Genomic DNA, 45,437 nt, shown 5'->3' with positions numbered 1-45,437 from the left:
GACAAAGCGTTGTGTTTGTCAGCTGCGAAGAAGGAAGAGTATGAAGCGTTTCGGCTCATTCGTCAACCTTCTTTTTTACCCTGCTTTACTCGGCATTTGCATGCGTCGTTCAGCGAGGGGGCGAATTATAGCCAAGCGACAGCGTGTCCGCAAGAGCCATTTATGGCAAGACGAACGATTTCACCAAGGTCAGCTCGCCGGCGGCCCGCATCGGCACCTGGAAGCTCTGCAGCTTTTCCCGCGGCGTGCCTTCATTGGTGATGATCGACAGGCGGGCGACGGTCAGCATGGCGGTGTTCTCGCCGCTACCGTAGTAATTGACATACGCGTGATAATTGCCCTTCAGGGGTGCCGCGCTGGAAAAGATTTCAGGGCCATAGCCGGTCGTCACGTCCACATCCAGCGCGCCGCCATCTTTCAGGACGCGGTTGCCGTACCAGGCGTGGCCGCCGTCCGGCGTGACCACATGCAGATCAAGATCGGTGCCGGCGCTGTCCCACGACAGCACGATACGCAAGCGCGCTTGCGTCTTGCCCTGGTAGCTGTCGACAAACTGGGTCCGCGCGCGGCTTCTGCCATCGGGCGAGCGCACTTCCACGCTGTTCGAGCCGCTGCCGAAACCATAGGGGCGACCGTAGCTGCCATCCTCCCCCACCTCCATCGGCATCGCCACGCCATTGACCACCAAAGTAGCGGGCTTGCCCTTGACGGCGCCCGCGATACGCCCCCGTATCTGCGCCGTCTCGGCCTGGCCCGGCTGCAGGTTGACCGACGCGGCGGGGTAATTGACCGCTTGCGTATAGTCCTCGCGCGCGCCAGCCGAATTGCGCCAGCCGCCCTTCGGTGCATCGATGGTGACCTGGGCCTGGGCCCAGAGTGGCAACAGCATTAGCGGAATCGCGCAACGGATATAAAAACTCACAGGGCCTCCAGGTTAAGGTCGACGAGCCGGCGGGCCAGCCGCTCGACATATTCTTCGTCCTGGCCGCGCGGATGACGGCGCAGGCCAAGGTGTAAATATTCATGGGCCAAGGTGATGCGGTCTTCGCGCGTGGCCAACGGGCGCATGAAGATGCGGTTCCGCGACTGCTCCGAATACGGCGCGCCGCTGGATAGCGCGCAGACCAGCGGCGCTTGCGGCGGCGCCTCGTAGCCGGCTTCGCGCAGCAGCACGCGCTGCCAGCGCGGCACGGACCGCGCCAGCCAATCCTCGTTCTGCGCCAGGCGACGGCAACGCGCGCCGGTATTGCCAACGGTGCTCAGCGCGCCGCCGGGATAGGCCGCCGCCAGCAATTCATCATAGTGCTTGCCCTGTTTCGCCTGGCGTACCGCCTCGCTCCACGCCATCGTGCCCTCGGACGACTGGTTGCTGTGATAGCGCACGGTGACGCCATCGACGATCAGCTGGTCGGTCCAGCGCGCAATCGCCAGCGCCGCCGGCGTGGCGGGGCTGGGACTGACGCGCTGGGTCGCGCTGCTGTCGGCGATCTGCTGGCAGCCCGCCACGGTCACCGCGTTCTGCTGCAAATACGTGCGCGCGGCAATCGCCAGCGCCTTGGCCGCTTCCGGCTCATTCGCGCTCGCTTCGCGGTCAAGCACCCGCGCCACATATTCATTGACGCCGAAGCGGCCGCGCAATTGCGGGCGGCCTCCCTGCTCTTGTACCAGCATCAACTCGCCGCTGCTGCGCAAGGCCAGGTTCTGGCCATTTTCGAACTGCACATGGTAGCGGCCATTGAGCGGCCCGGGTGCGGCAACGCCGCGCTCGCCGCGCACGGCACGGATCGGATAGCGCTTGAAGTAATCGACAACCACGCAGCCGCCATCGTCGGCCGCACCCACTGGCGGCAGACTGGCAGCCAGCCTGGGCGCCCACTGTTCAAAGACATTACTGCTGCCGCCCGCGCCGCCAAACCAGATGGGGGTGCCGTCGGCCAGCCAGCCAGCCGCGCCGCCAATCCGTTCATCTACCCGGCGCTGCTCGTGCCAGGAATACGTCTTCACGCGCAACTGGCTGCCGAACCAGCGCGCCGTGCCGGCACCGCGACCATCGAGCACCACGCGCAGCAGCGCCGCTTCGGCATCCATCCGGCTGGCAGCCGGTATGCTGTCCAGCGCGCGCAGCAGGCTGTCCAGCCGTACCAGCCGCCCCGGCGCCAGCTGCGCGGGGTCCGCCAGCCAGGCAAAGTCGCCTGCCGGGGCGCTACCTAAACGGGTGGTCCAGTATTGGCGCCACGGCGCGGCCGTGATCATCAGACGCTTCGGCGAGAAGAAGGGGCCGCAGGACTGCGCCAGCGCCGCATCGTGGCCGATGCTCTGGCCCGCATCGCAGCAATAAACTTCTTCCGGATCGCGGCCGCCGCAGCGGTAGTCGGGCATCGCCACCTTGTTATCGCTCGCGTAGACATATACGAACAGCTTCCACAGGCTGGCCAGCGGCACTTGCCGCGCGCCGTCAAACGGCGGCGGCGCTGCGCCGCCCTGGCGCAGCTGGCGCACCTCCATCTTGCCGTCGCGCCACCAGGCCACGTCCAATGAAGCCGACCAGGCAGGCATGGCCAGCAGCAGGGCCGCCATCAATGCAGGACGTACAAAGCGCATCACTCGACCTTCAGCGCGCGCGTGCTCTTGCCGCCGCCCTCGAAGGCTTTCTGCTCCGGCTGGTACATGCGGTAAAAGCGCGCCGGCGGCAGCACATAACTGCCCTTCTGCGCAAAGCGCAGCAGATGGCGCACCGTCACGGCGCCTTCCAACGGCTCGATCGGCACCGCGTAACCGTCGCGGCGCTCCGTGTGGCGCGCGCGTTCCAGCGCGACCGGCTTGTCGCCCGCCATGACCATGCCCCAGGTCGTCGATTCGACCATGGCACCGGGCGGCAGCGCCACCTCCAGCAAGCCAAAGCGGTGCTTCGCACCCGGTGCCGCTTTCAAGGTGATTTCATCGAGGTACAGCGCGTCCGTGCTGAGCGCCTCGCCCGGCTTGACCAGCTCCGTCGTGTAGCCGCCCTTGCCCGCCTTCATGCGCAGGATGCGCCTTTCGACGGTGACCGGCAAGGTCTGCGCTTCGGCGGCATAGCTGTCGTACTGCACCACAGCCACCGTGCCGGCCGGCGCCGGTGCAGCAAGACGCAGTTTGTCAGGCACGCCCTTGGCGTCAAGCCAGCGCCACAGCGGATGGCCGCTGCGGCTGTCGCGTTTCTGCCAGGCGCCGTCCAGCGCGACGGCCGGCCCCTTGCCGAACGATGCGCCACCCAGCTTCTTCTGCACCCACATCAACGTCATCGCGCGGTCCAGGGTCGGCATCTCGGCGCGCACGCCGGCCAGCACCGCGTCCGCCTGCGATGGCGGTATTTCGCCGGCCAGCATCAGCAAGGCTTGCGCCACTGGCGCTTTGGACTCGCGCAACACCTGCCAGGCGCTGGCCACTTGCAACTGCAGCGAATGCGGCAAGGCGACGCCATTCTGGCTGGCGACCAGCGCCACCAGGCCAAGGCTCATCGCTTGCGCTTCGCGATCAAGGGCTCCGCCCAGCAGCAGGCTGCTACTGTCGCCCGCCTGGCGCGGCTTGCCGCCCAAGGTGGCGATGGCGCTGTCGTCGACCAGGCCCGCGGCCAATGTCTGCGTGGGCAAGCCCATCTCGCGCGCCATCCACAGCACCAGCGCGCGGTCGCCCATCGCATCCTTCAAGCCATGTTCGCTGTAGACGGCCAGCAGCTTGTTCCAGTGCTCGGGCGGCAGTTCGATATGCAGCGCGCGCGCCGCGTACCAGTCGGCGTAATAAGCGTATGCCGTCATCAGCGCATTGCCGGCCGTGGCGTTGCCCCACCAGCCGAAGACGGCATTCGGACCGGCCATCGAGACCAGGCGCAGGCGCTGCGCCGTGAGCAGCGTTTGCAGGGCGCCGGCGTCCGGCCCCAGGCTTTGCGTGGCCAGCGCCAGCGGAATCAAACGGCTGGCCGTCTGCTCGACGCAGCCATACGGATAGTCGATCAGGTCGTCGGCAATGCGCGCGAACTGGCTGGCTGCTCCTTGAGCGAACGAGACGCGGAGATTGCGCGCGTCGGCCGGCAGCTTGAGCGGCATATCACCGGTGGCGCCATCGAGCGGCAGCACCAGCGAGCGCGGGCTGCTCCAGGCGGCGGGCAGGGTTTGCATGGCCGCCTCCAACGCGTCGACCAGCTTGCCGTTCTGTTTCAGCTCCAGGCGCAGCGGCACGCTAGCGCCTGCAGCGAGCGGAAATTCGACGTAGTTGACGCCCGGTTTGGCGGACAGCTTTTCCGTCTTCGGCTGCGCCCCGCCCGAGAGGACAACGTCGAGCGCCTGCTCCTTGCCCGTCTGATTGAACACGGCCACCGAGGCGCGCGGCGCATCGCCGGCACGCATCCAGTCGGGCGCCGTCCACTTGGCATAGAAGTTTTTGTCGGAACGCAGATAGGCGGTGCGCTGGCCCACGCGCCCCTGCTCATCCATCGCGCGGCCGGTGATCCTCCAGCGCGTCAGCGCGTCAGGCATGGTGAAGCTCACGCGAGCATTGCCGTTGGCGTCGGTCTTCAACGACGGCGCCCAGTAGGCCGTATCGATATTGTCGCGGCGCGGGCGTTCAAGCACCTTGACGCCGCGCTCGTTGTAGTTGTGGCGCGCGGGCGCGCCGGCCGTGCGGCCCTGCGCCATGTCGTAGCTGATGAAAGACAGGCTGGCCGTGGTGCGCACGTTGTTGCGGCGCGGATGGTAGAAGAAGTCGCCGATGTCGGGCGCTATTTCCGGCTGCAGCACATAGATCATTTCATCGACGACGCCCAGCGCCACCAGGGTGCTCAAGGGCTTGCCGTCCAGCGTGGCCTTGACGTCCAGCGTGACCTTTTCGCCGGGCTGGTAGACCTCCTTGTCGCTCTTGAACTGCAGCGCGATGCGCGGCTCGATCACTTGCAGGCCGGCGTTCTCGAACACGAAATCGCCATTGCGCGTGTACGCCACCGAGAACGTCATGTTCGGGCCATGCTCTTCTTTTACCGGGATGCGCACTCTCCACTGGCGCGGCGCCACGCGCTTCGCCTGGTACCAATCCGCAGCGCCGGCCATCAAGCCATGGTGTTCCACCTTGTCGCGCTCGAGCGTCAGCAGCGCCTGGTCGACCTTGTCGGAGAAAGTGATCAATGCCTCGGCCGTGTCGCCCGGACGGTAGCGGGCGCGGTCCAGCACGATCTCGATGCTGCCCGGCGTCGTCTGCACGCCATCGCCGGCGACCCAGTGGCTGGCGGCGGCCAGCAGGTTGCCCCGTTCGTCGCGCAGCGCCAGCTGATACGAGCCGGAGGCCGGGAATGTCACGTCCCAGCCCTTGGCGTTTGGATCGAAGGCGCCTTCGGTCTTGCTCTGTTTTTCCAGCTGCACCATCTCCCAGCGCACGGGCTTGGCCGCGCTTTGGCCATCGGCCACCAGGTCGAAATGCACGTTTTGTCCCGGATCGGAAAACTGGCGCACGGCCTTCAACTGGTAGCTGCTGCTCGAGCGTTCTATCATCAGCTCGCGCGTCGCCTTGACGCGGTAGGCCGCGCCATCGGTCGCCAGCACGGTCAAGATGTAGCGCGAGGGATCGGCGGCGGGCGGCAAGGTGAAGTCTACATTGCCGCTGCCGTCGCTCGTCACTTCCTCGGTCTTCAAGGCCACGGGGAACAGGCCGCTGTAGCGCAGCTCCCCCTCGACCATGGTGTTTTGCTGGCCGCGCAAGGACAAGGTCATCTTCGCGTTTTTCACCGGTTTGCCATCGGGGTAGCGCAGCGCGATGCTGCCTTTGACCGCCTCGCCCGTCTTGAATTCCGGTTTCGATGGCTGGACGTTGATTTCAAAGTGCGGCTTGACGTATTCGGCCACGCGGAAGGCCGCGCCATACACGCCATCCTTGTAATTGAAGCGCAGTTCATAGCCGCCGGCGGTGGCTTCCGTGGGCAGGCGGAAGCGCGTGTCGGCACCCGTATCGCCGGACAGCTGCAGCGTTTGCGTCAGCAGCGGCGTGCCGTTCGGATTGAGCACGCTCAAGCTGATCGGTGCAGCGCTTGCTGCCTGCGAGGCGCGCGCCGAGGTGAATTCGCGGCCCAGGAATTTGACGTTGACCTCGTCGCCGGGACGGTACAGGGGCCGGTCGGTCACCGCATAAATCTTGGTGTTATAGATTTCGCTGTCATAGTAAAAATTCTCGGACACGAACACGCCGCCGGCGCCGTCCTGGCCCAGCACATACGTGTGTTCGGGGCTGCCGCGCTCGAGCGAGGCGACGCCGTCTGCGCCGGTGACAGCCGACTGCAGCACGCCGGTACCGTCCGTCCACGCCACGCTGGCGCCGGCCACGGCGGCGCTGTTGTCGCGCCGCGCCGTCCATACCAGCATCTGGCCGGAAGAGACCTTGGTGACGGCCACCGTGTCCGACACGAACACCAGGGTGGTGGCGCGGTGCTCGCCGATGATCGCTTCGACCAGGTACAAGCCCGGCTTGCGCTTGCCCAGCGGGATCATCACGTTGCCGGCACCGGCGACGATAAAGTCGCTGCTCGATCCATCGAGCTTGACGCCTTTCGGCGGCGCGATGGCCTTGGCCTGCCAGATCGGATAGCGGAAGCTGTCGACCAGCTCCATGCCCTTGATCGGCTTGTACTGCGGATGATTGGCAAATACGGTCGGCTTGCGGATCGCGTCCTTCGTTGCCAGTTGCGGCTGTTCTTTCGTGACCGCGAGGCGCGCTTCGCCGGAAAACAGCTTGCGCCAGGCCAGGCGCGACTGCTTCCACCAGCTATCCCACAGAAAGCTCAAGGTATTGGCCAGGCCCTCGCCCTGGTAATTGCCCTCGACCTGGATGCGGTGCAGATTACGCTGCTTTTTCAGGAATTCCATCGGCTCGGGCACGCGGTAGACGATGATGTCGGCGCCCGAATACGCTTCCAGGTTCATGCGCCCCATGTCGCGCCCGGGCACCTCGAGCCGCACGCGCGCTTCATCCAGACTGCCGTAGCTGGCGTCGGACAGCAAAAAGAAGGACTCGCCCTTGAAGGTGCTGTAGTTGCTCGGTTCGCGCTGCTGCGCCGAGGCGCCGCCAATGAGTACCAAGGCCAGCAGGCTGGCAAGGAACAGCTTCATGACAAAAATCGGCTTCATGATAAAAACGCCAGCCGGAACACGCCGGCGAAATTCGGATTGTTGACCACAGGTTGCCACCGCGTGTCCTTCCAGCTCGTGAGTTCTTTGATATCGACGGTCCGCAGACCATTGTCGTCGGGGGTGACGGTGCCGGTGTGATAGGCGATGCGCGCGCCCATCCAGACCATCAGGTGCTGTTCGTCGCCCTGGTCGAAAAACAGCAGGTCGCCGGGCAGTGCCTGGCTGATCTCGCGGGCGACGAAGCGGCTGTTGTGCTGCACCAGCGCCAGCGCCGTGACGAAGTGGCCGACCTTGCCATCCGTCTGCACCCAGCGGTTGCGCAGGGCTGCCTGGTTCGCGTCCAGTTCCAGCTCGGGCGGCAAGCGCCGGTCGCTGGCGATGCCGTTCGCGTGCAGCCATTTCGCGTCATGCACGGTGAGCGCTTCGTTGACGGCAAAGCGCACCAGGCCGGCGCAATCGCGGTGCGTCCAGCGCGGCGAAGGCCCCCGTTCGATCTGCGCGTTGACAATGCGCAGCATCCAGGCCTGAAACGCGCGGCTCTGGGCTTGCGACAGCAGTACTTGCGGCTCGGCGACGGCGCGCAGCGCCCAGGCCTTGGGTGCGGCGACAGCGGTGACGCACACCGCCAGCGCAGCGCGCCGTCCATGCGACACCGTCATCGCGCCGTCTCCTGCCATTCCAGCGTTTCCCACGACGTGCCGCTGGCTGGCTGCCGCTTGAGCACCATGCGCAGCGGCGGATATTTTTTCAGGGCGTTCAGGCGCGGCACCAGGTGTTCGTTGGCGGCCGCGCGCAAGACCGGTTCGTTATTCGCCGGCAGGGTATCAAAGGCTTCCAGCTGGATCAGGCGGGCCAGCGAGGCCGGCGCGATCAGGCCGATCGTGTGCGCGCCATCGGGCAGCAGGTCGCTGGCGGCCGGTGCCTGCTTGCGGCGCACGGCCAGCACCTGGTCCACCAGCTTGCCGTCGGCCGAGAAGACAACCGTATTGCCGGCCACGGCCAGCGCCGGCGTGGACTGACCGAGGGCCGTGGCGACGCCGCGCTCCCAGCGAATGGCGCCATCCTTGCCCGTGGTCTTGCGCACGGGGTCCTTGCCGCCGATGGCCGCCGCGAACAGGCTGCCATAGACAGCGTCGTCGCCGGCCTGCGCACTGCGCGTGGCGACAAACACGGGCGTATGCAGGCGCGAACTGCCGTACCAGCAGGCGGCGGCGGGGCCTTGCAAGTGCCCGGCCAGCGGCACCACCGGCTCCGATGTCTTGCTGCCCAGGCGCTTGAGCACGGGCTGCAGCGCGGCCCAGTCCACCGGCACGCTGAAACAGGCGCTCGGGTTATGCGGCAGCTGCGGCCACAGGGCGCTGCTGTCATACGCACCGTTTTTCAGTTTATCGGCATTGAGCAGCACCTTCGATTGCCAGGCGCCCTGTTGAAAATCGAAGCGCAGCGCTTCGAGCGCGCCAAAGAAAGGCTGGTAGCCGAACGACAGGAAGTCGGCCTTGACGGCGATGCTGTGTCCCTCCGGCGCGGCTGGATCGAGATGAAATTGCGCATGAAAGACGTTTTGTTTCGCCGGCTCCGGCGCCAGCAGGCTGGCCACGGTTTTCTCGGCCGTGCCATCGCCATGCTTGCCATCGCTGCCGCCGTACAGCATGCCGGGATGGGACAGGATGACCAGGCGCTGGCCGTGCGCGGCGAACAGCAAGGTGCGCTGGTAGGCATAGTTCAGCGCATACACGGGCACCTGGCCGCCATCGACGCGCAAGCTGCCGGCCACGCGCATCTGCGTATCCTTCAAGGCGATCTTGCCCGCTTCCTCGAGCAGGCGCGTCAGCTGGCTGCGCGAGACGGCGATGGCGAAATGCTTGAGCGAGCCGTCGGCATCGCGCCACAAGGCCACTTCCGCCGGCTGGTCCAGCACCATGCGCAGCAGCTGGTCGCCCCAGCCCAATTCATGTTCATAGGCGATGCGGCGCAGGCTGCCCTTGAGGCCCAGCCGGTCTTCGCTCTGCTCGTAATAGAACAGGAAATCCTCGCGCAGCACGTCGCGCGCCAGCGGCACCGTCAGCAGGTCGCGCGGCAAGGCCGACAGGCTTTTCGTGCGGACCAGCGCGTCGGGCCGCGATAAATCCAGCTTCAGGCCGTTGACCGGCCCCAGCGTGCCCCAGCCGAAGACCCGGTAGCCGACCAGCGCGGCCGCCACCAGCGCCACGCCGGCCAGTGCCCCGACCAGGACTTTTTTATTGAGTACTTTTTTCGCCAGCACCTTGTATCCCTTTTAGCCTGCCGTAGCATTGACAAGTTAGTAATTGTTGACAAATGGTAACATGGCATTGGCAGCCGCAGCGCACAGCTGACGCGACAGCGTAAAATAGCGGATTCGCCGTTTCCATCGCCTCCCATGACCATCCTGCTCTCCACCCTGAACGCCCGCTATACCCACGCCTCGCTGGGATTGCGCTATCTGCTGGCCAATATGGGCCCGCTGCAGGCGCAGACGCGGCTGCAGGAATTCGTCATCGGCACGAAAACCACGGAACTGGTCGAGCGCATCCTCGTCAACAAGCCGCGCATCATCGGTTTTGGCGTCTACATCTGGAACGTCGAGGAAACGACGAAACTGGTTGCCATGCTCAAACGCGTGGCGCCCGAAGTCATCATCGTGCTGGGCGGGCCGGAAGTGTCGCACGAGGCGGGCGAGCAGGAAATCGTCAAACTGGCCGACTACCTGATCACGGGCTGGGGCGACGTCACCTTCCCCAAGCTGTGCGGCGAGATCCTCCACGGCCCGAAGCCGCTGATGAAGATCCATGCGGGCGTGCAGGCGCCGCTGGCGGAACTGCAGCTGCCCTACTCCTTGTATACAGACGACGATATCCGCCACCGCACGATTTACGTGGAAGCGTCGCGCGGCTGCCCGTTCAAGTGCGAATTCTGCCTGTCGGCGCTGGACAAGACGGCCTGGCCCTTCGCGCTGGAGAATTTCCTGGCCGAGATGGAATCCCTGCACGCGCGCGGCGCGCGCCTGTTCAAGTTCGTCGACCGCACCTTCAACCTGAACATCAAGACCAGTTTGAAGATCATGCAGTTCTTCTTAGACAAGATCGAAGCGAATCCGGACGATCCCATCTACGCCCACTTCGAGCTGGTGCCCGACCACTTGCCCGACGCCTTGAAAGAAGGCATCAGCAAGTTCCCGCCCGGCGCGCTGCAGTTCGAGATCGGCATCCAGAGTTTCAATCCGGACGTGCAATCGCTGGTCAGCCGCAAGCAGGACAACCAAAAGGCGGCCGACAACATCCGCTGGCTGTGCGAGGAATCGAACGCCCACTTGCACGTGGACCTGATCGCCGGCTTGCCGGGCGAGGATGAAGCGAGCTTCGCGGCCGGCTTCAACAAGCTGGTGGCCCTGAAACCGCATGAAATCCAGTTCGGCATCTTGAAACGGCTGCGCGGCACGCCCATCATCCGCCACACGGAAAACTATGGCATGGTGTTCGACCCGCACCCGCCGTACACCATCCTGGCCAATAAACAGCTCGATTTCATGAGCATGCAGCGCCTCGTGCGCTTCGCCCGCTACTGGGACCTGGTGGCAAACTCGGGCCGCTTCGCCAATACGGTGCAATGGATGCTCGGCGATGCGCCGTTTGAAAACTTCATGGATTTTTCGAACTGGCTGTATGCCCACACGGACGCCACCCACCGCATCGCCATGGAGCGCCTGGCCAAGCTGGTGGCGCAATGGCTGCAGACGCGCGGCATGAGCGCGGCCGAGGCCAATGCCCTCGTGGCCAGCGACTATGCGGGCGGCGCACAGGCGGCCGCACATGCCAAGCCAAGCGAAGTGAGTACTAGCAACGCCAAGGTGCGTCCGGACGTCGCCCTGCCGCAGCGGCAGGCGCGCCACCTGGCGTCCTGAGGGGCGGGCGATTGAACAGCGGTGGCGGTCTGCGCCATTCTCCCTTAAACTGGCACGATGCCGACTGTACAATCGCCGAAACTGACCCTCTCCCAGACCAGCTCCCAACAGGGAGCCCTTGTCACTGCCAGCGGCACCTGGCAGGTGCACGCGCTGGCGCATGACAATGCCATCAAGGCCATCGAGGCCCAGCTCAAGCCCCTGCAGGGCGATACCAAGGCGCAATGGGATTTGTCGGCCATCGACAGCATGGACCATATCGGCGCCCAGCTGTTCTGGAATGCCTGGGGCAAGCAGCGCCCCGCGCAGCTGACCCTGGCGCCGTCGCAGGAAGAGTTTTTCCGGCGCATCGAAGAGACGGGGCCGCTGCAAACGCCGCCGTCGCGCGCCAACCGCCTCACGCCCGTGATGAAGCTGGGCATGGCCATTTTGCTGTTTTTCGAACATTTGAAGGGCTTTATTGCCCTTGTCGGCCAAGTGACGCAGGATATCGGCCGCTTCGCACGCCATCCCATGCGCGGGCCGTGGCGTGAAATTTCCGCCAATATCTTCCATGCGGGCTTCCAGGCGCTGGGCATCACGGCCCTGGTCGGCTTTCTGATCGGCGTCGTGCTGTCCTATCTTTCCGCGCAGCAACTGCGGGCCTTTGGCGGCGACATTTACCTGGTCAACCTGCTGGGCATGAGCGTCATCCGCGAACTGGGGCCCTTATTGGCGGCCATTCTCGTGGCAGGCCGCTCCGGCTCGTCCATCACGGCACAGCTGGGCGTCATGCGTGTCACGGAAGAGCTCGATGCCATGCTGGTGATGGGCATTTCGCACGGTTTCCGCCTGATCATGCCCAAAGTGCTGGCCCTGGCCATTTCCATGCCCCTGCTCGTCATCTGGACGGATACGGCCGCGCTGATCGGCGGCATGGTGGCGGCCAAGGTGGAACTGAATCTGTCGGCACGCTACTTCATCCAGAAGCTGCCCGATGCAGTGCCGCTGGCCAACTACATGATCGGCCTGGGCAAGGGCGTGATCTTCGGCATGCTGATCGCCCTCGTCTCCTGCCACTTCGGCCTGCGCATCAAGGCCAATACGGAAAGCCTGGGGCGCGGCACCACCACCGCCGTCGTCACGGCCATCACCGTGGTGATCCTGGCCGACGCCGTGTTCGCCATCGTCTTCAATGGAGTGGGCTACTGATGGCGAACGACACCGATATCGCCTGCAAGGCGAGCGAGGGCCAGAACGGCCAGTTCGACCTGCATGGCGACGCGCCCGTGGTGGAAATCACCAATCTGTGGACCAAGTTCGGCCGCACCGTCGTGCACCAGGACTTGAACCTGGAAATCGAGCGGGGCGAAATCCTTTCCATCGTGGGCGGTTCCGGCACGGGCAAGACGGTGCTGCTGCGCCAGATGCTGGGCCTGGAACATCCGGCGCGCGGCTGCGTCAAAGTCTTTGGCGAAGATATCAACAAGGCAAGTTCCGACCAGTTGCAGCAGTTGCGCAACCACTGGGGCATGCTGTTCCAGCAAGGGGCGCTGTATTCGGCCCTGACCGTGTTCGACAACGTGGCCCAGCCCATGCGCGAATTGCGCGTGCTGCCCGAAGCGCTGGTGCACGACGCGGTACTATTAAAGATGAACATGGTGGGCCTGGGTCCGGAACATGCGCTGAAAATGCCGTCGGACTTGTCTGGCGGCATGATCAAGCGCGTGGCCCTGGCGCGTGCCCTGGCGCTGGAACCGAAGCTGCTGTTCCTCGACGAACCGACGGCCGGCCTGGACCCGGACTTGTCGGAAAGTTTTGTCGCCCTGATCCAGTCGCTGCACCGCGAGCTGGGCTTGACGGTCGTCATGGTCACGCATGACCTCGACACTTTGTTTGCCCTGTCCACGCGCATCGCCGTGCTGGCGGAAAAGCACGTGATCGCCATCGGCCCCACGCGCGAGGTGATCGAAGTGGACCACCCGTTCATCAAGCAATTTTTCCTCGGCGACCGCGGCAAGCGCGCGCTGGCCGTCCTCGATGAAAAACAGGCGGCGGACAAGGCGGCGCAGCCAGGCGACGACGCCGGCACAGACAAGAAAGCGGAGAAGTAATGGAAAACAGATCACATGCCCTGATGACGGGATTTTTTACACTGACCTTGCTGGTGGCCGCCATCCTGTTCGGCGTCTGGTTCAACCGCGACCGCGTGGAAAGAGTCCCGTATTTGCTCGCCACCACCCTGTCCGTGCCGGGCCTGAACCCGCAGGCGACCGTGCGCTACCGGGGCCTGGAAGTGGGCAAGGTCGACGCCATCGACTTCGACACGCAAAAGGCGGGGCAAATCCTCGTGCACATCAGCGTGGCGCCCGACACGCCCGTCACCAACACCACCTTTGCCACGCTCGGCTACCAGGGCGTGACGGGCATCGCCTACATCCAGCTCGACGACGAACACGTGGGCTCGACACTGCTGGGCACCAGCAAGGACAAGCCGTCGCTGATCCCCCTGCGCGCGGGCTTGCTGGACCAGCTGGAAAAACGGGGCAAGCGCATCCTCGACCAGGCCGAGCAGATCACCAATAAAGTGAATAATTTGCTCAGCCCCGACAACCAGGCGGCCATGCTGGGCGCCTTCACTGAAGTGGGCAAGGCGGCCAAGGCCTTTGGCTCCATCCCGCAGCAGCTGGAACCGACCCTGACGCAATTGCCGCAACTGACGGAACAAACGCGGCAAACCTTGACGGCGGTCAGTACGGCCAGCAAGAACGTGTCGGACCTGACGGCCACGTGGAAAAAACTCGGCAGCGACATCCAGGCGCCCGGCGGCGTGCTCGACAAGGTCAATGGCACGGTCGACCGGGTCGGCCATTCCGTGGAAACGGTGGCCAATGGCGTGTCCCTGGAAGTCTTGCCGCAGGTAATCGAGCTGAGCGGCGAGGCGCGCTCCTCGATGCGCGCCCTGAAAACCACCATGAGCACGCTCAATGAACAGCCGCAGAGCATCCTGTTCGGCGCCCCAGACATCCCGCCCGGCCCGGGCGAGCCCGGTTTTTCGGCGCCCGGCAAATAAGGAGAACACCGCATGCCTATTCCTCGCCATCTCACCGCACTCATCGTCGCCGGCGCTTTTTTGCTGGGCGGCTGCGCCAGCCGCGGCCCCGTGCCCACGTTCTATGATTTCGGCCCGGCCGCGCCGCAGGCAGCGGCACCGGCTGCCGCGCCAGCCGTGCCCGTGCTGGTGATCGCCGACGCCAACGGCCCTTCGTGGCTGGACAGCCAGCGCATGTATTACCGCTTGCTGTACGCCGATGCGCAGCAATCGCGGCCGTACGCCTACAACCGCTGGAACACGCCGCCGCTGCAACTGCTGAGCCAGCGCCTGAAAACGCGCGTGGCGCAAAGCGGCGTGAAAGTGCTGTCGACCACGGACGCGGCCGCCGGCATCCCGCTGCTGCGCATCGACGTCGATGATTTTTCGCAAGCGTTTGACACGCAGACGCAAAGCAGCGGCCATGTGTCGCTGCGCGCCTCGCTGTTCCGCGGCCACCGCCTGATCGACCAGAAAACCTTCAGCCGCAGCGGTCCGGCCGGCAGCGCCGATGCGCAAGGCGGCGCGCAGGCGCTGGCGGCGGCCTCGGATGCCATCGCCGCCGACCTGCTCACCTGGCTGGGCACGCTGAATATTCCGAAAGAATGACCGACCCCGCATCCCCCGCCAGCCCGGCGGCGCCGCTGCCGCCCGTCCGTTCCTCGCCAGTGTCGCGCGCGACCCTGCTCGCCTACGTCTTCCTGATCGTCTACGCGAGCTGGTTTCCGTTCACGGGCTGGCACAGCAATGGCCTGTCGCCGCTGACTTTCCTGGAAAACACGCGCATGCCCCGTTACTGGACGGGCTTCGATGTCGGCGTAAATATCGTCGGCTACATCCCGCTGGGCGCGCTGATCGTGTATTCGCTGTTTCCAAGGATCACGGGTTTCTTTGCCGTCATCGTCGCCAGCCTGTGCGGCATGTTGATTTCCGGCAGCATGGAAGCCGTGCAAACCTATCTGCCCAGCCGCGTATCGTCGAATCTCGATTTCTATACGAATGCGGCCGGCTGCTGCATCGGTTCCATCATCGGCGCCCTGACGGCGCGCAAGCTGCTCGACCACAGCCATTTGTACCGCTTGCGCCAGCGCTGGTTTGCCCAGCACGCCAGCCAGGGCCTGGTGCTGGTGGCCCTGTGGCCGCTGGCGCAGATTTATCCGCAAGGCTATCTGTTCGGCCTGGGCCAGCTGCTGCCCATCCTGTCGGACTGGCTGTCGCAGCTGGCGGGCGTCGACATCGACCTGGCCACGTATCTGCGTCCCGACGTGGTCTTAACGGTTGAGCAATATTGGCTTTCGGAAACCATCATCACGGCTTGCGGCATGACGGGCGCCGTGCTCACCTTGCTGTGCCTGCTGCGCCGCGCCGCGCCGCGCGCCATCCTGATGCTGACCCTGATCGCCGCCGCCCTGACCGTGCGTTCGATGGCCAGCGCGCTGCTGTTTTCGCCCGAAAATGCCTTCGTCTGGATCACGCCGGGCGCCCAGGGCGGCTTCTTGATCGGCCTGATCATGCTGGGCGGCCTGGCCTTCGCGCCGCATGTGGCGCAGCGCCGCATCGCGGCCGCCACCTTGCTGCTGAGCCTGGTGATGGTGAATACGACGCCGATCAATCCCTATTTCATGTCAACCTTGCAAGGCTGGGTACAAGGGAAGTTCCTGAACTTTAATGGCGCGGCGCAATTTCTCGCCTTGCTGTGGCCCTTCGTGGCCCTGTGGTTCCTGTGCCTGCCCTCGCACCGCCTGAACCGGCAGGACGATGTGCAGCGCCAGCGTCGCGAAGACCACCCATAAGCGCTATCATGGCGCATTGATGAATCAGCAGGAGCATAGTATGAGCGACGCACCGTATTTTGAACGCCACGTTTTTTTCTGCATGAACAAACGTGAAGATGGCCGCAACAGCTGCGGCGACCATGGCGCGGAAGCGGCGCAAAAGCATTGCAAGCGCCGCATCAAGGAACTCGACATGAACGGCGCGGGCAAGATCCGCATCAACCAGGCCGGCTGCATGGACCGCTGCGAGGAAGGCCCGCTGCTGGTGATCTACCCGGAAGCGACCTGGTACACCTATGTCGACACCAGCGATATCGATGAAATCATCGATACGCACCTGGTGGGCGGCAAGATCGTCGAACGCCTGAAAATCTAAGAACGCTTAACAGAACCTACTGCACGTCGCGATTTGCGGCCTCCGATGCTCGCTGTGCTCAAGCACAGTTCCGCTTCTCAGCCACAACTCACTGCCGCTCGCTACGGTTTTGTTAGGCGTTCTATGCCGCATATTTAATCCTAATTTAAGCCTACGCCACCAGTATGAGCATCATGAACAGAAACTCGGAAAAATTTACCCTCGCCGGCCATGCAGGCAGCATGGAAGGCTTGCTCGATTTCCCGGCAGACACTCCGCGCGGCATCGCCCTCGTTGCTCATCCGCACCCGTTGTACGGCGGCACGATGGATAACAAGGTCACGCAAACCCTGGCGCGCGCGTTTGTCGCCCTCGGTTACGTGGTGGCGCGCATCAACTTCCGCGGCGTGGGCGCCTCCGAAGGCGTACATGACCATGGCGCGGGCGAGACGGACGATATGCAACTGTTATACGAACACATGGTCGGCCTGTACCCGGGCTTGCCCGTGGCCTTGTCCGGCTTCTCGTTCGGCACCTACGTGCAATCGAAACTGCAGGAACGCCTGGCCGCCGCCGGCACGCCCGCCGAGCGTCTGGCGCTGATCGGCAGCGCGGCCGGCAAATGGGCGATGGCCGACATTCCGGCCGACACCATTTTGATCCACGGCGAACTGGACGACACGATTCCCCTGTCCGCCGTCTTCGACTGGGCCCGTCCACAAGACATCCCCGTGATTGTGATCCCCGGCGCCGACCACTTTTTCCACCGCAAGCTCAACCACATCAAGAACCTCGTGATTGCGCTGTGGCATGGTGACAAACCCGCAATCGCAGCAGATGATCATTGAAGTGTGGGCTTACTAGCGCCTCCACGGCTATAATTGATCCGTTTTTTCCACGCGGCCACGTACGCAGCAACTGCGTGGCCCTCAGCCTTCATCTTTTTCGCAGACCAGCCTCCATGAAAAAACTTTTAGCGGCACTGGCCTCCAGTGTACTTTTCCTATCCGCCGCCTACGCGCAAACCGTTCCAGCCCCAACCATCGCCGCCAAGTCCTGGCTGCTGCTTGACGCCACCAGTGGCCAGATCATTGCTTCGCAAGATCCGGACGCGCGCATCGAGCCGGCCTCGTTGACCAAGATCATGACGGCCTACCTGACGTTTGCCGCCATCCGCGAAAAGAAACTGGCGCTGGACCAGAAAGTGAACGTCTCCGTGCGCGCATGGAAAGTCGATTCGAGCAGCTCGAAGATGTTCATCGACCCGGCCACGCCCGTGTCAATCGACGACTTGCTGCACGGCCTGATGATTCAATCGGGTAACGACGCTGCCGTGGCACTGGCCGAAGCCGTCGCCGGCGATGAAGGCACCTTCGTCGTGCTGATGAACCGCGAAGCCCAGCGCATGGGTCTGAAAAACACGCGTTTTGCCAATCCGCATGGCTTGCCTAGCCCCGAGAACTATTCCACGGCGCAAGACTTGTCCGTGCTGGCCAAGCGCGTGATCGCCGACTATCCGGAATTCTACAAAATCGATTCCATCAAAAGTTTTACCTACAACAAGATCACCCAGCCTAACCGCAACCGCCTGCTGTGGCTGGACCCGACCGTCGACGGCATGAAGACGGGCCACACGGAAGCGGCCGGCTATTGCATGATCGCCTCGGCCCGCCGCCCAGGCGGCACCGGCGAGCGCCGTTTGATCTCCGTGGTGCTGGGCACCTCGTCCGACCAGGCCCGCACGCAGGAAAGCCAGAAGCTGCTGAACTGGGGCTTCCAGAACTTCGATACGGTCAAGCTGTACTCGAAAGGCCAGGCCGTGGCCACGCCGGAAGTGTGGAAGGGCTCGAAAGGCACCGTGAAAATCGGTTTCGCCCGCGATGTGCTCGTCACCGTACCAAAAGGCACGGCGGCCAAGATGAAACCTGTGCTGGAACGCAAGGACCCGCTGGTGGCGCCATTGGCTGAAAACGCCCCTGTCGGCAAGCTGAAAATGATGGTCGACGACAAGGTCCTGCTGGAACTGCCTGTCGTGGCGCTGGAACCGATCAACCAGGCAACGATCTTCGGCCGCGCCTGGGATTCGATGCGCCTGTGGATGAAATAAGCCGTCAGCATTCCCCATAAAAAATGCCCGCAGATGCTGCGGGCATTTTTTTCGTCTTGCGTTACGTCAGCTTACTTCGCAGGCGCATCCTTCAGGTGCGGCGCACGCGGCACGGGCGGGAACGTACCGTGACGGCCTGCCGCAAACGTCGCTTCCGTCTGCGACGCTTGCACCGGCACGGACAGCTTGCGCACCTTGGCCACCTGCGCCGCCGTCACGGGCGTGCCGCGGTTGCCCCAGCTGGTCTGGATGAAGGTCACCACTTGCGCAGTTTGCTCATCATTGAAAATGTCGGCATACGGCGCCATCGTCAGCGCCGACGGCGCCGTGCGCGTGGCCGGCACGGCACCGCCCGACAGCACGATATTGATGGCCGAGGTCGGATCGTTCGTCTGCAGCACGGCGTTACCGGCCAGCGCAGGGAAAGCCTTGTCGTAGCCCTTGCCGTCGGAACGGTGGCAACCGGCGCAGCGGTCCAGGTACAGCTGCGCGCCTTTCGAGTTGACGATGCCGCTGAACAATTGCTTGCCCAGCTTGTCGTCGGCCACGAAGGCGGGCGTGCTTGGCTTCGATGGCGGCAAAGACTTCAGGTATTTCGCCATCGCCGCCAGGTCGCCATCCGTCATGTGCTGCATGGAATGGGCCACCACGTCGTTCATGGCGCCAAACGAGGCCGTGTGGCTGTTGCGGCCCGTCTTCAGGAATTCGGCGATCTCGGCTGCGCTCCAGCGCGCCAGGCCGCCGCCATGTTCATTGCGCAGCGAAGGCACGGACCAGCCGTCGATCACGCCGCCACCGGCCAGGAAGGTCGTGTTGCCCTCGTCCGTCAGCGATTTTTCCTGCATGCCCACGCCGCGCGCCGTATGGCAGGCGCCGCAGTGGCCCAGGCCCTGCACCAGGTAGGCGCCGCGCAGCAATTGCGCGTCGCCCGTGGCCGGCGTTTTATACGGCTGCGGCGTGGGGGCAAACGCCCAGCGCCAGATGGTCAGCGGAAAGCGCATCGACAATGGCCACGGAATGTCGGCCGCCTTGTTCGGCGTCGGGTCCGCCTTCACGCCATGCATGAAGTAGGCGTACAGCGCCTGCATGTCCGCCTCGCTCAGGCGCGAATACGACGGATACGGCATGGCCGGATATACGGTATAGCCGTGCTTGGTCACGCCGGTGCGCATCAGCTTGTCGAAATCGGCAAAGCTCCAGTCGCCGATGCCGGCCTTCTTGTCGGGCGTGATGTTGGTGGAATACACCTTGCCGATCGGCGTTTCCATGCCCAGGCCGCCCGCGAACGGTTTGCCTTTCGTGCCGGCCGTGTGGCAGGCGATGCAGTCGCCCGCGCGGGCCAGGTATTCGCCCTGGCGTATCAGCTGGGCGTTCGGGACGGTGGCGGCCGTGGTGGCCGACAGGGCGGTGCCGGAGGCGAGCGCCAGCAGCAGCGCGCCCACGGTATGGGTGAATGTGTTGTTCATCTTCTTGTTCTTTATCAGGCGACCAGGGGACGGGGATCTTGCAGGTATTGCTCGCGGATGGCCTTGGCCGACCAGTAGGTCAGCGCGCAAGCGAGGCCCGTCGGGTTATAGCCGATACCGACCGGGAACACGCTGGAACCGACGGCAAACACGTTGTGCACGTCCCAGCTTTGCAGGTAGCGGTTGACGACGCTGGTCTTGCGGTCCGCGCCCATGGCCGTGCCGCCCGCCCAGTGCGTGGTCTGGTAATTGCGCAAGTCCAGGTGGTCGCCCACGCTCTTGACGGATACCTTGATCGATTCCGGATTCATGGCCTCGGCCACCTTCATCATCTTGTCGGTGACGAAACGGCTCATCTTGATGTCGTTTTCCTTCCAGTCGAAGGTAAAGCGCAGCAATTGCTGGCCATACTTGTCCGTGTAGGTCGGGTCGAGATCGACATAGCAGTCGCGGTAAGTCATGTTGGCGCCGTGGCAATCGAACGAAACCGTGTTCAGGTAGCTCTTCTTGACGGCCTTTTTCCAGGCCGAACCCCAGGCGGGCGTGCCGTCCGGCGTGGCGATGCCGGAAATGGGCTTGGAGCCGGCCGGGTTGCACCAGGCGGGCGAGCCGCCCACAAAGCCCAGCGGGCCATGGTCGAAATTGTCGCCATTCCAGTCATCGAGCGCGACACCGGTGCCGCCGGCGCCGATGAAGGGATTCGTGTTCGTGTCTTCCTTGAAGAAAGTCTGGATGGTCGACATCATCTGGTAGGCGATATTGCGCCCCACCACGCCTTCATTGCTGACGGGGTCGTACGGCTTTCCGATGCCCGACAGCAGGAACAGGTGCGCATTGTTGTAGGCAAACGCACTGGCGATGACCAGGTCGGCCGGCTGCTCGACGGCCTTGCCATCCGCATTGATATAGGTCACGCCCGTGGCGCGCGCTTTGCCACCCTTGCTGCCGTCGAGGTTGATGCGCACGACGTTGCAATTGGCGCGCAATTCAAAGTTGGCCACCATACGCAGAGCCGGCATGATGTTGACGTTGGGCGAGGCCTTGGAATAGTTATAGCAGGCGTAGCCGGAGCAGAAGCCGCAGAAGTTGCACGGGCCCATCTGGCAGCCGTACGGATTCGTGTACGGGCCGGATGCGTTCGACGAGGCGTTGACGAAGGGGTGGTAGCCGACGGCCTTGGCCGCGCGGCGGAACAATTCTGCCGTGTACGGCACTTTTTGCGGCGCCAGCGCGTAATTGTCGGAGCGGTCGCCTTCGAACACATTGCCGTCACCGACGACGATGCCGTTGACCTTATACGCCTGGCCCGAGGTGCCGAAGACTTTCTCGACGAAATCGAAGTGCGGCTCCAGCTCGGCGTAAGTCACGCCAAAATCCTGGATCGTCATGCCTTCAGGGATGAATTTCTTGCCGTAGCGGCGTTCGTAGTGGCTGCGGATCTGCAGCTCTTCCGGCAGGACGCGCCAGTGCATGCCCGACCAGTGCAAACCCGCGCCGCCCACGCCCGTGCCGGGCTTGAAGGCGCCGATCTGGCGGTACGGCACGGCCACGCCCGTGATGCTGTGGCGGAAGGTGAACGTGCTCTTCGACATATCCTGGAACAGCTTGCTGCGCTGGATATAGGTCAGCTCGTCGAGGGTCTTCGGATAGGCGCCGTCGGGATAGGTGTCGCGGTACTCGCCGCGTTCCAGCGCGACCACGTTCAGGCCAGCTTCCGTCAATTCCTTGGCCATGATGGCGCCGGTCCAGCCGAAGCCCACAATCACGGCATCGACAGGCTTCATTTTTACATCGGGTTTGATATCACTCATGATGGTTTTTCTTTTTCTTTGATCGGGTACTAAAAGTTTTACGCTATGGACACGGGAGGCAACGGGTATTTCTTGCCGTACTGCTCCACCCAGTCCATGTAGTCGGCGCGCGCGCCAGGGAATCCGACCATCTTCCAGGCCAGCATGTCCTTGTTGCCGCCGTGTACGGGGTCGCAAAAATAGCCTTCGCGCGTGTTTTGCAGCAGCTGGTTGAAGAAGATTTTCGACGGCACTTCGCCGATGTCCAGGGTTCCATTTTGCAATTGCGTGATGACGGCGTCGCGCTCGGCCGCGTTCAGCTGGACGAAAGGCTTGCCCGACTGTTTCTGCACGGCCGCATTCACGCCGGCCAGGGCGCTCTTGTACAGCTCGCGCGGCGCCATGTGGAACTGGTAGCCGAACTGTTCGATCGACGGCACGAACGGCCCCTGCATGTACCACAGCGCGCCATACGCGTAAGGCGTGTTCATCTGCGCATCGATGAATTCATGCGCGCCCGCTTCCAGCGCGCCCGGCCCTTCGCCGTCGGCCGGGATCAGGCGGTCGACCAGCGCCGTCAAGGTGGCCCACTCGGTGGCGTCGAAAAAGCGCGGTTTGTAGGCAGGCTGGTCTTTGGAGACGGCCATGGCCAGGCCGCCGCCGGCGCCGGCCAGCAAGGCCACGGCAGGCGCGGCGCCGACGGCCTTGCGCAAGAAGTTACGCCGGTGGGGCGAAATCCCGATGATTTTCATAGGTTGTCCTCAGGCGGCACGAGCCGCCACAGTGATGGATGTGGGAGTCGGAAAGAAAATGCGGACATGCGCCGCTGAGATGGCAGATTTCACGTAGAGATGGCTCGGGTATCGCGGCGCGGTGCATCCGCCTGCCGGTTAATTGATCAAGGTGATTGACAAGCGCTAGCATTGCATTTACGGTGCGCATCGTACCATAATTAAAAGAAACATTCAGAGACAGGTTAGACGTGATCAAAAAAGAGGCACCGGTGCGTGGCCGCCCGCGCAAGGCGGGCGTGGAAGATGCGGTACTGGAAGCGATCGTCATGCTGGTGCGCCAGCATGGACTGGAGGCGGTAACGATACAGATGGTGGCCGACGTGGCCGGCGTGGGGCGCCAGACGATCTACCGGCGCTGGCCGCGGCGCGAAGACATGCTGCTCGACGCGCTCGTCAAGCGCACGGCGGAAAAGCTGCAGCGCGCGCTCGACATGCCGGACGGCCAGGAAATCGAAGCGATCTGCGCGCGCATCTTCGACAACCTGAACGCCGACGGCCGCTTCACCTGCGACCTGCTGGTGCTGATCCACAATGATGCGGCGGCGCAACTGCGCTTTCGCGAGCAGATCGTCGCGCCATGGATTACCCTGGTGGTGCAGCGCCTGGTCAACATCGGCGTGCGCGCCGACCTCGACCTGCGCCTGTTCGCCTTCATGCTGCAATCGGCGCTCGTGTACCAGATGCAACTGGGCGGCCAGCTCGACGATGCCCTGCAGGAGCGGTGCTGCCGCTTTATCCGCAGCATGCTGTAGATTAGCTGGCTATAATCGTGGCGAGTCCCATCACGTCACCACCAGAAAGCCAGCCCATGAGCCATGTATTTCCCGCCAGCCTGCAAGCGCCGCGCAGCCGTTTAAGCAGCAACGGTCCCGAACTGTCGCGCATCGTCGCCGGCATGTGGCGCATCGGCGAGTGGAATATGTCGGCGCAGCAGCGCCTGGCTTTCATCGAGCAATGCCTGGCGCTGGGCGTATCGAGTTTCGACCATGCCGATATCTATGGCGATTACAGCGCCGAAGGGCTATTTGGCGAAGCGCTGGCCCTGCAGCCGGGCTTGCGCGACAAGATGGAGCTGGTCAGCAAGTGCGGCATCAAGCTGCTCTCGCCGCACCGTCCCGGCCACGCCATCCAGCATTACGACACGAGCGCGGCGCACATCACCGGTTCCGTGGAACACAGCTTGCGCCAGCTGCAGACGGACCGCCTGGACCTGCTGCTGATCCACCGACCCGACCCGCTGATGGATTTCGACGAGATCGCCGGCGCGTTTACCCAATTGCAGAAAGATGGCAAGGTGCTGCACTTTGGCGTGTCGAACTTCAGCCGCCACCAGTTCGAGTGCCTGCACCGGCGCTTCCCGCTGGTGACGAACCAGGTGGAATGCTCGCCGCTGCACGTGGCGCCCCTGTTCGACGAAACCTTCGACGGCTTGCAGGACGTGGGGGTGGCGCCGATGATCTGGTCGCCGCTGGCGGGCGGGCGCCTGTTCCAGGGTGGCGATGCGAATGTGGAGAATTTGCGCAATGTCATCAAGCAGATCGCCGACCAGCTGCAGCGTCCGTTTGCCAGCGTGGTGTTTGCCTGGATCATGCAATTGCCTTGCCGCCCCCTGCCGCTGACGGGCACGGGCCGCATCGAGGCCGTGGGCGTGGCCGTGGAAGGCACGCAGTTCACGCTCAGCCGCAGTGACTGGTTCGCCATCCTGCGCGCCGCGCGTGGGCACGAGGTGGCTTAACGTTTAATCAATCTCGTCCAGGTCATTAAAAACCTGGGGTAAGGCAATACCGCGCCAGCCCAGATGCCACGCCAGGTTGAGCAGCAGGGTGGCGGCGATGTAGACGGCGAAGAACAGGGCAAAGAAACTCGTCTTCAGCCACACCAGCAGGGCGATGGCAAGGATCAGCACCAGCAGCGCGGCCATGCTTTTCTTTTGCTTGGAGCTGGGGAAACGCAAGGTCGACACCATCAGGCTGCCCACGCCGACGAGCAGCAGCATCAGCAGATAGCTGTGCAGCATGGAATCGATGGGCGCCGGCCAGGCTACCACCACCGCCGCCACGCAAGCGGCCCCGGCCGTGATCGGCATGCCGACGAAATACAGGGGATCGGTACGCCCCACGTTCACATTGAAGCGCGCCAGGCGCATGGCCCCGCAGGCGACAAAGAAAAAGCTGGCCATGCCGCCAAAGCGCAGCAGCAGCGGATCGTGCACGCCCATCTGCACGAAGCCGTAGCAATACAACAGGACGGCCGGGGCGCAGCCGAAATTCATCACGTCGGCGATCGAATCGAGCTGCACGCCGAACTGCGAACTGGTTCCCGTCAGCCGGGCCACGTAGCCGTCGAGCGCGTCAAACACGCCGGCGAGCACCAGCAGCGCCGCCGCCAGCCGGTAGGCATCCGCGTCGCCCACGGCGGCGTTGTCGACGGAAATGACGATGCTGGCAAAACCGCAGGCTATCGAAAGCAAAGTCACCATGCTGGGCAAGGCATATTTGGCGCGCTGCAGGCGCGACTTGGGCAATGTGTTCAAATGTATGGGCAATCAAAAAAATCGGAAGTAAGGCAATGCAGCGGCAAACGCTGCGCTGCGCCCATTCTACCCTGCGCAGCGGCGGCACCGTCCCCGCACGAGCGCGACATATCTTTTCACGGATGCTCTACGCGTGATCAAAATACCTTAGAATCGTTTTACAGGACAGCACGCTGCCCCCACCGCTGCCCGCCTACCTCTACAGGAGTCGACTTGATTGCCTCGTCACTGCGTTGGAAATACTGGATACCTGCCCTGCTGAGCGCAGCCCTGCTGAGCGCCTGCGGCGGCGGCAGCGATAGCGGCAATACGTCGCTGAGCAACTCGACCCCGGCCGGGCAATTGACGCAGGAGCCGGGTGCTCCCGTTCTCAGCAACAATATTGCCACCGATGGCTTCAACTGGTTCAACTACCGGCGCAGCCAGATCGGCCTGTCGCCGCTGGTGCGCAATAGCCTGATCGACAGCGCGGCCCTCGGCCATTCCAGCTATCTCAATCTCAACAATACGGTGGCGCACGAACAGGTGCAGGGCAAGCCCGGCTTTACAGGCGTCACACTGGGCGACCGCCTGGCCAAGGCCGGCTACGTCGTCACCTCGCTGCAGGGTGAAGTGATCGCCGGCGCGAGCAACACGTCCGGCTTTTACCTGGCCGAAGAACTGGTCACGGCCATCTATCACCGCTTCGTCATTTTCGAGCCGCTGTTCAAGGAAGGCGGCGCGGGCGCGGCCGTCAGCAGCGCCGGCTATGCGTATTTCACCACCGACCTGGCCGGCAACCGCAGCTATGGCCCGGGGCTGGCGGCGGGACAGATCGTCACTTACCCCTACAGCGGACAGCAGAAGGTGGCCGTCAGTTTTTCCAGCAATAACGAATCGCCCGATCCCGTGCCGAACCAGGATGTGGTCGGCTACCCGATCAGCGTGCACGCCAATTACGGCACGCCCGTCAGCGTGACGGCGTTCAGCGTGCGCCAGCGCGGCGCCGCCGCGGACCTGGCCGTGCGCCTGCTCACCAGCGGCAATGACGTGCATACACCGGTCTCGGCCGCATCCATCATCCCGCTGGCGGCCTTGAACGCGAACACCAGCTATGACGTGAGTTTCATCGGGAAAGTCAATGGCGCGGACGTCACGCAAAGCTGGTCATTCACGACGCGCTAGGCGGCAAGCTGGCGCCAAGCGGACGCAGTGCAGAGTACGACTGGATGTAAAATAGCAGTTCCTGCTTTACTGACATTGACAAGTTTTGGGGCGCTCTGCACAGCATGCTGAAACCACACGCCACTTGCGATGATGATGCCGCCGTTGCGGCATCCGACATGGTCCGCATTCTCGACGTTGAGAACGGACTGGGCCGCATCATGGGCGACCGCATCCTGTACCTGAAAATCCTGCGCCGCTTCCTGCACGACCACGGCACCACGCCGTGCCAGATCCGCGCCGAATTCGACACGGGCAACTACGTTTCCGCGCGCCTGAAAGCGCATACCCTGAAAGGCGCCGCCGGCATGATCGGGGCGCGCCATGTGCACAGCCTGTCGGAAACCCTGGAATCGGCACTGCGTGCGCAGGCGCCCGACCTGGCCCAGCAGATGCTGCAGCTGGAACTGGCGCAGGATCAATTGCTCGGCGCGGTCAGCAGCATGCTGGGCACGCCGGAGGCAAACCACACGGCGGCGCAGGACGTGGCGCCCGACCCGGCCGCGCCCGCCATCCAGCTGCTGCTGGCGCGCCTGGCCAGCCATTTGCGCGAAGGCGACGGCGCGGCCATCGACATCCTGGAAAACTCGGCCAGCCTGCTCGCGGCCAGCCTGGGCGTGAACGTGTACCAGGAGGTGGCCGCCGCCGCGCACGAGTTCGATTTCGAAGGCGCCCTGGCGGCGCTGCTGCGGCGCCGCTAGCGCACAGCGAGCTGCCGCTCAGCTGTTGAACTGCGCCTCTTCCGCATACGCCACGCAACAACTCTTGCAACAGAAACGGCGCACGGCATCGAGCGGCTTGTCGCAGTACCAGCATGCACCTTTCGGCGGCAGCGCTGCGATCAATTGCGGCAGGGAAGGCAATGGCGGCGCCGCCATGCCCCTGCTTTCCACGACTTCCGGCTGTTCGCTGTCCATGGCGCTTCCTTTCCTAGCGGCACTTCAAGGCCGCTCAGCAAGATTACGTCAGCACAGTTTGAAGCCCATGACATTTCTCAACCGTGGCCACGCTTGCACCATCGGCACTTTGAAATTCCCAAACGACAACGTTGTCACTTCACACTACAATCAGTGCTCCGTTCACTTGCGCGCACGCCATGAAACACATCCCTCTGCTGCTCTCCTGCCTGCTGCTCAGCGCCTGCGCCACGCGCGCGCCCACCGCCTACACCCTCAATTCGGGTGCCGAACGCACGCCGGAACAATTGGCGGTGGTATTCGAACATGCCGACCTGACCCTGCGCATCGATCCGGCCCGCCGCAGCATTGCCGGCGATGCGCGCCTGACCTTCCTGGCCACGCAGCCGATCTCGCGGTTCGCGCTGGACCTGGACCGCAACCTGCCCGTCGATGCCATCGAAATCGACGGCAAGGCGCTGCAGCCGCAAGACTATGCCAACCCGGACGGCCGCCTGAGCATGACCTTGCCGGCCACCCTCGCGGCAGGCGCGCGCACCACCATCCGCATCGTCTACCACGGCGTGCCGCACGTCGCCGTGAAAGCGCCGTGGGATGGCGGCATGGTGTGGTCGAGCACGGCCGATGGCGCGCCGTGGATCGCCAGCGCTGTGCAAGGCGAAGGCTGCGACCTGTTCTGGCCCTGCATCGACCACCCGATGGGCAAGGCCCGGCTGATCGACCAGCACATCCAGGTACCGGCGCCGCTGGTGGCGGCCGGCAACGGCATCGCGCTCGGCATGGATGAGACCGACGGGTGGCGCACCTGGCACTGGCGCGCCAAACACCCGAGCACCTATGGCATCGCCCTGAACGTGGCGCCCTACCGCAGCCTGCAGGGCGAGTATGCGAGCCGCTACGGCAACCGCATCCCCCTGCAATTCTGGTACTTGCCGGAAAGCGAGGCCAAGGCAGGCGCCCTGTTCGCGGAATTGCCGCCCATGCTGGACTTTTTTGAAAGCGTCATCGGCCCCTACCCGTTTGGCGATGAGAAAGTCGGCATCGCCGAAACCCCGCACAAGGGCATGGAACACCAGACCATCAATGCCTATGGCAACAAATTCGCCAAGACCAGCTATGGCTACGATGAATTGCTGCAGCATGAGTTTGCCCATGAATGGTTCGGCAACCAGCTCACCAACAGCAACTGGGACGATATGTGGCTGCACGAAGGCTTCGGCACGTATATGCAGCCGCTGTACATGCAATACCTGCGAGGCGAGCAAGAGTATTTTGCTTCGTTGCAGCAAATGCGGGCCGGCATCGTCAACAAGGCGCCCATGGTTTCGGGCAAGCCGAGAAGCGAGGAAGAAGTCTACGACCAGAAAAAGGGCGGACCGGGCGGCGACCTGTATGTAAAAGGGGCGCTGGTACTGCATACCTTGCGCGGCCTGATCGGCGACGAGGCCTTCTTCCGCGCCGTGCGCCTGCTCGTCTACGGCACGGAACAGCCGCTGCCGGGTCAGTTCCAGCCGCGTTACGGCAGCACGGCGGAATTCATGGCCATCGTCAACAAAGTCACGGGCAGCAATTACGACTGGTTCTTCCAGGTTTATCTGTACCAGGCGGCATTGCCGGAACTGTCCGCCGTGCGCGACGGCGACACCTTGCGCCTGCTATGGAAGACGCCTGCCGACATCGCCTTCCCGATGCCGGTGGAAGTGCGTATCGGCAAGGAAATCCATACCGTGTCCATGTCGCTGGGCTTCGGCGAACTGCCCCTGCCGGCCGACGCCACGTACACGCTCGACCCGCACTCGCGCGTGCTGCGCCGCGCCGAGCATATCGAGGCGTTCCAGAAGTTCAAGGAAGAACAGGCGAAGGGGAGGAAGGGGTGACAAAACCTGGGGTCAGACCCCCTCGCACCTGAGCGATGACCTTTGTGTTAGCGGTGTTGAGGGTCTGACCCCGGCCTTTTCGCCGTTCGGACTTATTTCCGAAAGCTCCTGACCGCGTCATTGGCATTCTCGGCAATGACTTGTTGCAGCTTAGGCTGCTTCGCATATTTCACGCGCAAGCGCTTCCACTGCCGCTGCGCCTGACCGCACGAGCTGGCCACGGCTTGCGTGATCTCGCGCTGGCGCGCCTTGTCGTTGTCATCCCATTCGCCGGCGAAGTGCTCGCACATCTGCGCATTTTCGACGAATTTCGCCACGTCTGGCGGCAACTTTTCCTGCGCGCCAGCCAGAAGGGGCAGGCAGGCGAACATGACGGCAAACAGCAGCTTCATCCGATTCTCCTTACTTGCCGATGCAGAAACGGCTGAAGATCACGCCCAGCAAATCGTCAGGCGAAAACTCGCCCGTGATGCTCGACAGCTGCACCTGCGCCAGGCGCAGCTCTTCGGCGAACAGGTCCAGCGACTGGTCGTCCTGCGCCGCGTGCGCGGCGGCGATATCGAGATGCTTGCCGGCCGATTTCAAGGCGATCAGATGGCGTTCGCGCGCCAGGTACAGCGATTCGCCCGTCTGCTGCCAGCCGGCGATGCGCAACAGTTCCGCGCGCAGCAGGTCGATACCGATGTGCTCGTGCGCGGAAAGATACACGTGGGTGGCGTCCGGCATGTTGTCGACGCCGGGCTTGTGGCCAGAGAGATCGATCTTGTTCCACACGCGCACCACGGGCACGCCTTCCGGGAAGGCGGCGACGATGGTTTCATCGGCCAGTGTCGGGCCATGGTCGGCGTCGAGCAGGTGCAAAATCACGTCCGCCTTGCCGATCTCGCCCCAGGTGCGCTCGATGCCGATGCGCTCGACGGCGTCGATGGTGTCGCCCGCGCTGCGGATACCGGCCGTATCGATGATGTTGAGCGGAATGCCTTCGATTTGGATGGTTTCGCTGACCTTGTCGCGCGTGGTGCCGGCGATCGGCGTGACGATGGCCACGTCGGCGCCCGCCAGCGCGTTCAACAGCGACGACTTGCCCACGTTCGGCTGGCCGGCCAGCACCACGTTCAGGCCTTCGCGCAGCAGCGCGCCCTGCGCCGCCTGCGCAAACACTTTATTCAACGCTTCGATGACGGCTTTTAATTGACCGCGCGCATTCGATTTTTCCAGAAAATCGATTTCCTCTTCCGGGAAGTCCAGGGTCGCCTCGACCAGCATCCTTAAACCCGTCACCTGTTCCACCAGCGCGTGGATGGTGTTCGAGAACGCGCCCGACAGCGATTGCGAGGCGGACTTGGCCGCCGCTTCCGTCGAGGCGTCGATCAGGTCGGCCACGGCTTCGGCTTGCGCCAGGTCCAGCTTGTCATTGAGAAAAGCGCGGCGCGTGAATTCGCCCGGTTCGGCCAGGCGCAAGCCGCTGTCCTTGCCCGCTTCGAGCACGCGCGCCAGCAGCAGCTGCAGCACGATGGGGCCGCCGTGGCCCTGCAATTCCAGCACGTCTTCGCCCGTGTAGGAATGCGGGCCCTTGAAGTGGATGGCGATGCCCTGGTCGATGATGCTGCCATCGGCTTCCGTGAACGGCAGATAGGTGGCGTGGCGCGGTTTCAGCGTTTGCGCGCCGAACAGGGCCGTCATCAGCGGGGCGAGATTTTTGCCGGAGGCGCGTACCACGCCGATGCCGCCGCGCCCGGGGGCGGTGGCGATGGCGGCGATAGGGGAAGAGTCGAGTTTCATGGGGATATTGTAATAGGTACGGCAAGGGAAGGTGCAGCAACGTAGGTCGGCTTAGCGCGCAGCGCGTAAGCCGACGCAGCACACGCTGGCGATAGTGTCGGATTACGCGTGGCCTTGCCACGCTAATCCGACCTACAAGAATTAAAAAGCCCGCACTAGGCGGGCTTTTACTTCGCTAACCCTGCTTACACAGTGGACGGCGCGTATTTCTTGGTGATCACCCATTGCTGGCCGATCGACAGGACGTTGTTGACGACCCAGTAGAGTACCAGGCCCGATGGGAAGAAGAAGAACATCACCGAGAATGCCAGTGGCATGAACAGCATCATCTTCGCTTGCATCGGATCGGCCGGGGCCGGGTTCAGCTTGGTCGTGATGTACATCGAGATCGCGTACAGCACCGGCAGGATGCACCATGGGTCATGCTGGGCCAGGTCGGTGATCCAGCCGATCCATGGCGCGCCGCGGATTTCCACGGACGCGTTCAGCACCCAGTACAGGGCGATAAAGACGGGCATCTGGATCAGGATCGGCAGGCAGCCGCCCAGCGGATTGATTTTTTCCGTCTTGTACAGCTCCATCGTGGCCTGGTTCATCTTTTGCGGATCGCCTTTGTAGCGCTCGCGGATCGCCTGCATCTTCGGCGTGACCAGTTTCATCTTGGCCATGCTGCGGTAGCCGGCGGCCGACAGGGGGAAGAACGCCAGCTTGATCAGGATCGTGAAGGCGATGATGGTCCAGCCCCAGTTACCGAGCACGCTGTGGATGTGTTCCATGACCCAGAAGATCGGCTTGGCGATGATGGTCAGCCAGCCGTAATCCTTGACCAGTTCCAGGCCAGGCGAAACGTTTTCCAGCAGGTGCGCGATTTGCGGACCCGAGTACAGCTTGCTGTCCATGCTGGCCGTGGCGCCTGGCGCCAGGGTCGGCAGTGGCAGCACGTTGCCGATGGCGTACAGGTTGGTGCCGAGCTTTTTCGTGAAGATATCGCGCTTGGCGTTTTCAGGCGGAACGAAAGCCGAGACGAAGAAGTGTTGCGAAATCGCAAACCAGCCGCCATTCGCCGTGGCCGGATGCAGGCCTTTCATGGCGTTGTCGTTGCCCTTCTTCTCGTCTTCCACGGCCGCTTTTTCGATTTTCTCGAACGTCAGCTTCTGGTACTTGTCTTGCGGCGTGTACAAGGTCGGACCCGTGAAGCTGCTGTTGAAGAACGAGTCGCCGACCGGCTTGTTGCCGTCATGCGTCAGTTGCAGATACAGCTGCGGCGTGACAGGGGCCGCGCCCACGTTGGCCACGTCGTGGCGCACGTCGATGACGTAGTCGCCGCGCTTGAACGTAAACGTCTTGGTCAGCTTGACGCCGCCTTCGACCGCTTCCATCACCAGTTGCACTTGCTTGCCGTCACCGAGGGTGCGCACGCCAGGCTGCACGGTGAAACCGCTCGCATGGGTGGGGAAAGGACCGCCGACCAGGCCCGACTGCGCCAGGTAGGTGTGGTTCGCGCCTTCGTCGAACAGCACTTCGTTTTGCTTGCCTTCGTCAGGCTGGCACCATTTGAACAGGCCGAAGCAGCCGCCGAACCAGCCCGGATTGCCCGCGCCCTTGAACTTCAGCAATTCCAGACGCTTGACCTGGCCGCCCAGCGTGTCGATATCGACCTTGATGACGTCGGTGGTGATGGTAATCACTTCGCGCTTGAACGCGGCGGGATCGGTCGCTTCGCCAGGCACGGCGGTCGCGCCGGCAGCAGCCAGGGCGGCCGTCTTGGCCGGGGTGACAGGCGCCTTGGCGGTTTGTTCCGTGTTCGCGGAGAACATCGACGGCTTGCCGTTCGAGATCATCCATTCGTTCCAGAGAATTACCAGCGAGACGGAAAACACGATCCACAGGATGGTACGTTTATTGATATCCATTAGGGTATTTGTCAGGAGTGGTTGCAACCGCAAGCGGTCGTTGAAGATTGTTTGCCATCGGCCGGCGGCACCGGGTCGACGCCCCCTTCATTCCAGGGGTGGCAACGGCACAGGCGCTTGGCAGCCAGCAGGCTGCCCTTGGCCGTACCGTGCACGCGCAGCGCTTCCATCGCGTAATGCGAACAGCTCGGATAGAAACGGCAATTCTGTCCCAGCATGGGGCTGATCAGCAACTGATAAGCACGCAGCAGGAACAGCAGCAGGGTTTTCATGGCGCGGATGGTGGTGGCGCAGCAACAGAACGGGCCTGGGCGGCGATTTGCGCCGCGAACAGGCGGCTCAATTCTTCACGCAGCTCGGCTTTGAGCTTGCTCGTGGTGGCCGGGCCATCCTTGCTGTTGACGGCGCGCGACAAACGCACCACGCAGTCGACCGGCGGCATCGCGCTGTTGCGAAACAGCTCGCGCGTGACGCGCTTGATCGTGTTGCGGGTCGCCGCGCGCGGCGCGAAACGCTTGGCCACAACGACGCCCAGCCGCGCATGCGGCAATTGATTGTGTCGGGTGTACAGCACAAAATGCGCTGTTTTTTGCGAAGGGCGCAAACGAAAAACGGATGAAAATTCATCCGTTTTAACGATACGCCGAAAGCGCGCGAAGTCGTGTGAACCTTCGCGTTGATTGCCGACTGGAGTACAGCTAGCCACGCGATCAGCTGTCAACGACAAGCCTAGACGGCCAGACGTTTGCGGCCCTTTGCGCGACGTGCGTTGAGCACATCACGGCCACCACGGGTAGCCATACGAGCGCGGAAGCCGTGCGTACGCTTGCGGCGAACGACGGAAGGTTGGTAAGTACGTTTCATGTTGGTCTCGCTAAAAACAAAAAAAATGCAAAATCGGGTCTGACGTCCCGTCAGTTTTTGGTGCCAATGACAATCGCGCACTTATGCCAAGGCACAAGCTGGCCAATCTCATCGCCCGCTTGAACGCGCACCAAATCGACTACGCGGAGCGATTTGCGGCCTCCGGTGCTCACTGTGCCTTCGCACAGCTGCGCGCCTCAGCCACAACTCATCACCGCTCGCTACGATTTGGTACTGCGTCGTTAATCCACGCTTAGTCCATATTGTCGTTCCAAATGAATAAACACGGAATACGGGCGGGGAACCCTGAATTATTCAGCATATGCCCCCCTCTTGTCAAGGATTGCCGTGATCGCCTGGAAATTTGCGCGCGGCTCCCCACCTGCGCCGCAGGCCGCGCCAGCACTGCCTGTGACGGGATAACCGGGGGATAAGTCGCTTCTTATACACATGGCGCCCCACCCCACCCCACAAAAATAAGCGTCGTGCCTGTGGATAACTTTGTCAGTCGGGAGTAGAATAGCGCGTTACGTGTGGCGAGCCCTCGCGCGACGCCGGCCTTGCAACACGGTGACCGCAGGGCAGAATCGATACGCCCTCCCACACCTTTTCACATAGACATACATGGATAATTTCTGGCAGGCCTGTTCCGCGCAGTTGGAACTGGAGCTGACACCGCAACAATTCAGTGCGTGGATCAAACCGCTTATCCCTCTCGATTACGAAGAGGGCAAGCTGCGCATTGCTGCGCCCAATCGCTTCAAGCTCGATTGGGTCAAGACCCAGTTCGCCAGCCGCATCACGGCGCTGGCCATACAGTACTTCGAAGCGCCGACGGAAGTGCAGTTCGTGCTCGACCCGCGCCTGGCCCTGCCGAAAAAGCCAGTCACCGCCAGCACCCCGGCCAGCGATCCGAATGGCGGCGCGCCCAGCGCCCGCCCGGCGGAGCCGCAGCCGAGCGTGCCGGAACTGAGCATCGGCGCCGCGCCGCGACGCGAGCAAAGCCGCATCAACACCGACCTGACCTTCGACAGCTTCGTGACCGGCAAGGCCAACCAGCTGGCGCGCGCCGCCGCCATCCAGGTGGCGAACAATCCGGGCGTGTCGTATAACCCGCTGTTCTTCTACGGCGGCGTCGGCCTGGGTAAAACCCACTTGATCCACGCCATCGGCAACCAGGTGATGGCCGACAATCCGGGCGCGAAGATCCGCTACATCCACGCGGAACAGTACGTCCGCGACGTAGTGACCGCTTACCAGCGCAAGGGTTTCGACGATTTCAAGCACTACTATCACTCGCTCGACATGCTGCTGATCGATGATATCCAGTTCTTTGGCGGCAAGAGCCGCACGCAGGAAGAGTTTTTCTATGCATTCGAGGCATTAATTGCTGCGAAGAAACAGATCATCATCACCTCGGATACGTATCCGAAAGAAATCACGGGCATGGACGACCGCCTGATTTCGCGCTTCGACTCGGGCCTGACGGTGGCCATCGAACCGCCGGAACTGGAAATGCGCGTGGCGATTCTGTTGAAAAAAGCCAAGCAGGAAGGCGTGACCTTCTCGGACGACGTGGCCTTCTTTGTCGCCAAGCACTTGCGCTCGAACGTGCGCGAACTGGAAGGCGCGCTGCGCAAGATCCTCGCGTACTCGCGTTTCCATGGCAAAGACATCACCATCGATATCGTCAAGGAAGCCCTGAAGGACTTGCTGTCGGTGCAAAACCGCCAGATTTCCGTGGAAAACATCCAGAAAACGGTGGCCGACTTCTTCAATATCAAGGTGGCCGACATGTATTCGAAGCGCCGCCCCGCGAATATCGCCCGGCCGCGCCAGATCGCCATGTACCTGGCCAAGGAATTGACACAGAAGAGTCTGCCGGAAATCGGCGAGCTGTTCGGCGGCCGCGACCACACCACGGTGCTGCATGCCGTGCGCAAGATCGCGCTGGACCGCACCAAAAATCCGGAATGCAACCATGAATTGCATGTGCTGGAGCAAACATTGAAAGGCTAAGAACGCCTGATCAAACCTACTGCGCGTCGCGATTCGCGGCCTCCGATGCTCACTGTGCTAAAGCACAGCTCCGCGTCTCGGCCACGACTGACTGCCGCTCGCTACGGTTTTGTCAGGCGTTGCAAGCACGACTGGGCAAGACTGGCTCAAAACGTGCTTTACCCTTATTATCTGGGAGGGCGCCGCAGCCGGTCTGTCGGGGCTCCCCATGGCGAGAATTGTTAAATTAATACGTTAAACGTCGTACTGTTCAACCTATACATTGAGGATAAATATGCAATTGGTCAAAACCACCCGAGATACCCTTCTCCGGCCACTGCAGATCGTGAGCGGTATTGTCGAGCGTCGGCACACTATGCCGATTCTGGCCAATATCCTCATCCGCAAAGACGGTGAAAATGTCTCCTTCCTGTCGACCGACACTGAAGTGCAGATCACCACGCACGCGGAAATCGGTTCCGGCGCGGACGTCACCGGTACCACCGTGGCCGCGCGCAAGCTGCTCGACATTTTGCGCGCGCTGCCCGAATCGGGCGACGTCACGATGACCCTGCTCAACAAGCGCCTGACCGTGCAAACGGGCAAGTCGCGCTTCGCGCTGCAAACCCTGGCGGCGGAAGAGTTTCCAACCGTGCAACAGGCGGAGAGCTACAACGCGTCCGTCACCCTGCCCCAAAAAACGCTGAAGCACCTGTTCAACATGGTGCATTTCTCGATGGCGCAGCAAGACATCCGGTATTACCTGAACGGCTTGCTGCTGGTTCTGGATGGCAATAATGTCATCGCCGTGGCCACCGACGGCCACCGCCTGGCGTTTTGCCAGGTCGCCACCGAGCAGACGTTCGCGCGCCAGGAAGTCATTATTCCGCGCAAGACCATCATCGAACTGCAGCGCCTGCTGGAAGAGAACGATGAGCCGGTGCAGCTGGACATCGCCGCCAACCAGGTGAAACTGACCTTTGCCGACATCGAGCTGATCTCGAAGCTGGTGGAAGGCAAGTTCCCCGACTACACGCGCGTGATTCCTAAAGGCTACAAGAACGACTTCACCATCGGCCGCGATGAACTGCTGCGCTCGCTGCAACGTGCCGCCATCATGACCAGCGACAAGTTCAAGGGCGTGCGCTGCATTATCACCCCAGGCAGCATGAAGATCAGCTCCACCAATGCGGACCAGGAAGAAGCCGTCGAAGAGCTGGAAATCGACTACGGCGGCGACTCCGTCGATATCGGCTTCAACGTGACGTATCTGCTGGACGTGCTGAACAACCTGAAATGCGAATACGTCAACATCGCGCTGGGCGACTCGAACTCGTCCGCCCTGATCTCCATCCCGGACAATGCCGACTTCAAGTATGTCGTCATGCCGATGCGGATCTAAAGACCACAGCAGTGACGTAGGTCGGATGAGCGCAGCGTCATCCGACATGCTGAGCGCCGTCTGTCGGGTTACGCCGTTCCGGCTAATCCGACCTGCGGTCATCAGCCAGCAGCCCCGAATCAATCAGCAATCGTTATTTGAGAAAGCAGTCCATGTCCGAGAATCCACAAGACACCCCGATCCAGGCCAAAACGGAAGAATACGGCGCCTCCTCCATCCAGATCCTGGAAGGCCTGGAAGCCGTACGCAAACGCCCGGGCATGTACATTGGCGACACCTCGGACGGCACCGGCTTGCACCATCTGGTATTCGAAGTGCTGGACAACTCCATCGATGAATCGCTGGCCGGCCACTGCACGGAAATCCACGTCACCATCCACAGCGACAATTCGATCTCGATCACCGACAATGGCCGCGGCGTGCCGACCGGCCTGAAAATGGACGACAAGCACGATCCGAAGCGTTCGGCGGCGGAAATCGTCATGACGGAACTGCACGCGGGCGGCAAGTTCGACCAGAACTCCTATAAAGTCTCGGGCGGTTTGCACGGCGTGGGCGTGTCCTGCGTGAATGGCCTGTCGAAATTGCTGAAACTGACCATCCGCCGCGACGGCAAGGTCCATTACATGGAATTCGTGCGCGGCGTGCCGCAAGACCGCCAGATCGTCATGGTCGGCGACGTCGCCACCTCCCCGATCAAGGTCATCGGCGACACCGACAAGCGCGGCACCGACGTGCATTTCTGGGCCGATGAAGAGATTTTCACGCACGTGGAATTCCACTACGAAATCCTGGCCAAGCGCATCCGCGAACTGTCCTTCCTGAACAATGGCGTCAACATCAAGTTGTCCGACCAGCGCACGGGCAAGGAAGAAATCTTCGCTTTCGAAGGCGGCACGCGCGGCTTCGTCGAATACATCAACAAGGCCAAATCGGTCTTGCACCCGACCATTTTCCAGGCTACGGGCGAGCGCCTGTCGGACCAGAATACGAACATCTCGGTCGACGTGTCGATGCAGTGGAACGATGCCTACAATGAACAGGTGTTGTGCTTCACGAATAACATCCCGCAACGCGACGGCGGCACCCACCTGACGGGCTTGCGCGCGGCCATGACGCGCGTGATCAACAAATACATCGATGAACACGAGTTCGCCAAGAAGGCGAAAGTGGAAATCAGCGGCGACGACATGCGCGAAGGCCTGACCTGCGTCCTGTCGGTGAAAGTGCCGGAACCGAAATTCTCGTCGCAGACGAAAGACAAGCTGGTATCGAGCGAAGTGCGCGGTCCTGTCGAAGAGATCGTCGCCAAGACCCTGGCCGATTACCTGCAAGAAAAACCGAACGACGCCAAGATCATTTGCGGCAAGATCGTCGAAGCGGCACGTGCCCGTGAAGCGGCCCGCAAGGCGCGCGACCTGACGCGCCGCAAAGGCATCATGGATGGCCTGGGCCTGTCGGCCAAGCTGGCCGACTGCCAGGAAAAAGACCCCGCCCTGTGCGAACTGTACATCGTCGAGGGTGACTCGGCAGGCGGCTCGGCAAAACAGGGACGCGACCGCAAGTTCCAGGCGATCCTGCCGCTGCGCGGTAAAGTCTTGAACGTGGAAAAAGCCCGTTTCGAAAAAATGCTGTCCTCGGAGCAGATCACCACCCTGATCGCCACCCTCGGCACCTCGATCGGACCGGACGAATTCAACGTCGAGAAGCTGCGCTACCACCGCATCATCATCATGACCGATGCGGACGTCGACGGCGCCCACATCCGTACCCTGCTGCTGACCCTGTTCTACCGCCAGATGCCGCAACTGGTCGAGCGCGGCCACATCTACATCGCGCAACCGCCGCTGTACAAGGTGAAAGCAGGCCGCGACGAGCGCTATCTGAAAGATGACGCCGAGGAAGCGAGCTACATGATGACGGTGGCGCTGAACACGGCCGTGCTGGTGCCGCGCACAGGCGCGGAAGGCATTTCCGGCGACACCCTGACGGAACTGGTGCGCAAGTTCAACCTGTCGAACACCATCATGACGCGTCTGACGCGCGTCATCGACCGCGCTGCCCTGACGGCCATCATGACGGGCGTGCAGCTGGACCTGTCGACCTTGGACCTGGCCGAAGCTTCCGCCCTGGCCCTGCAGACGGCCATCAACGACAGCGCCGTGAAAGTGCATGTGCGTTCCGACGACTTGTCGGAAAAACACATGCTGCGCATCGAGCGCATGCACCACGGCAACATCAAAGTCAGCGCCATCGACGCCGACTTCGTGCAAGGCCCGGACTACGCCGTGCTGAGCAGCGGCGCCGCCACCTTCGAAGGCCTGATCGGCGAAGGCGCGTTTGTCCGCCGCGGCGAAGGCGAGCGCATGAAGGAAATCGCCGTGGTCGACTTCCACCAAGCCATGCAATGGCTGCGCGACGAAGCCGAACGCACCGTCTCGAAACAGCGCTACAAAGGTCTGGGCGAAATGAACCCGGACCAGCTGTGGGAAACGACGATGGACCCGACCGTACGCCGCTTGTTGAAAGTGCAGATCGAAGACGCGATTGCGGCGGACCAGATCTTCACGACGCTGATGGGCGACGACGTGGAACCACGCCGCGCCTTCATCGAAAACAACGCGCTGCGCGCGGGCAATATCGACGTGTAAGCCAGCTTGCTGGTTTGCGTTGCAGCCAAGGCGGCCCTCTCGGGGCCGCTTTTTTTTATGCGCGCCAAAATCCTGCCCTTCCATTGACATACTTGCCAAAAGCAAGCAATAATCTGCCATAAGCAAGCATATGGGAGGCATTAGATGCATACGGATCAACTCGGTGAACGCACGGAGATCGTGCGTCGTTTTAATCGTTTCTATACGCGCCAGATTGGAGTGCTGCATGAACACCTGCTGGACAGCGCATTCTCTCTGACGGAAGTGCGCATCCTCTACGAACTGGCGCACCGGGAGCAATTGACCAGTGCGGACCTGTGCCGCGAGCTGGGCTTGAATGCGGGCTATCTGAGCCGGGTGATTGCCGGGTTCGAAAAGCAGGGGCTGATCGCCAAGACGCGCTCGCCGACGGATGCGCGCGCCACGCAATTGCAGCTGACCGAACAGGGCCAAAGCACCCTCGCGCCACTGGTCGAGGCATCGCGGCGCGAAGTGGCGGCCATGCTGGAGCGCTTGCCGCCGACGGAGCAGCAGGAGCTGGTCGCTGCCATGGAGCAGATCCAGGGCTTGCTGGGAGAGCCATCGCCCAGCTCATCGCCCAGCTATATCCTGCGCAATCCGCAGCCGGGCGACATGGGCTGGATCATCCACCGGCAAGCCGTGCTGTATGCGCAGGAATATGGCTGGAACAACGAGTACGAGGCACTCGTTGCCGAGATCCTCGCCAAATTCGTGCGGGAATTCAATCCTGCCCGTGAGCGCTGCTGGATCGCCGAGAAGGACGGCAAGGTGATCGGCTCCGTCTTCATCGTGCGCCAGGACGACACGACGGCCAAGCTGCGCCTGCTGTACGTCGATCCCTGCGCGCGTGGCCTGGGTATCGGCAGCCGCCTGGTCGATGAATGCCTGCGCTTCAGCCGCCAGGTCGGCTATACGAAAATGGTGTTGTGGACCAACAGCATCCTCACCGATGCCCGGCGCATCTACGACAAGGCCGGTTTCCAGCTGGTCGAGGAAGAGGCGCATCACAGCTTTGGCAAGGACCTGGTCGGCCAGGTACTGGCGCGCGACCTGTAGGCAGGCGCTTGCCGGCGCCTGGCGTGGCAGCGACTGTGGCGGCGGCAGGACAGTGGCCGCCAATTTCCTCGCCCATCTCCCCACTGCCCCCAAGAAACCAGTACACTAGTTCCTGAGCGCAACTAATTTTGTACGCGCGTCATGCCGCCTGCCGTTGCCGGGAGGCGCCCCTGCCGCAAGGCGTGTTGTCTCTGGACAAATGCAATGTTCACTTCGCGCAGCCTGTCGCCTGCCTTCTATTACCTGTTCTTTTCAGGAGAACGGGAGCAGCAGCAGCGCTTTTTCAAGGAACTGCATTTCATTTCGATAGCCATCCTGACGTTTGGCCTGGCTTGCTGGCTGGTCACATTCAGCCTGACCTTGTCGCGCGCGTCGCTCGATCATGCGCAGGCGGCGCTGGGCGTGACGGGCATGCTGGTCGGGCTGCTGCTGACCGTGTATGCGAAGTCCTTGCAGGCGATTATCACCAGCGGCACCATCAGCGTGCTGTTCATCGCTTTTGGCTTTCGCGTGCTGATGCTGGGCACGGAAGACCCCGCTTTCTGGGTATTGCCGCTGGGCGTGATGATCACGCTGACGACGGCGCCCATCTTCAGCGGCATCGCGTATTACCTGGGCGTGTCGCTGTGCGTGTGGGCCATTCTGGGGCTGGGGCAGTTTCCCGTGCATGCGGGCCAGGCCGACCAGCATTGGCCCGTACTGGCCGTCACCATCAGCGTGATCATCGGCCTGGCGCTGAACATCTATTTTCTCATCTTGCGCATCCATAACTACCGCGCCCAGCGCGAGCTGGCGACGATGGCCTACAAGGATGGCTTGACCGGACTCAATAACCGGCGCATGTTCACGCAAAGCGCCCGCGTCCTGCAGCGCACGGCGCGCACGCCCGCGTATTTCCTGATGATCGACATCGACGACTTCAAGCAGATCAATGATGTGCATGGCCATGACGTGGGCGACGAAGTGCTGAAAAGGATCGCCGAGGTGATCGCGGGGCTGTCGGGCGATCACCTGTGCGGCCGCCTGGGCGGCGAGGAATTTGCCGTCATCTACGTGGGTGAAAAGAACGCGGCCTGCGCCTTTGCCGCGCAGCTGGTCGATGCGGTCGAGGCGGCTTTCGTGCCGGAACGCAAGGTGTCCGTCAGCATCGGCATGGCGGAACTGATCAAGGAAGCGGACTTGTCGCACAGCTACCGGCGCGCCGATGAATCCTTGTACCAGGCCAAGAAAAACGGCAAGAACCGCTACGTGTTCAACGCCGCCTGAATACCGCCGTCCGGCGTCGCGTCGAGCAGCGCCAGCAAGGCTTGCGGCGCAATCTTCCACGGATCGCGCTGCTCGGGATCCACCTCGCACCAGCTGTCCTGCGCGCCGATCTTGAGGATGGTCAAGGACATGTTCTTGCTCTCAAAGAAAGCCAGCATGCGGCGGAGCAGTTGGCTGACCTTGGCATGATCTTCCAGGTATAAAGAACACGTATAGAAGCAGCCCTTCTCTCCCATGCGTAATTTCCTGGCCGCGCCGACACGCGAGTGGAGCACGTACTTGTGCAGGAACTCGGTCACGACTTCATCGTCAACGGGCGTACTGCAGGAAATGGTGATCTTGGCCATGGCAAGCGGGGCAGTGATTCAATAGACTAGCTTAGCAGAAAGCTTTTCATTCCTGAAATGCTAAGATCGCGGCGCGCGCATGCCGGCAAGCCGACCGGCCTGGCGTCTCGACAAGGATTGCCATTGAACACCCCAGGAAAATTCACTCTGCGCATGCTGTCGCTGTGCGCCGCCCTGTGCCTGCCGCTTGCCAGCATGGCTCAAGCCGTTTCCGCCGAAGACGCCGCCTTCGTGGCCGCTACCGTGCCTGTCTCCGTGCCATCGCCGCCGCTCAGCCTGAACGAGCATCCGCAAATCCGCGCCGGCGTCTTCAAGCTGCTCGGTTATGCGCGCGGCAACTACACGCAGGGCGATACCCTGATCGCGCTCCAGGTACTCGACAGCATGCGTTCGCTGCCAGACATCCAGCGCACCATGCTGCCCGACGGGCGTTCCGTGCTGGCGTCCATCAACCCCGACACACACGGCGCGCAGCGCGCCGCCATGCTGTTCGATCCGCAACGCAAGCTGTTGGCCCTGGGCCTCGTCAACGGTCATTGCCAGGCCGCCATCGGCGATGCCGTGCCCGCCTGCCTGCCGTCCACCCACGCCATGTTGACGGTGTTTGTTCCGCCGGGCGCGGAGGACGAGATGGCCGCGCCGCTGCTCGTGTGGGCGCGGCAACTGCCGCCCATGCTGGCGCAGGCTGCGCCGGAACAGCGGCAAAGTATTGCTGCGGTGGAATACATCACCACTCTTCCCGGCCAGCCCGGCTGGGAGCCGCGCGACGTGCCGCCCGGCTTTCCCCCCAGCTTGCTGCACCTGTTGCTGCCGGACGCGGAATTGAATAGCAGCGCCAGCGGCGGCAAGCTCATTGCACCTGCGGGCCTGGTCGGTTTGCCCATGCGCACGCCTGCGGAAGCGGCCAAGGCCGGTGACGAGCCCCTGCCCGATGCCAACATCACCCTGCGCAGCTATGCCGATTTCCACTGGGTGCTCAACACCTATGCCAAGCTGGCCAAAGGCGCGCAAGTGCAGGGCCATGACGACAAGGTCGTGTTCACGGGCAGCGATACGAGCGGCCGCTACACGATCACCCTGCGCGAACCGGGCAAGAAAGACAGCGTGCTCATCACGGTGGCCATCTGGCGGAAAAATTAAGGAAGGCGAACAGGGAAAGCATTGCCATTACGCACAAGAGCATGGCATTTTGGCATTTTGCGGTATGATTTCCGGCCGTGCGGCGCGGCCCGATCCCTGCCTTGCCCACCCTGCCCTTCAAGCCAGCCACGCTTGCGTCGCATCCTGCCCTAAGGAATTCATATGTTCGGTTTTAACTTGCGTGTTGCCAAGATGGTGTGGACGGCGTTCCTCATCGCCTTCCTGCTCTTTCTCACCTACAAGGTCTCCTCGACCCTGATCGTGGTCGTCTTTGCCATATTCTTCAGCTACCTCGTGTATCCGCTGATCGGACTGCTGGAGCGCCATGGCCCGAAGCGTCTGCCGCGCACGGCCGCCATCGGCATCGTCTTCCTCGTGGTGATCTTGCTGGTGGCGGTGCTGGGGTCCATCTTCGGGTCGCGCATCGAGGAAGAAGCGATCAAGCTCAGCGATCAGCTGCCGACCTTGCTCAAGGGGAATAATTTTGCCGAACGCATCCCTTTGCCGGAATTCATGGAGCCCTTGCGCGCGCGCCTGCTGTCCTTCATGCAGACGCAGCTGAGCAGCGGTACGGGACAAGCCATGCCGCTGGCGAAGGAACTGGGCTTGACCGTCATGCATGCGGCCAGCAACCTGATCTATCTGGTGCTGGTGCCCGTGCTGAGCTTTTTGCTGATCAAGGAAGGCCCGGACATGCGCGACGGCTTGCTGTCCCTGCTGAACCGCCCGAACAAGAAACTCTGGGGCGCCATCATCGATGACCTCGACATCCTGCTGTCGCGCTATGTACGCGCGCTGCTGCTGTTGTCGATCGCCACGTTTGTCTCCTACAGCATCGCCTTTTCCCTGATGGGCGTGCCGTACAGCCTGCTGCTGGCCGGCGCGGCCGCCTTGCTGGAATTCATCCCGTTTGCCGGTCCGCTGGCGGCGGCCGTCATCGCCGTGGTCGTGGCCGGTTTCAGCGGCTTCGAGCATGTGTTCTGGCTGATCGGCTTTATCGCCGCCTACCGTTTGTTCCAGGATTACGTGGTCAACCCGTATTTGATGAGCGAAGGCGTGGAAGTGAGCCCGCTGATGGTGATCGTCGGCTTGCTGGCCGGCGACCAGTTGGGTGGCGTGGTCGGCATCTTCCTGTCCGTGCCCGTGATGGCGGCCATCAAGATCGTCTTCGTACGCGCGCGGGCAGCCTTGCAGGCGCGCCACGATGCACTGGAGAAAGCCGAACAGGCGGCAGAGGAAGCGCGCGCCCAGGCCCTGGCCGAGGCGGCGCTATTGCAGGAACAGGGCAGCAAGGTGGCCCTGTAACCCCGCTAGATTAAAACTCTTCCCATTCGCCGCTGCTGTCTGCAGCGGGCTTGGCAGCACGTGGCTGGGCGGGAGCGGCTGCCGAGGCAGTACGGCTTGGCGTCAGGCGCAACGCCGGGCGTTTCAAGGCCGTACTGGCGGCGGCCACGACAGGCTTGCGCAAGGCAGGCTTGGCCGCTGCCGGGCCGCTGTGGTTGGCGTCGAGTTTAAAAATGCTGACCATCTCGGCCAGCGCCGCCGCCTGCTCCTGCATGGATTCCGAAGCGGCTGCCGCTTCTTCCACCAGCGCCGCATTTTGTTGCGTCACGGTATCCATTTCCGCCACGGCTTGATTGATCTGGCCGATGCCCAGTTCCTGCTCGCGGCCGGCGGCGCTGATTTCGCCCATGATGTCCGTCACGCGGCGGATGCTGGACACGATCTCGTCCATCGTCGTGCCCGTCTGGCTGACCAGCGCGCTGCCGGCGCCCACGTTCTGTACCGATGCTTCGATCAGCATCTTGATGTCCTTGGCGGCGGAAGCCGAGCGGTGCGCCAGGTTGCGCACTTCCGTGGCGACGACGGCAAAGCCACGGCCTTGCTCGCCGGCGCGGGCCGCTTCCACGGCCGCGTTCAGGGCCAGGATGTTGGTCTGGAAGGCGATGCCGTCGATCACGCCGATGATGTCGGCGATCTTTTTCGACGATTCGCTGATGGTGCCCATGGTGTCGACCACTTGCGCCACCAGTGCGCCGCCTTTCA

Annotated in this window: 39 protein-coding genes (1 of these 39 cut by a window edge); 21 read left to right on the top strand and 18 right to left on the bottom strand. The window is 62.7% G+C overall.

Annotated elements, in window-relative coordinates; translation table 11 throughout:
- Window positions 1-160: 160 nt before the first annotated feature.
- The 5 genes from AC1Q6X_RS24170 to AC1Q6X_RS24150 are packed head-to-tail and all read right to left on the bottom strand — an operon-like array spanning window position 161 to window position 9,408.
- Window positions 161-889: a YfaP family protein gene (locus tag AC1Q6X_RS24170; RefSeq protein ID WP_492498622.1), complete on the bottom strand. Its 729-nt coding sequence runs from the start codon at window positions 887-889 to the stop codon at window positions 161-163.
- Between the two features lie 29 nt (window positions 890-918).
- The gene (locus AC1Q6X_RS24165; RefSeq protein ID WP_492498626.1) at window positions 919-2,601 is read right to left on the bottom strand and encodes a DUF2300 domain-containing protein; all 1,683 of its coding nucleotides are present in this window, start codon (window positions 2,599-2,601) and stop codon (window positions 919-921) included.
- Window positions 2,601-7,142, bottom strand: coding sequence for an alpha-2-macroglobulin family protein (locus AC1Q6X_RS24160; RefSeq protein ID WP_492498621.1), 4,542 nt, complete (start codon window positions 7,140-7,142; stop codon window positions 2,601-2,603). The genes AC1Q6X_RS24165 and AC1Q6X_RS24160 overlap by 1 nt, the downstream gene beginning before the upstream one ends.
- On the bottom strand, window positions 7,139-7,804 hold the full coding sequence (locus tag AC1Q6X_RS24155) for a DUF1175 domain-containing protein (RefSeq protein ID WP_492498620.1): 666 nt from the start codon (window positions 7,802-7,804) through the stop codon (window positions 7,139-7,141). Before AC1Q6X_RS24155 ends, AC1Q6X_RS24160 begins: the two co-directional genes overlap by 4 nt.
- Window positions 7,801-9,408, bottom strand: coding sequence for a DUF2138 family protein (locus tag AC1Q6X_RS24150; RefSeq protein WP_492498619.1), 1,608 nt, complete (start codon window positions 9,406-9,408; stop codon window positions 7,801-7,803). Before AC1Q6X_RS24150 ends, AC1Q6X_RS24155 begins: the two co-directional genes overlap by 4 nt.
- A gap of 135 nt (window positions 9,409-9,543) precedes the next feature.
- Here AC1Q6X_RS24150 and AC1Q6X_RS24145 point away from each other — a divergent pair, with 135 nt between their 5' ends.
- From AC1Q6X_RS24145 to AC1Q6X_RS24105, 9 genes are all read left to right on the top strand, one after another.
- A complete protein-coding gene (locus tag AC1Q6X_RS24145) occupies window positions 9,544-11,064 on the top strand; it encodes a B12-binding domain-containing radical SAM protein (RefSeq protein ID WP_326456730.1) in 1,521 nt (506 codons plus the stop codon).
- Between the two features lie 57 nt (window positions 11,065-11,121).
- Window positions 11,122-12,255 (top strand): MlaE family ABC transporter permease, encoded by a 1,134-nt coding sequence (locus AC1Q6X_RS24140; RefSeq protein ID WP_121670653.1) that lies wholly within the window; start codon window positions 11,122-11,124, stop codon window positions 12,253-12,255.
- Window positions 12,255-13,157 (top strand): ABC transporter ATP-binding protein, encoded by a 903-nt coding sequence (locus AC1Q6X_RS24135; protein WP_409027615.1) that lies wholly within the window; start codon window positions 12,255-12,257, stop codon window positions 13,155-13,157. The genes AC1Q6X_RS24140 and AC1Q6X_RS24135 overlap by 1 nt, the downstream gene beginning before the upstream one ends.
- Window positions 13,157-14,116, top strand: coding sequence for an MlaD family protein (locus AC1Q6X_RS24130; protein ID WP_492498618.1), 960 nt, complete (start codon window positions 13,157-13,159; stop codon window positions 14,114-14,116). Before AC1Q6X_RS24135 ends, AC1Q6X_RS24130 begins: the two co-directional genes overlap by 1 nt.
- A gap of 12 nt (window positions 14,117-14,128) precedes the next feature.
- The gene (locus AC1Q6X_RS24125) at window positions 14,129-14,743 is read left to right on the top strand and encodes an ABC-type transport auxiliary lipoprotein family protein (RefSeq protein WP_070224752.1); all 615 of its coding nucleotides are present in this window, start codon (window positions 14,129-14,131) and stop codon (window positions 14,741-14,743) included.
- Entirely contained in the window at window positions 14,740-15,927 is a 1,188-nt protein-coding gene (locus tag AC1Q6X_RS24120; protein WP_070224753.1) for a VanZ family protein, read from the top strand. Before AC1Q6X_RS24125 ends, AC1Q6X_RS24120 begins: the two co-directional genes overlap by 4 nt.
- Window positions 15,928-15,967: 40 nt before the next feature.
- Window positions 15,968-16,285: a (2Fe-2S) ferredoxin domain-containing protein gene (locus AC1Q6X_RS24115; protein WP_034781335.1), complete on the top strand. Its 318-nt coding sequence runs from the start codon at window positions 15,968-15,970 to the stop codon at window positions 16,283-16,285.
- A 173-nt stretch (window positions 16,286-16,458) separates the two neighbouring features.
- Window positions 16,459-17,112 (top strand): alpha/beta hydrolase, encoded by a 654-nt coding sequence (locus AC1Q6X_RS24110; RefSeq protein WP_070224815.1) that lies wholly within the window; start codon window positions 16,459-16,461, stop codon window positions 17,110-17,112.
- Between the two features lie 113 nt (window positions 17,113-17,225).
- Window positions 17,226-18,371 carry a D-alanyl-D-alanine carboxypeptidase family protein gene (locus tag AC1Q6X_RS24105; RefSeq protein WP_070224754.1) on the top strand — a complete coding sequence of 382 codons (1,146 nt, stop codon included), beginning with the start codon at window positions 17,226-17,228 and terminating at the stop codon, window positions 18,369-18,371.
- A gap of 71 nt (window positions 18,372-18,442) precedes the next feature.
- Here the strand turns inward: AC1Q6X_RS24105 and AC1Q6X_RS24100 are convergent, their stop codons facing one another.
- The 3 genes from AC1Q6X_RS24100 to AC1Q6X_RS24090 are packed head-to-tail and all read right to left on the bottom strand — an operon-like array spanning window position 18,443 to window position 22,379.
- On the bottom strand, window positions 18,443-19,837 hold the full coding sequence (locus tag AC1Q6X_RS24100; RefSeq protein ID WP_492498617.1) for a cytochrome c: 1,395 nt from the start codon (window positions 19,835-19,837) through the stop codon (window positions 18,443-18,445).
- A 14-nt stretch (window positions 19,838-19,851) separates the two neighbouring features.
- Window positions 19,852-21,648 (bottom strand): GMC family oxidoreductase, encoded by a 1,797-nt coding sequence (locus AC1Q6X_RS24095; RefSeq protein WP_070224756.1) that lies wholly within the window; start codon window positions 21,646-21,648, stop codon window positions 19,852-19,854.
- Between the two features lie 38 nt (window positions 21,649-21,686).
- Window positions 21,687-22,379, bottom strand: a complete 693-nt coding sequence (locus AC1Q6X_RS24090) for a gluconate 2-dehydrogenase subunit 3 family protein (RefSeq protein WP_492498616.1) — start codon at window positions 22,377-22,379, stop codon at window positions 21,687-21,689.
- A 230-nt stretch (window positions 22,380-22,609) separates the two neighbouring features.
- Between AC1Q6X_RS24090 and AC1Q6X_RS24085 the strand changes: the two genes are divergently transcribed.
- Both AC1Q6X_RS24085 and AC1Q6X_RS24080 read left to right on the top strand, forming a co-directional pair.
- Window positions 22,610-23,173 (top strand): TetR/AcrR family transcriptional regulator, encoded by a 564-nt coding sequence (locus AC1Q6X_RS24085; protein ID WP_070224758.1) that lies wholly within the window; start codon window positions 22,610-22,612, stop codon window positions 23,171-23,173.
- A gap of 56 nt (window positions 23,174-23,229) precedes the next feature.
- Window positions 23,230-24,156 carry an aldo/keto reductase gene (locus AC1Q6X_RS24080; RefSeq protein ID WP_070224759.1) on the top strand — a complete coding sequence of 309 codons (927 nt, stop codon included), beginning with the start codon at window positions 23,230-23,232 and terminating at the stop codon, window positions 24,154-24,156.
- 3 nt (window positions 24,157-24,159) lie between these two features.
- Here the strand turns inward: AC1Q6X_RS24080 and pssA are convergent, their stop codons facing one another.
- A complete protein-coding gene (gene pssA, locus AC1Q6X_RS24075; protein WP_492498625.1) occupies window positions 24,160-24,900 on the bottom strand; it encodes a CDP-diacylglycerol--serine O-phosphatidyltransferase in 741 nt (246 codons plus the stop codon).
- A gap of 267 nt (window positions 24,901-25,167) precedes the next feature.
- Here pssA and AC1Q6X_RS24070 point away from each other — a divergent pair, with 267 nt between their 5' ends.
- Together AC1Q6X_RS24070 and AC1Q6X_RS24065 are read left to right on the top strand one after the other, a co-directional pair.
- The gene (locus AC1Q6X_RS24070) at window positions 25,168-26,118 is read left to right on the top strand and encodes a CAP domain-containing protein (protein ID WP_306532786.1); all 951 of its coding nucleotides are present in this window, start codon (window positions 25,168-25,170) and stop codon (window positions 26,116-26,118) included.
- A 104-nt stretch (window positions 26,119-26,222) separates the two neighbouring features.
- On the top strand, window positions 26,223-26,858 hold the full coding sequence (locus AC1Q6X_RS24065; protein WP_070224760.1) for an Hpt domain-containing protein: 636 nt from the start codon (window positions 26,223-26,225) through the stop codon (window positions 26,856-26,858).
- An 18-nt stretch (window positions 26,859-26,876) separates the two neighbouring features.
- Here AC1Q6X_RS24065 and AC1Q6X_RS24060 read toward each other — a convergent pair whose 3' ends face one another.
- Window positions 26,877-27,074: a hypothetical protein gene (locus AC1Q6X_RS24060; protein ID WP_070224761.1), complete on the bottom strand. Its 198-nt coding sequence runs from the start codon at window positions 27,072-27,074 to the stop codon at window positions 26,877-26,879.
- 179 nt (window positions 27,075-27,253) lie between these two features.
- Here AC1Q6X_RS24060 and AC1Q6X_RS24055 point away from each other — a divergent pair, with 179 nt between their 5' ends.
- On the top strand, window positions 27,254-28,951 hold the full coding sequence (locus AC1Q6X_RS24055; protein ID WP_492498615.1) for a M1 family metallopeptidase: 1,698 nt from the start codon (window positions 27,254-27,256) through the stop codon (window positions 28,949-28,951).
- A 92-nt stretch (window positions 28,952-29,043) separates the two neighbouring features.
- Here the strand turns inward: AC1Q6X_RS24055 and AC1Q6X_RS24050 are convergent, their stop codons facing one another.
- From AC1Q6X_RS24050 to rpmH, 6 genes are all read right to left on the bottom strand, one after another.
- Window positions 29,044-29,343: a hypothetical protein gene (locus AC1Q6X_RS24050; protein ID WP_492498614.1), complete on the bottom strand. Its 300-nt coding sequence runs from the start codon at window positions 29,341-29,343 to the stop codon at window positions 29,044-29,046.
- 10 nt (window positions 29,344-29,353) lie between these two features.
- Complete coding sequence (gene mnmE, locus AC1Q6X_RS24045) at window positions 29,354-30,733, bottom strand: tRNA uridine-5-carboxymethylaminomethyl(34) synthesis GTPase MnmE (protein WP_070310263.1); 1,380 nt, start codon at window positions 30,731-30,733, stop codon at window positions 29,354-29,356.
- A gap of 185 nt (window positions 30,734-30,918) precedes the next feature.
- Complete coding sequence (gene yidC / locus AC1Q6X_RS24040; RefSeq protein ID WP_409027610.1) at window positions 30,919-32,646, bottom strand: membrane protein insertase YidC; 1,728 nt, start codon at window positions 32,644-32,646, stop codon at window positions 30,919-30,921.
- Window positions 32,647-32,657: 11 nt separating this feature from the next.
- Window positions 32,658-32,918, bottom strand: a complete 261-nt coding sequence (gene yidD / locus AC1Q6X_RS24035) for a membrane protein insertion efficiency factor YidD (RefSeq protein WP_034754335.1) — start codon at window positions 32,916-32,918, stop codon at window positions 32,658-32,660.
- Window positions 32,915-33,367, bottom strand: coding sequence for a ribonuclease P protein component (gene rnpA, locus AC1Q6X_RS24030; protein WP_076569540.1), 453 nt, complete (start codon window positions 33,365-33,367; stop codon window positions 32,915-32,917). Before rnpA ends, yidD begins: the two co-directional genes overlap by 4 nt.
- An 8-nt stretch (window positions 33,368-33,375) precedes the next feature.
- Entirely contained in the window at window positions 33,376-33,510 is a 135-nt protein-coding gene (rpmH, locus tag AC1Q6X_RS24025) for a 50S ribosomal protein L34 (RefSeq protein ID WP_010401996.1), read from the bottom strand.
- Window positions 33,511-34,134: 624 nt separating this feature from the next.
- Here rpmH and dnaA point away from each other — a divergent pair.
- From dnaA to AC1Q6X_RS24000, 5 genes are all read left to right on the top strand, one after another.
- On the top strand, window positions 34,135-35,529 hold the full coding sequence (gene dnaA, locus AC1Q6X_RS24020) for a chromosomal replication initiator protein DnaA (protein ID WP_070224767.1): 1,395 nt from the start codon (window positions 34,135-34,137) through the stop codon (window positions 35,527-35,529).
- Between the two features lie 274 nt (window positions 35,530-35,803).
- Window positions 35,804-36,910: a DNA polymerase III subunit beta gene (dnaN, locus tag AC1Q6X_RS24015; RefSeq protein ID WP_034754341.1), complete on the top strand. Its 1,107-nt coding sequence runs from the start codon at window positions 35,804-35,806 to the stop codon at window positions 36,908-36,910.
- A 152-nt stretch (window positions 36,911-37,062) separates the two neighbouring features.
- On the top strand, window positions 37,063-39,561 hold the full coding sequence (gene gyrB / locus AC1Q6X_RS24010) for a DNA topoisomerase (ATP-hydrolyzing) subunit B (protein ID WP_070224768.1): 2,499 nt from the start codon (window positions 37,063-37,065) through the stop codon (window positions 39,559-39,561).
- A 144-nt stretch (window positions 39,562-39,705) separates the two neighbouring features.
- Window positions 39,706-40,638, top strand: coding sequence for a bifunctional helix-turn-helix transcriptional regulator/GNAT family N-acetyltransferase (locus AC1Q6X_RS24005; protein WP_492498613.1), 933 nt, complete (start codon window positions 39,706-39,708; stop codon window positions 40,636-40,638).
- Between the two features lie 204 nt (window positions 40,639-40,842).
- Window positions 40,843-41,904 carry a GGDEF domain-containing protein gene (locus tag AC1Q6X_RS24000; protein ID WP_492498612.1) on the top strand — a complete coding sequence of 354 codons (1,062 nt, stop codon included), beginning with the start codon at window positions 40,843-40,845 and terminating at the stop codon, window positions 41,902-41,904.
- Here the strand turns inward: AC1Q6X_RS24000 and AC1Q6X_RS23995 are convergent.
- On the bottom strand, window positions 41,883-42,251 hold the full coding sequence (locus AC1Q6X_RS23995; protein WP_492498611.1) for a hypothetical protein: 369 nt from the start codon (window positions 42,249-42,251) through the stop codon (window positions 41,883-41,885). The two genes, AC1Q6X_RS24000 and AC1Q6X_RS23995, sit on opposite strands and share 22 nt — an antisense overlap.
- Before the next feature lie 123 nt (window positions 42,252-42,374).
- Here AC1Q6X_RS23995 and AC1Q6X_RS23990 point away from each other — a divergent pair, with 123 nt between their 5' ends.
- Complete coding sequence (locus tag AC1Q6X_RS23990) at window positions 42,375-43,391, top strand: hypothetical protein (protein ID WP_492498610.1); 1,017 nt, start codon at window positions 42,375-42,377, stop codon at window positions 43,389-43,391.
- A gap of 162 nt (window positions 43,392-43,553) precedes the next feature.
- Window positions 43,554-44,696, top strand: a complete 1,143-nt coding sequence (locus AC1Q6X_RS23985) for an AI-2E family transporter (protein WP_070224773.1) — start codon at window positions 43,554-43,556, stop codon at window positions 44,694-44,696.
- Between the two features lie 10 nt (window positions 44,697-44,706).
- Here the strand turns inward: AC1Q6X_RS23985 and AC1Q6X_RS23980 are convergent, their stop codons facing one another.
- On the bottom strand, window positions 44,707-45,437 hold the end of the coding sequence (locus AC1Q6X_RS23980) for a methyl-accepting chemotaxis protein (protein ID WP_070310256.1). It continues 1,000 nt past the right edge of the window; the window shows 731 of its 1,731 coding nt (coding positions 1,001-1,731); its start codon lies beyond the right edge, outside the window; it ends in the stop codon at window positions 44,707-44,709.

The organism is Janthinobacterium sp. GW823-FHT06H09, assembly GCF_058794735.1.
This window is presented reverse-complemented; position numbering and strand designations above follow the sequence as displayed.

Coding starts and splice junctions, on each gene's coding strand:
- AC1Q6X_RS24170 (WP_492498622.1), bottom strand. CDS start 889: ATGCTGTTGCCACTCTGGGCCCAGGCCCAGGTCACCATCGATGCACCG.
- AC1Q6X_RS24165 (WP_492498626.1), bottom strand. CDS start 2,601: ATGCGCTTTGTACGTCCTGCATTGATGGCGGCCCTGCTGCTGGCCATG.
- AC1Q6X_RS24160 (WP_492498621.1), bottom strand. CDS start 7,142: ATGAAGCCGATTTTTGTCATGAAGCTGTTCCTTGCCAGCCTGCTGGCC.
- AC1Q6X_RS24155 (WP_492498620.1), bottom strand. CDS start 7,804: ATGACGGTGTCGCATGGACGGCGCGCTGCGCTGGCGGTGTGCGTCACC.
- AC1Q6X_RS24145 (WP_326456730.1), top strand. CDS start 9,544: ATGACCATCCTGCTCTCCACCCTGAACGCCCGCTATACCCACGCCTCG.
- AC1Q6X_RS24140 (WP_121670653.1), top strand. CDS start 11,122: ATGCCGACTGTACAATCGCCGAAACTGACCCTCTCCCAGACCAGCTCC.
- AC1Q6X_RS24135 (WP_409027615.1), top strand. CDS start 12,255: ATGGCGAACGACACCGATATCGCCTGCAAGGCGAGCGAGGGCCAGAAC.
- AC1Q6X_RS24130 (WP_492498618.1), top strand. CDS start 13,157: ATGGAAAACAGATCACATGCCCTGATGACGGGATTTTTTACACTGACC.
- AC1Q6X_RS24125 (WP_070224752.1), top strand. CDS start 14,129: ATGCCTATTCCTCGCCATCTCACCGCACTCATCGTCGCCGGCGCTTTT.
- AC1Q6X_RS24120 (WP_070224753.1), top strand. CDS start 14,740: ATGACCGACCCCGCATCCCCCGCCAGCCCGGCGGCGCCGCTGCCGCCC.
- AC1Q6X_RS24115 (WP_034781335.1), top strand. CDS start 15,968: ATGAGCGACGCACCGTATTTTGAACGCCACGTTTTTTTCTGCATGAAC.
- AC1Q6X_RS24110 (WP_070224815.1), top strand. CDS start 16,459: ATGAACAGAAACTCGGAAAAATTTACCCTCGCCGGCCATGCAGGCAGC.
- AC1Q6X_RS24105 (WP_070224754.1), top strand. CDS start 17,226: ATGAAAAAACTTTTAGCGGCACTGGCCTCCAGTGTACTTTTCCTATCC.
- AC1Q6X_RS24100 (WP_492498617.1), bottom strand. CDS start 19,837: ATGAACAACACATTCACCCATACCGTGGGCGCGCTGCTGCTGGCGCTC.
- AC1Q6X_RS24095 (WP_070224756.1), bottom strand. CDS start 21,648: ATGAGTGATATCAAACCCGATGTAAAAATGAAGCCTGTCGATGCCGTG.
- AC1Q6X_RS24090 (WP_492498616.1), bottom strand. CDS start 22,379: ATGAAAATCATCGGGATTTCGCCCCACCGGCGTAACTTCTTGCGCAAG.
- AC1Q6X_RS24080 (WP_070224759.1), top strand. CDS start 23,230: ATGAGCCATGTATTTCCCGCCAGCCTGCAAGCGCCGCGCAGCCGTTTA.
- pssA (WP_492498625.1), bottom strand. CDS start 24,900: ATGGTGACTTTGCTTTCGATAGCCTGCGGTTTTGCCAGCATCGTCATT.
- AC1Q6X_RS24065 (WP_070224760.1), top strand. CDS start 26,223: ATGCTGAAACCACACGCCACTTGCGATGATGATGCCGCCGTTGCGGCA.
- AC1Q6X_RS24060 (WP_070224761.1), bottom strand. CDS start 27,074: ATGGACAGCGAACAGCCGGAAGTCGTGGAAAGCAGGGGCATGGCGGCG.
- AC1Q6X_RS24055 (WP_492498615.1), top strand. CDS start 27,254: ATGAAACACATCCCTCTGCTGCTCTCCTGCCTGCTGCTCAGCGCCTGC.
- AC1Q6X_RS24050 (WP_492498614.1), bottom strand. CDS start 29,343: ATGAAGCTGCTGTTTGCCGTCATGTTCGCCTGCCTGCCCCTTCTGGCT.
- mnmE (WP_070310263.1), bottom strand. CDS start 30,733: ATGAAACTCGACTCTTCCCCTATCGCCGCCATCGCCACCGCCCCCGGG.
- yidC (WP_409027610.1), bottom strand. CDS start 32,646: ATGGATATCAATAAACGTACCATCCTGTGGATCGTGTTTTCCGTCTCG.
- yidD (WP_034754335.1), bottom strand. CDS start 32,918: ATGAAAACCCTGCTGCTGTTCCTGCTGCGTGCTTATCAGTTGCTGATC.
- rpmH (WP_010401996.1), bottom strand. CDS start 33,510: ATGAAACGTACTTACCAACCTTCCGTCGTTCGCCGCAAGCGTACGCAC.
- dnaA (WP_070224767.1), top strand. CDS start 34,135: ATGGATAATTTCTGGCAGGCCTGTTCCGCGCAGTTGGAACTGGAGCTG.
- dnaN (WP_034754341.1), top strand. CDS start 35,804: ATGCAATTGGTCAAAACCACCCGAGATACCCTTCTCCGGCCACTGCAG.
- gyrB (WP_070224768.1), top strand. CDS start 37,063: ATGTCCGAGAATCCACAAGACACCCCGATCCAGGCCAAAACGGAAGAA.
- AC1Q6X_RS24005 (WP_492498613.1), top strand. CDS start 39,706: ATGCATACGGATCAACTCGGTGAACGCACGGAGATCGTGCGTCGTTTT.
- AC1Q6X_RS24000 (WP_492498612.1), top strand. CDS start 40,843: ATGTTCACTTCGCGCAGCCTGTCGCCTGCCTTCTATTACCTGTTCTTT.
- AC1Q6X_RS23995 (WP_492498611.1), bottom strand. CDS start 42,251: ATGGCCAAGATCACCATTTCCTGCAGTACGCCCGTTGACGATGAAGTC.
- AC1Q6X_RS23985 (WP_070224773.1), top strand. CDS start 43,554: ATGTTCGGTTTTAACTTGCGTGTTGCCAAGATGGTGTGGACGGCGTTC.